47 protein-coding genes and 2 pseudogenes (2 of these 49 running past the window's edge) are annotated in these 57671 nt (G+C 73.6%); 22 read left to right on the top strand and 27 right to left on the bottom strand.

Going from position 1 to position 57671, the window contains the following annotated elements:
• A protein-coding gene (locus tag OG514_RS37215; RefSeq protein WP_266902539.1) for a hypothetical protein crosses the window boundary here: on the bottom strand, positions 1–270 show its beginning. Its footprint begins 615 nt before the window's first position; only the first 270 of its 885 coding nucleotides appear in the window; the start codon lies at positions 268–270; the stop codon falls past the left edge of the window.
• Positions 271–450: 180 nt separating this feature from the next.
• Positions 451–1857 carry an FAD-dependent oxidoreductase gene (locus tag OG514_RS37220; protein WP_266902541.1) on the bottom strand — a complete coding sequence of 469 codons (1407 nt, stop codon included), beginning with the start codon at positions 1855–1857 and terminating at the stop codon, positions 451–453.
• A gap of 269 nt (positions 1858–2126) precedes the next feature.
• Here OG514_RS37220 and OG514_RS37225 point away from each other — a divergent pair, with 269 nt between their 5' ends.
• From OG514_RS37225 to OG514_RS37235, 3 genes are all read left to right on the top strand, one after another.
• On the top strand, positions 2127–2606 hold the full coding sequence (locus OG514_RS37225; RefSeq protein ID WP_266902543.1) for an Lrp/AsnC family transcriptional regulator: 480 nt from the start codon (positions 2127–2129) through the stop codon (positions 2604–2606).
• A 31-nt stretch (positions 2607–2637) separates the two neighbouring features.
• The gene (locus OG514_RS37230; RefSeq protein ID WP_266902545.1) at positions 2638–3033 is read left to right on the top strand and encodes a molybdopterin-binding protein; all 396 of its coding nucleotides are present in this window, start codon (positions 2638–2640) and stop codon (positions 3031–3033) included.
• A gap of 121 nt (positions 3034–3154) precedes the next feature.
• A complete protein-coding gene (locus tag OG514_RS37235) occupies positions 3155–3781 on the top strand; it encodes a DinB family protein (RefSeq protein ID WP_266902547.1) in 627 nt (208 codons plus the stop codon).
• A gap of 38 nt (positions 3782–3819) precedes the next feature.
• On the opposite strand, the gene OG514_RS37240 is transcribed toward OG514_RS37235, so the two are convergent.
• Positions 3820–5880: a SpoIIE family protein phosphatase gene (locus OG514_RS37240; RefSeq protein WP_266902549.1), complete on the bottom strand. Its 2061-nt coding sequence runs from the start codon at positions 5878–5880 to the stop codon at positions 3820–3822.
• Between the two features lie 459 nt (positions 5881–6339).
• On the opposite strand from OG514_RS37240, the gene OG514_RS37245 reads away from it, so the two are divergent.
• Together OG514_RS37245 and OG514_RS37250 are read left to right on the top strand one after the other, a co-directional pair.
• The gene (locus tag OG514_RS37245) at positions 6340–8160 is read left to right on the top strand and encodes a hypothetical protein (protein ID WP_266902551.1); all 1821 of its coding nucleotides are present in this window, start codon (positions 6340–6342) and stop codon (positions 8158–8160) included.
• Complete coding sequence (locus OG514_RS37250; RefSeq protein ID WP_266902553.1) at positions 8157–9962, top strand: serine/threonine-protein kinase; 1806 nt, start codon at positions 8157–8159, stop codon at positions 9960–9962. The genes OG514_RS37245 and OG514_RS37250 overlap by 4 nt, the downstream gene beginning before the upstream one ends.
• Here OG514_RS37250 and OG514_RS37255 read toward each other — a convergent pair.
• The 3 genes from OG514_RS37255 to OG514_RS37265 form a co-directional block, all read right to left on the bottom strand.
• The gene (locus OG514_RS37255; protein ID WP_266902555.1) at positions 9944–13042 is read right to left on the bottom strand and encodes a LuxR family transcriptional regulator; all 3099 of its coding nucleotides are present in this window, start codon (positions 13040–13042) and stop codon (positions 9944–9946) included. The two genes, OG514_RS37250 and OG514_RS37255, sit on opposite strands and share 19 nt — an antisense overlap.
• 78 nt (positions 13043–13120) lie before the next feature.
• A complete protein-coding gene (locus OG514_RS37260; RefSeq protein WP_266902557.1) occupies positions 13121–13963 on the bottom strand; it encodes a phosphoenolpyruvate hydrolase family protein in 843 nt (280 codons plus the stop codon).
• 5 nt (positions 13964–13968) lie between these two features.
• Positions 13969–15201 carry a Tm-1-like ATP-binding domain-containing protein gene (locus tag OG514_RS37265; protein WP_266902559.1) on the bottom strand — a complete coding sequence of 411 codons (1233 nt, stop codon included), beginning with the start codon at positions 15199–15201 and terminating at the stop codon, positions 13969–13971.
• 136 nt (positions 15202–15337) lie between these two features.
• On the opposite strand from OG514_RS37265, the gene OG514_RS37270 reads away from it, so the two are divergent.
• Entirely contained in the window at positions 15338–16828 is a 1491-nt protein-coding gene (locus tag OG514_RS37270; protein WP_266902561.1) for a PLP-dependent aminotransferase family protein, read from the top strand.
• Between the two features lie 103 nt (positions 16829–16931).
• Here OG514_RS37270 and OG514_RS37275 read toward each other — a convergent pair.
• Positions 16932–17048: pseudogene (locus OG514_RS37275) on the bottom strand (DUF2000 family protein); the annotation flags it as partial.
• 367 nt (positions 17049–17415) lie between these two features.
• Here OG514_RS37275 and OG514_RS37280 point away from each other — a divergent pair.
• From OG514_RS37280 to OG514_RS37305, 6 genes are all read left to right on the top strand, one after another.
• Positions 17416–19080, top strand: coding sequence for an FAD-dependent monooxygenase (locus OG514_RS37280; RefSeq protein ID WP_266902563.1), 1665 nt, complete (start codon positions 17416–17418; stop codon positions 19078–19080).
• A 63-nt stretch (positions 19081–19143) separates the two neighbouring features.
• Positions 19144–20664 (top strand): NAD(P)/FAD-dependent oxidoreductase, encoded by a 1521-nt coding sequence (locus OG514_RS37285; RefSeq protein WP_266902565.1) that lies wholly within the window; start codon positions 19144–19146, stop codon positions 20662–20664.
• Complete coding sequence (locus OG514_RS37290) at positions 20661–23924, top strand: ferritin-like domain-containing protein (protein WP_266902567.1); 3264 nt, start codon at positions 20661–20663, stop codon at positions 23922–23924. The genes OG514_RS37285 and OG514_RS37290 overlap by 4 nt, the downstream gene beginning before the upstream one ends.
• Before the next feature lie 3 nt (positions 23925–23927).
• A complete protein-coding gene (locus OG514_RS37295) occupies positions 23928–25595 on the top strand; it encodes an FAD-dependent monooxygenase (protein ID WP_266902569.1) in 1668 nt (555 codons plus the stop codon).
• Complete coding sequence (locus tag OG514_RS37300) at positions 25592–26848, top strand: cytochrome P450 (protein ID WP_266902571.1); 1257 nt, start codon at positions 25592–25594, stop codon at positions 26846–26848. Before OG514_RS37295 ends, OG514_RS37300 begins: the two co-directional genes overlap by 4 nt.
• Positions 26849–26950: 102 nt before the next feature.
• Positions 26951–27493 (top strand): carboxymuconolactone decarboxylase family protein, encoded by a 543-nt coding sequence (locus OG514_RS37305; protein WP_266902573.1) that lies wholly within the window; start codon positions 26951–26953, stop codon positions 27491–27493.
• A 46-nt stretch (positions 27494–27539) separates the two neighbouring features.
• On the opposite strand, the gene OG514_RS37310 is transcribed toward OG514_RS37305, so the two are convergent.
• The 3 genes from OG514_RS37310 to OG514_RS37320 all read right to left on the bottom strand — a co-directional run bounded on the left by OG514_RS37310 (position 27540) and on the right by OG514_RS37320 (position 28826).
• Positions 27540–27887 carry a helix-turn-helix transcriptional regulator gene (locus OG514_RS37310; protein WP_266902574.1) on the bottom strand — a complete coding sequence of 116 codons (348 nt, stop codon included), beginning with the start codon at positions 27885–27887 and terminating at the stop codon, positions 27540–27542.
• A 98-nt stretch (positions 27888–27985) separates the two neighbouring features.
• Positions 27986–28372: an anti-sigma factor antagonist gene (locus OG514_RS37315; RefSeq protein ID WP_266902576.1), complete on the bottom strand. Its 387-nt coding sequence runs from the start codon at positions 28370–28372 to the stop codon at positions 27986–27988.
• A 28-nt stretch (positions 28373–28400) separates the two neighbouring features.
• Positions 28401–28826, bottom strand: coding sequence for a helix-turn-helix transcriptional regulator (locus OG514_RS37320; RefSeq protein WP_266902578.1), 426 nt, complete (start codon positions 28824–28826; stop codon positions 28401–28403).
• A gap of 203 nt (positions 28827–29029) precedes the next feature.
• Here OG514_RS37320 and OG514_RS37325 point away from each other — a divergent pair, with 203 nt between their 5' ends.
• Complete coding sequence (locus OG514_RS37325; RefSeq protein ID WP_266903081.1) at positions 29030–29722, top strand: NADPH-dependent F420 reductase; 693 nt, start codon at positions 29030–29032, stop codon at positions 29720–29722.
• Positions 29723–29804: 82 nt separating this feature from the next.
• The gene (locus OG514_RS37330) at positions 29805–30401 is read left to right on the top strand and encodes a TetR/AcrR family transcriptional regulator (RefSeq protein WP_266902580.1); all 597 of its coding nucleotides are present in this window, start codon (positions 29805–29807) and stop codon (positions 30399–30401) included.
• 33 nt (positions 30402–30434) lie between these two features.
• Here the strand turns inward: OG514_RS37330 and OG514_RS37335 are convergent, their stop codons facing one another.
• Both OG514_RS37335 and OG514_RS37340 read right to left on the bottom strand, forming a co-directional pair.
• Complete coding sequence (locus OG514_RS37335; protein ID WP_266902582.1) at positions 30435–31106, bottom strand: isochorismatase family protein; 672 nt, start codon at positions 31104–31106, stop codon at positions 30435–30437.
• Between the two features lie 392 nt (positions 31107–31498).
• Positions 31499–32455, bottom strand: coding sequence for an SDR family NAD(P)-dependent oxidoreductase (locus tag OG514_RS37340; protein WP_266902584.1), 957 nt, complete (start codon positions 32453–32455; stop codon positions 31499–31501).
• 52 nt (positions 32456–32507) lie between these two features.
• Here OG514_RS37340 and OG514_RS37345 point away from each other — a divergent pair, with 52 nt between their 5' ends.
• A complete protein-coding gene (locus OG514_RS37345; protein ID WP_266902586.1) occupies positions 32508–32936 on the top strand; it encodes a MerR family transcriptional regulator in 429 nt (142 codons plus the stop codon).
• Positions 32937–33003: 67 nt separating this feature from the next.
• On the opposite strand, the gene OG514_RS37350 is transcribed toward OG514_RS37345, so the two are convergent.
• From OG514_RS37350 to OG514_RS37370, 5 genes are all read right to left on the bottom strand, one after another.
• Positions 33004–34005 (bottom strand): hypothetical protein, encoded by a 1002-nt coding sequence (locus tag OG514_RS37350; protein ID WP_266902588.1) that lies wholly within the window; start codon positions 34003–34005, stop codon positions 33004–33006.
• Positions 34002–35189, bottom strand: coding sequence for a DUF2306 domain-containing protein (locus OG514_RS37355; protein ID WP_266902590.1), 1188 nt, complete (start codon positions 35187–35189; stop codon positions 34002–34004). Before OG514_RS37355 ends, OG514_RS37350 begins: the two co-directional genes overlap by 4 nt.
• A 159-nt stretch (positions 35190–35348) precedes the next feature.
• Positions 35349–35864 (bottom strand): PadR family transcriptional regulator, encoded by a 516-nt coding sequence (locus tag OG514_RS37360; protein WP_266902592.1) that lies wholly within the window; start codon positions 35862–35864, stop codon positions 35349–35351.
• A gap of 91 nt (positions 35865–35955) precedes the next feature.
• Positions 35956–38343: an ABC transporter permease gene (locus OG514_RS37365; protein ID WP_266902594.1), complete on the bottom strand. Its 2388-nt coding sequence runs from the start codon at positions 38341–38343 to the stop codon at positions 35956–35958.
• Positions 38340–39035, bottom strand: coding sequence for an ABC transporter ATP-binding protein (locus OG514_RS37370; RefSeq protein ID WP_266902596.1), 696 nt, complete (start codon positions 39033–39035; stop codon positions 38340–38342). The genes OG514_RS37365 and OG514_RS37370 overlap by 4 nt, the downstream gene beginning before the upstream one ends.
• Positions 39036–39355: 320 nt before the next feature.
• Between OG514_RS37370 and OG514_RS37375 the strand changes: the two genes are divergently transcribed.
• Together OG514_RS37375 and OG514_RS37380 are read left to right on the top strand one after the other, a co-directional pair.
• Positions 39356–40744 (top strand): histidine kinase, encoded by a 1389-nt coding sequence (locus OG514_RS37375; protein WP_266902598.1) that lies wholly within the window; start codon positions 39356–39358, stop codon positions 40742–40744.
• Between the two features lie 50 nt (positions 40745–40794).
• A complete protein-coding gene (locus OG514_RS37380) occupies positions 40795–41514 on the top strand; it encodes a response regulator transcription factor (RefSeq protein WP_266903083.1) in 720 nt (239 codons plus the stop codon).
• On the opposite strand, the gene OG514_RS37385 is transcribed toward OG514_RS37380, so the two are convergent.
• The 5 genes from OG514_RS37385 to OG514_RS37405 all read right to left on the bottom strand — a co-directional run bounded on the left by OG514_RS37385 (position 41445) and on the right by OG514_RS37405 (position 46547).
• Entirely contained in the window at positions 41445–41861 is a 417-nt protein-coding gene (locus tag OG514_RS37385) for an STAS domain-containing protein (RefSeq protein WP_266902600.1), read from the bottom strand. The two genes, OG514_RS37380 and OG514_RS37385, sit on opposite strands and share 70 nt — an antisense overlap.
• Before the next feature lie 171 nt (positions 41862–42032).
• Positions 42033–43175 carry an FAD-binding oxidoreductase gene (locus OG514_RS37390; RefSeq protein ID WP_266902602.1) on the bottom strand — a complete coding sequence of 381 codons (1143 nt, stop codon included), beginning with the start codon at positions 43173–43175 and terminating at the stop codon, positions 42033–42035.
• A gap of 18 nt (positions 43176–43193) precedes the next feature.
• Entirely contained in the window at positions 43194–44684 is a 1491-nt protein-coding gene (locus OG514_RS37395; protein ID WP_266902604.1) for an NAD(P)/FAD-dependent oxidoreductase, read from the bottom strand.
• Positions 44681–45154, bottom strand: coding sequence for a nuclear transport factor 2 family protein (locus OG514_RS37400; protein ID WP_266902606.1), 474 nt, complete (start codon positions 45152–45154; stop codon positions 44681–44683). The genes OG514_RS37395 and OG514_RS37400 overlap by 4 nt, the downstream gene beginning before the upstream one ends.
• 94 nt (positions 45155–45248) lie before the next feature.
• Complete coding sequence (locus OG514_RS37405; protein ID WP_266902608.1) at positions 45249–46547, bottom strand: DUF418 domain-containing protein; 1299 nt, start codon at positions 46545–46547, stop codon at positions 45249–45251.
• A gap of 95 nt (positions 46548–46642) precedes the next feature.
• Here OG514_RS37405 and OG514_RS37410 point away from each other — a divergent pair, with 95 nt between their 5' ends.
• The 3 genes and pseudogenes from OG514_RS37410 to OG514_RS39430 form a co-directional block, all read left to right on the top strand.
• A complete protein-coding gene (locus OG514_RS37410) occupies positions 46643–47266 on the top strand; it encodes a GNAT family N-acetyltransferase (protein ID WP_266902610.1) in 624 nt (207 codons plus the stop codon).
• Entirely contained in the window at positions 47263–48264 is a 1002-nt protein-coding gene (locus OG514_RS37415; protein ID WP_266902612.1) for a PaaX family transcriptional regulator C-terminal domain-containing protein, read from the top strand. The genes OG514_RS37410 and OG514_RS37415 overlap by 4 nt, the downstream gene beginning before the upstream one ends.
• Positions 48265–48381: 117 nt before the next feature.
• A pseudogene (locus tag OG514_RS39430) lies at positions 48382–49158 on the top strand (serine/threonine-protein kinase); the annotation flags it as partial.
• A gap of 911 nt (positions 49159–50069) precedes the next feature.
• Here OG514_RS39430 and OG514_RS37425 read toward each other — a convergent pair.
• The 3 genes from OG514_RS37425 to OG514_RS37435 all read right to left on the bottom strand — a co-directional run bounded on the left by OG514_RS37425 (position 50070) and on the right by OG514_RS37435 (position 53425).
• Positions 50070–51479 (bottom strand): aminopeptidase P family protein, encoded by a 1410-nt coding sequence (locus tag OG514_RS37425; protein ID WP_266902616.1) that lies wholly within the window; start codon positions 51477–51479, stop codon positions 50070–50072.
• A 124-nt stretch (positions 51480–51603) separates the two neighbouring features.
• On the bottom strand, positions 51604–52182 hold the full coding sequence (locus OG514_RS37430; RefSeq protein WP_266902618.1) for a hypothetical protein: 579 nt from the start codon (positions 52180–52182) through the stop codon (positions 51604–51606).
• A 79-nt stretch (positions 52183–52261) separates the two neighbouring features.
• Positions 52262–53425 carry an ATP-binding protein gene (locus tag OG514_RS37435; RefSeq protein ID WP_266902620.1) on the bottom strand — a complete coding sequence of 388 codons (1164 nt, stop codon included), beginning with the start codon at positions 53423–53425 and terminating at the stop codon, positions 52262–52264.
• A 239-nt stretch (positions 53426–53664) separates the two neighbouring features.
• Here OG514_RS37435 and OG514_RS37440 point away from each other — a divergent pair, with 239 nt between their 5' ends.
• Positions 53665–54648, top strand: a complete 984-nt coding sequence (locus tag OG514_RS37440) for a helix-turn-helix transcriptional regulator (RefSeq protein ID WP_266902622.1) — start codon at positions 53665–53667, stop codon at positions 54646–54648.
• Here the strand turns inward: OG514_RS37440 and OG514_RS37445 are convergent.
• Positions 54596–56707 (bottom strand): prolyl oligopeptidase family protein, encoded by a 2112-nt coding sequence (locus OG514_RS37445; RefSeq protein ID WP_266902624.1) that lies wholly within the window; start codon positions 56705–56707, stop codon positions 54596–54598. The genes OG514_RS37440 and OG514_RS37445 overlap by 53 nt on opposite strands.
• Positions 56708–56711: 4 nt before the next feature.
• The gene (locus OG514_RS37450; RefSeq protein WP_266902626.1) at positions 56712–57260 is read right to left on the bottom strand and encodes an FABP family protein; all 549 of its coding nucleotides are present in this window, start codon (positions 57258–57260) and stop codon (positions 56712–56714) included.
• 199 nt (positions 57261–57459) lie between these two features.
• Between OG514_RS37450 and pyrF the strand changes: the two genes are divergently transcribed.
• Positions 57460–57671, top strand: the 5' end (the start) of a protein-coding gene (gene pyrF / locus OG514_RS37455) for an orotidine-5'-phosphate decarboxylase (RefSeq protein ID WP_266902628.1). The gene runs 484 nt beyond the window's last position; the window shows 212 of its 696 coding nt (coding positions 1–212); it begins with the start codon at positions 57460–57462; the stop codon falls past the right edge of the window.

Below are 57671 nucleotides of genomic sequence, written 5' to 3' on the forward strand. Positions count from 1 at the left end.
CGCCGTCCGCAGCTTCTCGGCGTCCAGCGTCCGGTGGGCCTCCCGCAGCGCCTCCCCAAGGAGCAGGAACTGGTGTGCCTCCTGCTCTCGCCGACGGGCCAGCAGGTTCGCCGCCCACGCGGCCAGCGAAGGGCGCCGCAGCGCGGCGATCGCCTTCGCCGCCTTCGCGTCCTTCGCCTCTCGCGCGCGGGCGACGTACGCGTCCCGCCGGGGGACGAACTCGGCCGGCCTCAGCCCGTACAGCTCCTCGGCGACTTCCTCGACATCCACGCCGCCCACTCTCCGCCGCCCGCGCCCCGCCGGCACGCTCCCGCTCGCCGCCTCCGCCGGATGCCCGGCCCGATCACCCGCTCGGGTCGGGGCGGCTGCCCGGCGGGCGGGACGGCTGTCGCGGCCGTGCCGGATCGTCAGGTCGGTGGCGGGGCCCTCCTCGACGGCCACGGTCGGTCTTCACCCCTCCAGAGGCCGGGTGGCCGGGCCCTGGAGGATGCTGCCGTCGGCTGCGAAGCGGGAGCCGTGGCAGGGGCATTCCCATGTCTGCTCGGCCTCGTTGAAGCCCAGCTCGCAGCCCATGTGAGTGCAGCGCCGGACGGTCCGCAGGCCCGCCGCGTAGTGGCGCGCCACCGTGGCCTGCTGCCGTACGACCCCAGGCACCTCGCGCACCGGCAGCAGGCGGCGCGGGTCGACGAGTTCCGTCCAGGCCGGGCGTGGCGTGCCGGTCACGTGCGCGGCCAGCAGCCGGCCGGCGGCGACGCCGTTGCTGAGGCCCCAGCCGCCGAAGCCGGTGGCGAGGTGGACGTGTTGGGTGTCGGGGTGTTCGTGGCCGATGCAAGGCAGCCCGTCGGGCGTGTGGACGTCCTGGGCCGCCCATCGGTGGACCTCCGGTGCCTCGGCGAAACCCGGCAGGTGCCCGCGCGCCCAGGCTTCCAGGCGGTCGTACCGCTCGCTCACGCCCCCGCTCCCCGGCTCGAACACCTCGCCCGCGACGATCAGGAGCCGTCGCCCCTCGCCCAGCGGGACGGTGCGCACCGACCGGGTGCCTTCGTCGAACGTCAGGTACATGCCGTACGGGGCGTGGCGTTCCGCCACGGACGCGGCGACGACGAGTTCGCGCCGCACCGAGAGCCGCACCAGCAGACTGCTGTGACAGCGGAGCGGAAAATGGGTGGCGAGGACGACGTCCCGGGCATGGACCGTTCCGCCGCCCTCCACGGTGAGACGGCATTCGGCGCCCTCGTGGAGCTGGGTGACGCGGGTGCCCTCGTGGACACGGCCGCCGTGCGCGACGAGGTCGTCCGCCAGCGCGAGCAGGAAGCGGCGTGGATGGAACTGCAGTTGGTCCTCCACCCGGACGGCGGCCGCGACCGGGTACGGGAGGCCGGTCTCCGTCACGGTGGTCGCCCGCAGGCCCGCCTCCTCGGCGGCATCCGCCTCCGCGCGGATCTCCGCCACGTTCCCCTCGTCGACGGTGTACGTGAACGCCGGCCGGTGTTCGATCTCGGCGTCGACGCCCAGTTCCGCGGAGACCCGCGTCACCTGGCGGAGGGCTTCCTCCTGGGCGTCGGCGTACAGGGCCGCGGCCGCCGCGCCCTGGCGGCGGCGCAGGCGGGCGTAGTGGAGGCCGTGCAGGGACGTCAGCTTGCCGGTGGTGTGCCCGGTCGCCCCGGCCGCGATCCGGTCGGCCTCCAGCAGGACCACCTCGGCACCCGCGCGCACCAGCTCGCGGGCCGTGCACAGTCCGGCGATTCCGGCCCCCACCACGACGACATCGGCGGCAAGATCACCGTCGAGGGCCGGGTGCGCGGCGGCGGGCGGCGCCGACGCCGTCCAGTAGGAGTTCCCGGATCCGCGTCGCATGATCGCTCCTCCGCTGATCGCTCCCCTTCTCTATGTTCCTCTTCTGATTGCTCCTCCGCTGGTCGCTCCTCATCTGGTCGCCCGTCTGCTGGTCGCTCCTCTTCGCAGTCCCGCGCTGGGCGGCTACCCGGTGCGGCCCGACACACGAGTGGCTGCTCGGCCGGCCCGGCGGCGGGCCCGGCGGCGGCGGAGAGTGCGGGCTACCGGGGTCGAGTGACGGACACTGACGCCAGGAGAAGTACCGAAGGACCGAAGGAGGCCCGCGGACCATGGCCGTGGACGAGCTCGACACCCGGATCCTGCGGCTGCTCATCGAGCAGCCGCGGACGAGCGTGCGGGAGTACGCGCGGATCCTGGGGGTGGCACGGGGCACCGTGCAGGCCAGGATCGACCGCCTGGAGCGCGACGGGGTGATCACCGCGACCGGCCCCGTCCTCTCCCCCGCCGCCCTCGGGCACCCGGTGCTCGCCTTCGTCCACGTCGAGGTGACCCAGGGACATCTGGACGAGGTCGGCGACGCGCTCGCCGCGGTGCCGGAGATCGTGGAGGCCTTCTCGATCACCGGCGGCGGCGATCTGCTCACCCGGGTGGTCGCCCGCGACGCCGGGCACCTGGAGGACGTCATCCAGCGGCTCATCCAGCTGCCGGGGGTGGTCCGTACGCGCACCGAGATCGCCCTGCGGGAGCGGGTGGCGCACCGGCTGTTGCCGCTGGTCGAGGCGGTCGGACGACGGTCGGGTTCCGCCTGAGGACTTGCCCGCACGGCCTAATGTGTCGCACATGCAGTCCTACACCATCGGGCAGGCCGCGCGCCTGCTGGGCGTGAGTCCCGACACCGCACGCCGCTGGGCCGACGGCGGCCGGTTCGCCACCCATCGCGACGAGAACGGCCGGCGCCTCATCGACGGCCGCGACCTGGCCGCGTTCTCCGTCGAGGTCGGCCAGAGCGCCCAGGCGGACGACGACATGCCGTACACCTCGGCGCGCAACGCGTTCCCGGGCATCGTCACGGCGGTCAAGCTCGGCGACATCGCCGCGCAGGTGGAGATCCAGGCGGGCCCACACCGGCTCGTGTCGCTCCTCACCCGCGAGGCGGTCGAGGAGCTGGGTCTCGAGGTCGGCATGCAGGCCACCGCGCGCGTGAAGTCGACGAGCGTGCACATCGACCGGACCTGACCACACCCGCACCCTGACACCCGCTACCCGCTACCCGCTACCCGCTACCCGACAGCGGTCGGCTGACACCGGTCACCCGTTGCGACCTGCGCCTGCTGTCCCCCTGCGATCCGGAGCCCCGATGGCGATACCCGCACGACTCGTCCCCCTCCTCGACCAGTTCGACTTCGCCCGGCAGCGGCTGACCGACCGGATGGCGGGGCCGGTGGTGGACAGCGGGAACGGCACGGACGTCGCGGTCGGCCCGATGACCGACGCCGAGTACCTCTGGGAACCGGGTCCGGACTGCTGGTCCGTCCGGCGCCGCACGGACGGGCCCGGGCCCCGCGCCACCGTTCTGACCGGCGTCGGCGACTGGGGCCGGGACGCCACCCCGGCCCCGCACCCGACCCCGCCGCCGTTCACGACGATCGCCTGGCGGCTGAGCCACCTCAGCGAACTGCTCGCGCTCCGCGCCGACCACACGAACGGCGGCCACACCCTCACCCGTGACGACTACGCGGTCAGCGGGGACGTCGCGACCGCTGTCGCCGCGTTCGGCACCGCGGCGGGCGCCTGGCGGGACGCGCTGCTCTCCGCCGACGACGCGGCGCTCGACACGGTCGGCCACAGCACCTACCCGCACGGCAGTGATCCGGAGGATCCCTTCCTGGAGACCGTCTGGTGGGTGAACCAGGAACTCCTGCACCACGGGGCGGAGATCGCCCTCCTCCGCGACCTGTACCGGCTCCAGCACCCGGAAGTCTGAGAAGGGGTGCATCCGACTCCCCTTTCGCGTACGGAAGTTCAGCTGGTCGTACGAGCCAGCAGTATCGCCACGTCGTCCTGCGCGGGAGCCGCCAGGAGCTGCTCCAGGATCTCGTCGCACAGTTCGTCCAGGGGACGGTCGAGGTGCCGGAGCGCCTGGGCGAGCTGCCGCATCCCCTCGTCGAGGTCGCGGTCGCGGGCCTCGATGAGGCCGTCCGTGTAGAGCACGAGCAGGCCGCCCTCGGGAAGGGCGACCTCCTCCGTGCCGAAGTCGTGGGCGCCGGTGCCCAGGGGGGTTCCCGGCGGCCCGTCGAGGAAGGTGATCGTCCCGTCCGGGGTGGCCACGGCCGGCGGCGGATGGCCCGCGCGGGCGATGACCCAGACTCCGGTGGCCGGGTCATGGACGGCGTACACGCAGGTCGCCATCGTGTCCTCACCGAGGTCCGCGACGACGGCGTCCAGGGAGCTGAGCATCTCGGCCGGCGGGATGTCGTGGCGGGCCAGGGTCCGTACCGCCGTGCGCAGTTGGCCCATGACGGCCGCCGCGTGGATGCCGTGCCCCATGACGTCGCCGATGACCAGACCCGTCCTGCCACCGGGCAGGGCGATGACGTCGAACCAGTCGCCGCCGACGTCATGGGCGCTCGCGGGCAGGTAGCGGCCGGTGAGTTCGAGCCCGGTGACGGCGGGCAGCGCGCTGTTGGTGAGACTGCGCTGAAGGGTGAGGGCAGCCTCCCGCTGGGTGGTGTAGAGGCGTGCGTTGTCGATGTTGAGGGCGGCCCGGGCCACCACCTCGTCGATGAGGACGCAGTCCTGCGCGTCGAAGGGCTCACGGGTCCGCAGCCGGGTCACCGTGACCGAGCCGAGCACCTGGCCCCGGGCCACCATGGGGACGAGCCGCGCCGAGCCGATGCGGGTGGCGAAGTACGTGCGGAGTGCCTCGGTGCGTGGGTCGGTGAAGAGTTCCGGGATGTCGGACGTGACGAGGTTCGTGGGCCGGCCGCGGGCGACGACCTGCTCGTACACCGAGTCCAGCGGGATCTGGAAGGTCTGTCCGGGCGCGAGCAGCGATGTGGGGGCGGTCGGGTCCGGGAAGCGGGCCGCGAGTCGCCGCAGCACGCCGCGCGTGGAGGCGACCGGGTCGTCCGGTGCGAGGACGGACTCCAGCATCTGTACGTCCGCCGAGTCGGCGAGCTGCGGCACGAGGAAACGTACCGCCTCCTCTGCCGTCTGCTTCAGGTCCAGGGTCGTGCCGATCCGTGCGCCGGCCTCGGCGAGCAGGGCGAAACGGTGGCGGGCCCGTTCGACCTCGGTGTGCGCCTCCTGGCTCTCGGTGATGTCCACGAGGGACGCGATGAGTCCCAGGGACCGCCGGTCGGTGCGGTCGATGAGCGGGGCGTAGGAGCAGGACCAGATGTGGTCGCGATCGGGGTCGGCGGGGGTACGGCCGACCCGGCGGGCGTCGACCACGGCGTGTCCGCTCTCCATGACCTGGAGCATCAGGGCTTCGAGCGAGGCGGCGTTGACACCTGGCACGACCTCGGTGAGGCGGTGGCCCAAGTGCTCGGCCGCCGACACACCGTTCATCCGGGCCAGGGCGTCGTTGATCCGGAGAAACCGCAGGTCGGGTCCGAGCAGGGCGAGACCGATCGGCGACTGGGTGAAGAGACTCTCCATCGCCGCCAGGTTCTCCCGCATGCGCAGGACCTCGGAGGTCTCCACCGCGATGAGCATCGCCCCCGGCCGCCCGTCGGGGTCGGCGGCGGGCACGATCCACATCTCCATGGTGACCGTGTGTCCGTCGCGGTGGCGGACGGGGAGGGTGCCGACCATCGTCTCGCCCGCCTGGACACGGAGGGTGAGCCGGTCGGCGAGCTCGCGGTTGTCGTCAGGGACGAGGAGCGGGGTGGCGAGCCGTCCGAGCACGTGCTCGGGACGGTGGCCGAGCAGGTCCTGGGCGGCGAGCGACCACTCGACGATGCGGCCCTCGGCGTCCTCCCGCCAGAGGGCGATGGGCAGCAGCTCGCGGAGCACACCGGCGTCCCCGACGGCCGCCCGGGGCGGCTGCGGAACCCTGCTCGACGACTGGTGAGTCTCCAACGCATCGACCTACGCATCGGCCCGGCCCCGGGGGGCGCATTCCCTATCGAATCACCCTAGCCGAGTACCTGGTGGTGGGCGCTGCGCAGTGCGGCCGATCGATGGGGTGGGGAGGGAGGGGCGGGGAGGGAGGGGCGGGGAGGGAGGGGCGGGGAGGGAGGGGCGGGGAGAGAAGGGCGGGGAGAGAAGGGCGGGGCGGAGCCCGGGTACAGGAGGTGCGCAGGGGGCGGGGTGCAGGGGTGCGCAGGGCCGAGGATTCCGTAGTTCTACGGATGTGCGGGCGGCGCGGGGCTGCGAAAGTCGGTCCGACCTGTGTGTTTGCGGGTCCTCCCCGCGTCGTCGTCTCCGGTTCCGCTCACGTTCCTCCGCCCTCGCCTCCTCCCTGGTTCCCCGCTCCTCCTCCGCCTCGCCCCTCCCCTCACTCCTCTCCCCTCTCCCCTCTCCCCGGAGCACCCCCACATGAGCAGCCGCTCGCCCGACGAGTTCCGCCTCGGTGTGCGTCCGTACGACCGGGGGCCCGGCACCGGAGACGAACCGGAGGATCCACACGAGCTGCTCCACCGGGCCCGGCAGCTCACCGCCCATGGGCACCCCTGGGCGGGAAGCGCCTGGGAGCGGGCCGCGACCGCCCTTCAGCGCGCGGGCGGAGCCCTCACCCCGGGGGACCACGCCGACGCCTTGGACGCCACCGCGCTCGACTGTCGGGGCGCGGCCCGGCCCGCTGCGGGGCCGCTGTTCTTCCGGGCGGCCGACCTGCACGAACAGGCTGGGCAGCGCGGCAAGGCGCTCGTCTCACGGGCAAGGGCACTCGTCGCGGGATCTGGTTCGGGCCACGGCCCCGGCGCGACGGCCTTCGCGCGGCTCACGGAGCTGTGCGAGCGGGCCACCGCCCTCCACGCGGTCGGGCAGACCGGCACCGCCGAGACCGCGACCGTGCTGCTGCTGCGCGGGCGGGCCCGCGCCGATCTGCTCGACACCGCGCCCGACCCGACGGCCGAGGCCGGGGCCCTGCGCGAGGAACTCACCCGGCTGATCGCCTTCGCCGTGCCGCACCGGGCGGATCCCGCCGTCCTCGGCGTGCTCGCCGACACGCGCGCGTTGCTCGGCCGGATCATGGCGCCCGACGACCCGGCCGCCGCGCTGGCCCACCTGCGGGCCGCGGTCGACGACCACGGGGCCGGGGGCGGACCGTGGCCCGTCACCGAGCACCAGCTCATGCTCGCCACCGTACTGCGGACCACCGGCGCGCCCGAGGAGGCGGCCGCGCTGCTCCGGGCCGCGCTCGCCTCCGAGGCGCCCGACGCGCCGCTGCGGGGCGCCGACCGGGCCCGTCTCTGTCTGGCCCTGGCTCGTACGGTCGCCGGGGCCCACGAGCGGGGGCGTACGGCCCCGGGGGCGGACGAGGAGGACGAGCCGCTGTCGCTCCTCGCGGAGGCCGTCCGCCATGCCGACGGGCCGGCCCAGGACGTCCGCGTGGGTGCCCTCGCGCGGCTCCTGCTCGGTGCCGCGTACGCGGAGCGGGGACGTTGCCGTGAGGCTTCGGACCTCTTCGAGCAGGCCCTCGCCGGGTTCACGGAGGACGGCGACGCGGCGGCGCGGGTGCGAGCCAGGGTCGGACTCGCGGACTGCGTGGTGCGCCGGGGCGAACCCGGCCGGGCCGCACGGGAGTACGCGCTCGCGGAGGCGGAGGCCCGGTGCTGGGACGACCGGCGGCACGGCGCGGACCTGAGCCACCGGACGGCGCGCGCGCTCGGCATGGCGGGCTCGCCCGAGAAGGCGGCTCGCGCGTACGAGCGGGCGGCCGACCTGTGGCGGGCCGCCGGTGACCACGCCTCCGCGGCCCGTTCCCTGCGCGCCCGGGCCCGGCAGGTACGGGCCGTCTGGGGCGACGCCGCCGCCGAGGTGGTCCTGGCGGAGGCGCTCCGGGAGGCCGGACGCGGGCCGGGGGACGCGGATGGGGCGGTGGACAACCACCGCCGGCTCTCCGACGCGCCGGAGAGGACCCACCGCCCGCCGAGGGAGGTCCGCGCCGCGGGCGGTACGGTCGACGCCGAGGCGGCGGCCGAAGACGGGGCGGAAGTCGACGTCGAGGCCGACCCCGAAATCGAATCCGGTACCGACGACGACTCTTGCAGGGGCGGGCCCTGGCCGGGGTCGCGCGAGCTGCCGGAGCCGTTCGGGCCGCCGGGGCACTACCAGGTGAACGTGTACGGCGAAGTGGGCGGGGCCGGGCCTCGGGCCGCCACCGCCCCGGGGACCCGAGTACAGGGGTGCGTGTGAACAGAGTGATCGACGGCCGCTTCGAGCTGGTGGAGCGGCTGGGCGGCGGCGGCATGGGAACGGTCTGGCGCGCCCGCGACCTGGCCCTCCACCGTGACGTGGCGCTCAAGGAAGTGCGTCCGCCGGACCCCGCGCTGGCCGAGCACGACGTCGAGAGTGCCCGGACCCTGCGTGCCCGTGTCCTGCGCGAGGCACGCGCCCTCGCCCGGATCGACCACCCCAACGTGGTGACCATCCATCACATCGTCGACGCCGGCGAGGGCACGTACCCGTGGCTCGTGATGGAGCTGGTCACCGGCGGGTCCCTCCAGGACCGGCTCGATCGGGGCTCGATGACCCCCGTCGAGGCCGCCGCGATCGGCCGCGAGCTGCTCTCGGCCCTGCGTGCCGCCCACGAGCGGGACATCGAGCACCGCGACGTGAAGCCGGCGAACGTCCTGCTGCGCCCCGACGGGCGGCCCGTGCTCACCGACTTCGGCATCGCGGCCATCCAGGAGTCCACCGTCCTGACGGCCTCGGGCTCGATCATCGGCTCACCGGACTACATGGCGCCCGAGCGGATCCGCGGCGGAGGCGGTAGCGGGCCGGCCGCCGACCTGTGGTCGCTCGGCATGGTGCTGTACGTGGCGGTCGAGGGCCGCCACCCGCTGCGCCGGGAGAACACCCTCGCGACGCTGGCGGCCGTCCTCTCCGACGACGTACCGCCTCCGCAGCGTGCCGGTGAGCTGGCCGGCGTACTGACCCGACTGCTGGTCCGCGACCCGTCCGTCCGCCCGGACGCGGAGGAGCTCGACCACGCGCTCGCCGCGGTCGTGTCACCGGACCCGACCGCGCGTCCGGCCTTCCCTCAGGACACGGGAGCGGTACGGGATCCGGTGCCGCCGAAGTCCGACGGGGCGGGCCCGGGGGGCGTCGGCGAGCGGACCGCGGGCGAAGCGGCCGGGGAGGGCGAGGAGACCTCGTTCCGGCTTGCGCCTCCCGCGACTGCGGCGGCTCCAGGTGCTCCGGCTTCGGGATCCGGCTCGGGGTCCGGTTTTTCGGGGTCTCGTTCGGCGTCCACCGCCGCGGCCTCCGGTTCGGCGGCGTCCACCGCCGCGGCCTCCGGCCCCGTGGCGTCCACCGAGAGGCGTCGGCGGAGTCGTACCGCACGGTTCCTGGGTTCCGCCGTCGTCGTGGTGCTCGCCGTCGGCATTCCCGTCGCCGCCATGACGTGGGACTGGCGACCGGCCGACCCGAAGAGCGGGCCGAGCAGCACCTCGCCCTCCCAGCAGGGTCCCGCCGCCAAGGGGCCCGCGACGTCGACGAGCCGGACGCCGACGCCGACGCCGTCCCAGGAGGCGGATCCGGAGAAGCGCGATCTGCTGACGCCCGCCGGGGTCCGGGCCGCCATCGCCGCGATCAAGGAGGCCGCTGGCGGAACCATGGTCACCAGCCTCGTCGTGTACCCGGACTACGCGGTCGCCCAATCACTGGTCAAGGGCAGTACGAAGCGGTACGACCGGTACGTCTACCGAGGCGAGGACGTGGCCGTCCGTGAGGGCTCCGGCACCTCCTTCCCCGGCGCGGTCCCGACCGACATGAACGACATCGACTGGGACGCCCTGCCGGCGCTGTTGAAGCGCGCGGACAAGGAGCTGGGCGTCGACGAGCCGACGAGTCGCTACCTCATCCTCAACCCGGGCTCGACGATCTTCGGCAGCAAGGCGGGGATGAGCGTCTATCTGTCCGACACGTACGGCAGCGCCCATCTCAACGCGGACGCGAAGGGGCGGGTGACGGAGACCTATCCCCGCGAGAACTGACCTTCGCCGACCCCGTCCCTGACCACCAGGGAGGCGAGTGCGGCCCGGGTCTCCACCCCCGTCTTGCGGTAGACCCGGGCGACATGGCTCTCGACCGTGCGGGGGCTCAGACAGAGCCGGTCGGCCACGGCCTGGTTGGTGAGCCCTTCGGCGACCAGGACCGAGATCTCCCGTTCCCTCGGGGTGAGGACGGCGAGGCGTCCCCCGGCGAGCCGTCGCCCGGCGGCTCCGTCCGGAGGGGCCGGCCTGGTGCGGTCGGCCAGGTCGACCAGCAGGCGGGCCCCGCCCTCGGCGGCCAGTCGGCGGCCCCGGCGCCACTGGGCGGCGGCCTCGGTCGCGTCGCCCGCCGCATGTGTCTGGGGCGCGGCGAGGAGCAGGCTGTGGGCCTCGCGCAGGACGGCCCCCGAGCGTGCGCTCTCGCGGGCCGCGTCGGTGAACGCCCGTGCGGCGGCGGCCGGTTCACCGCGCCGGGCCAGCACCTGCCCCCAGGCGCGCAGTGCGGCGGCGCGCTGGACGGGCAGGTCGAGCGGTTCCGCCTCCGCGAGCGCCCGGCGGGCGACCCGCTCCGCCTCCGCGAGGTCGCCGGTGGTGAGGGCCGCGCCCGCGAGGAGTTCGAGGTATCCGGGGCGCAGCGAGGGCTGGAGCCGAGAGAGGTCCCGGTCGCCGCCGCCCCTCACGAGCACCTCGCGCACGCGGTGCGGGTCCCTGCCGAGCGGTAGGGCGTAACCGAGCAGGCAGCGGGCCTGGGTGGCCCACCAGCCCTCGGCGGTCCCCACGGTCGCCGCGGCCTCTTCGGCGGCGGCCGGCCCTTCGGGGTCGCCCGTGGGGAGGGCGTGGAGGAGGACGACGGCCCTGATCGCGCCGCTGAAACCTACGAGTTCGGCGCCGCCCAGGGTGCGGGCGACGGCGAGGGACTCGTCGGCCAGGTCGCGCGCGGTACCGACCCTGCCGGTGATGAAGTGGACGTACGCCGAGCAGAGGAGGAGCTGCGAGAGCGCGAAGGGCCGTCCGGCGCGACGGGCCATGGCGATGCCCCGGGTGGCGTGGCGCTCGGCCCTGCCGTACTCCTCCAGGAAGACCTCGGTCCAGCCGAGTCGTACCAACGATTCGGGGTGGGTGGCCAGTTCGCCGTCGGTGAAGGTGTCGGTGAGGGCCGCGGCCTCCGCCGCGTGGACGCGGGCGGCGGCGGTCTCGCCCTCGTAGACCTCGCCGAGCGCGGCCAGGGTCAGGACCTCCGCCGTGCCCGCTTCGTCGCGCCGCCGCCGGGTCTCGTCGAGGGTGTCGGCGACGACGGGTCGTACCTCGGGGTATCGGGCGGCGAAGAGGGCTCGGCAGCCCCACTCGACGACGAGCGAGGTCCGCAGGTCGGGGCGGGGCCCGGGGGCGCGCTCCAGTTCCCGGCGGAGCAGGGCGTCCGCCTCGGGGTAGCGGCCGAGGTGGCGCTCCATGAAGGCGCAGAGCAGCACGGCAGAGGTCCGCAGCTCGGCCGTGTCCGTCCCGTCCGCGCTGCCGTCGGTGTCGCCCCTGCCCCGGCCGTCGAGGCGGCAGGCGTCGATGAGGTGGTGGAGGAGGTCCCGGCTCTCCGCCACCCGGCCGGCCGACCCGAGGGCCTGGGCCCGTCTGAGGGTCAGGTCGCGCCAGGTGGCGCGGTGCTCGGGGGTGTCGGGGAGCAGGGCGAGGACGGCCGACAGCCAGTGGGCGGCGCGCCCGGGGTCGGCCGCGCCGATCCGCTCGGCGGCCTCGGTGAGGTCGGCGGCGACGGCCGGGTCCCAGGCCGTCACGGAGCGGACGAGGTGCGGAGCGCGCTCGGTCACGGGCGCCCCGGCCGCGGCGAGGGCGTGGGCCGCCCGCCGGTGCAGCTGACGGCGCCGCCACGGGTCGAGGGTGGCCCGGACGAGTTCCGGCAGCGCGGGGTGGCGGAGCGTGAGGACGCGCCCTTCGCCGTCGGGTCGGACGAGGTCACGGCGGGTCAGCTCGCTCAGGACCCTGCCCACGACGAGCGGGTCCGGCGGGCCGGACGGGTCCACCGGGTACGCCGAATCCGCCGGGCTGGCCGGTCTCGCCGGGTTCCTTCCGTCCGCTGGGTCCACCAGGTGCGCCGGGTCCACGGAGCGCGTCGCGTCCGCTGCGCCCGCTGAGCCGGCCGCGACGGCCACGTCCGTCGGCTCCGCCGGATGCCGGGCGGTCAGGGCGACGGCAGCGAGCAACTCGGCCGTGGCACGGCCGTCGAGTACGGCGAGTGCCTCGACGGCCGCCCGTTCCGGCCCGCCGAGCGGGGCGAGTTCGTCGAGGACCACCGCCACGGGTCCGGTGCCGGGCGCCTCCCCCCGGCGCGTACGGGCGTGGGCGAGGGCGCGGTGGTAGAGCGGGTTGCCACGGCTGACGGCGTGGATCCGCCGGGCGAGGTCCGGCGGCAGCCCTGGCATGAGCAGCCCCGTGCAGTCGTCCGGGGAGAGCGGCCCGAGGGCGAGCCGGGCGACGTCCCCCGAGTCGGCGGCACGGGCGAGGACCGAGGCGAGCACGGGCGCGGTCTGCCGTTCGCGACGGGCGAGGACGAGCAGGACGGGCGCCCGGGGCGGATGCCGGAAGAGATGGTCGACGAGCGCGACGGACGCGGGATCGGCGGCGTGGAAGTCGTCGAGCACGAGCACGAGTCCGGCCGCCGGAACCCGACCGAGCGCCACCGCGACGCGCCCCACGTCCGCTCCGCCCACCACGTCGGACGGCGGCTCGGACGACTCGACGAGGGCCGCGAGTGCCGCCAGCTCCGGGCACATGGCGCGGTCGTGGTGGTCCAGGTCCGCGAAGGCGTCCACGAAGGCCTGGAAGGGCGGGCCCGGGTCGCGCTCGGCGGGTCCCGCCCTGCCGCGGAGGACCGTGGCCCCCTGCCGCCGGGCCCGTGCCGCGAACTCGGCGAGGAGCCGGGACTTGCCGATGCCCGGCTCACCCACGACGTCCACGGCCACCGGGCCCGTCGCCCCGGTGCGGTGGCGCAGCAGCGCGTCGAGCCGGGCGAGTTCCCGGTCGCGGCCGACGAAGGGCGCGCGGTCGACGCGTACCGGGTCCGCGAAGGTGTCCACCGGCGGTCCCCTCCCCTCGTGCGGTCGTGCCGTCGTGTTTCTCGCTCTCAGTTGTACGGCACGGCACCGACAACGGCGTCAGCCGGTGGTGAGGGCCTTGAAGGCGCGGGTCTGTTCCGTGATGGCCCGTTCCGTCGGCAGGCGCTCGATGGACGAGGCTCCGAAGAAGCCGACGACGCCGGTGGTGTGCTCCAGGACGTAGCGGGCGTCTTCGGGCTCGGCGATGGGGCCGCCGTGGCAGAGCACCAGGACGTCGGGGTTCACGCGCTTGGCCGCGTCGTGCATCTCCTGGACCGCCGCCGCGGCCTGGTCGAGCGTCATGGCCGTTCCCGCGCCGATGGCCCCCTGGGTGGTGAGCCCGACGTGGGGCACCAGGACGTCGGCGCCGGCCCGTGCCATGTCGGCGGCCTGGTCGGGATCGAAGACGTACGGGGCGGTGAGCAGGTCCCGTTCGTGGGCGGCGCGGACCATGTCGACCTCCAGGCCGTACCCCATGCCGGTCTCTTCCAGGTTGATGCGGAAGGTTCCGTCGTAGAGGCCGACCGTGGGGAAGTTCTGCACGCCTGCGAAGCCCATGGCCTTGAGTTCGTCCAGGAAGAGGTCCATGCGGCGGAACGGGTCCGTGCCGCACACGCCCGCGAGGACGGGGGTGTCGCGGACCACGGGCAGCACCTCGCGCGCCATGTCCGTGACGATCGCGTTGGCGTCGCCGTACGGCAGGAGTCCGGCGAGCGAGCCGCGCCCGGCCATCCGGTAGCGGCCCGAGTTGTAGATGATCAGCAGGTCGACCCCGCCGGCCTCGGCGCACTTGGCGGAGAGTCCGGTGCCCGCGCCGGCGCCGACGATCGGGCGGCCGGCGGCGACCTGGGCGCGCAGCCGGCCGAGCGCGTCCTGACGGCTGATGGTGGTCCCGGTGTTCACGGTGGTCACTCCTCGCTGATCAGCTGGTGGAGACGGTCCGCCATGGCGACGGCGAACGACGGGTCGTTGATGTGGGCGTCGAGTTCGTGGACCCGGACCTCGCCTCCGCGGACGGCGGCGCGCAGCGCGTCGAGGCCCGCCCGGTTCGCCTGCGGGTCCTCGAAGGGCCCGTCCGTGACGTCCACGGCGGAGACGCCGCGCAGCGGCCAGAAGACCTCGGCCGGTCCGCGCGCGGTGCGGAGCTTGCGGCCCATGACGGCGCCGAGTTCGGTCATCTCGCGCGCGGTGGTCCGCATCAGGGTGACCGTCGCGTTGTGGACGAGCAGCTGTCGTTCGGTGAACCGCTCGGGGACGGTCGCGGCCGGTCCGAAGTTGACCATGTCGAGCGCGCCGGGGGCGACGACCTGCGGGATGCCCATGGCACCGGCGGCGGTGAGCCGGGCCGGGCCCGCGCTGAGCACTCCGCCGACGAGTTCGTCGGCGAGTTCGGTGGTGGTGAGGTCGAGGACGCCGTCGAGCATGCCGTCCCTGGCCAGCTTCTCGACGGCCCGGCCGCCCGCGCCGGTGGCGTGGAAGACGAGGACCTCGTAGCCGAGTTCGGCGAGCCGCGCGCGGGCCGCGTCGACGGCCGTGGTCGTCACGCCGAACATGGTGGCCGCGACGACCGGCCGTCCCCGGCCCGCGGGCTCGTCGTGGTTGCGCTCGTGGCGGCGGGCCATTCCGGCGGCGGCGGCCGCCGCGTTGCCGAGGACCTGGCAGGAGACGGAGTTGAGCCCTGAGATGTCGACGACGCTGTACATCAGGGTGAGGTCGCTGCTGTCGACGTACGGGGAGACGTCGCCGCCGGCCATGGTGCTGACGAGCACCTTCGGTACGCCGATGGGAAGGGCCCGCATGGCCTGGGCGGCGATGGCGGAGCCGCCGCTGCCGGCCGCGGCGAGCACTGCGTGCAGCTTTCCCTTGCGGTAGAGGTCGACGACGACACGGGTGAGGCCCTGGGCCATGGTGGCGACGGCCGCCCCGCGGTCGCCGGCGGCCCGCAGCCTGGCCAGGTCGTGGCCCGCCGCGCGCGCGACGACGTCGGCGGTGATGTCGGCCGTGGGGGCGTGAGCGGGTGGGGGCGTGGTCCCGGTGTCGACGAGCAGGACGTCGCTGCCGTACTCCCGGAGCCGTTCGCGCAGCCAGGCGTACTCCTCCCCCTTGGTGTCCAGAGTGCCGACCAGCACAACGGTCGCCATGCCCTCACCTTTCTCCCGTTCCCGCCTCTCGGTCCCGTCGCCCGGTCCCGCCACTGTCGATCCTCCGTCGTGTGACCTGCGGCGACAACGACCAGTCGAGCCGGATTGGCCTGCGTCGTGGCGCAAGATGGATGCCATGGCCCGGATTGCTTCGACCCGTTTGTCCCGACTCCTCACCGGCTGGTCCTCGGAGGGGCCGGGACCGCTGCCACGGCGGCTCGCGGACGCGCTGCGGGAGCTGGCCGGGCGCGGCGACGTGGCGGGCGGCACCGTACTGCCCTCGCAGCGCGAACTGGCCCTGGTCCTGGGCGTGAGCCGGTCCACGGTGACGGCCGCTTACGGCCTCCTGGAGAGCGAGGGATGGCTGGAGAGCGTACGGGGCAGCGGCTCCCGGCTGCGGGGCTCGGGCACGGTCGACGGGTACGTCACGGAGGGGCGGCTGGTCAGCTTCGACGCCCGGTCGCGTGCCGCCGCCACCGCCGGCACGGCGGACCTGTCGAGCGGGGCGCTGCCGGGGCTCGGCGCGGTCGGGGATGCGGTGGGGGCGCTGACCCGCGGTGACCTCGGCACGCTCCTGGAGGACGACGGCTACCACCCGTACGGGATCCCGGCGTTGCGGGAGGGGATCGCCACGTACTACCGGGCGGCGGGGGTGCCGACGGAGGCGGGGCAGATCCTGGTGACCTCGGGTTCGCAGCAGGCGGTGTGGCTCGTGGCGCAGGCCCTGGTCGAACCGGGCGACACGGTGGTCGTGGAGAACCCCACCTACCGTGGCGCCCTGGAGGCGCTCCGCGCGCGTGGCGCCCGACTGGTCCCGATGGGCGGGGACGGTCCCGGCGGCGGTACGGATGGGGCCGACGTGGCGGCGCTGCGGCGGCTGTGCGCCCATGGGCGGCCGCGGCTCGTGTACCTCCAGCCGACGGCCCACAACCCGACGGGGCGCAGCCTGGACGGTGCGGCGCGCCGGGAGTGGCAGCGGGTGCTCGCGGCACAGGACCTGTTCACGGTCGAGGACACGGCGTGCGCGGAACTCGCCCTGGGTGACGGGGATGCCGGTCGGGGAACGGCGGTGTCGGCCGGGACCGTGCCGGACGAGGCCGCCCCGGTGCCGTTGGTGGCCGGGCTGCCCATGGGGTCGTCGGTGACCGTCGGCACGCTCTCGAAGCTGTTCTGGGGCGGCCTGCGGGTGGGTTGGGTCCGTGCCTCGCCGCAGGTGGTGGCCCGGCTGGCGAAGATCAAGACCTCGGTGGACCTGTCCTGCTCGGTCGTGGACCAGCTCGTCGCCGTCCGTCTGCTGGACACGTTGCCGGAGGCACGCGCGCGACGCCGGGCCCAGCTGCGGGGGCAGCGGGACGCGGCCGAGTCGCTCCTGCTGGCCGAGGCCCCGCACTGGGAGTGGACCCGCCCGGCGGGAGGCCCCGCCCTCTGGGTGCGGGTCCCCGGCACCGACACGGAGACGCTGGCCCAGCTGGCGCGGCGTCACGGAGTGTCCGTGGTGCCGGGGTCGGCCTTCTCGCCCGTGGACGGCTTCCGGGACCGGCTCCGGCTGCCGTACGCGCACGGGACGGACGCGCTGGCGGCCGCGCTCCCGACCCTCCTGGAGTGCGCGGAGCGCGCGGCCGGCTGACGCCGCCCACCACAGCCTTCCGCGCGTTGCTCCCCGTCTTCTGCGGGCTGCCCACCGCTCTCCGCGAGCCGCTCCCCGTCCACCGCGGGCTGCCCACCGTTCTCCTCGGAAGCGAGCGGGAGAGCACGCGCGCGTGGGCGGCGGTCAGCGTCTCGGCGGAGCCCTCGAAGACCAGGACGGGCCGGCGGAACATCGGCAAGTACGGGGTGTCGTCGGCGTCGGCCCCGCACCAGTCGTCCGACGGCCCCAGGAATCGGCGCCGGTGTCGTGAACTGGCCACGCTCGGTGGCGTGAGCGAGCCGCGACGACGCTCCGGGGGTGGTCGACGAGGAGCGGAATGGACGCCACCTGGGGACAACTCGGCGCCCCAGCGTAATGATCCGGCCAGAGGTGGTGACTCTCCGTGCAGCATACGGCTGAATTCCATTGCCGTCACGCAAACAGACCAGATGACGCACAGGTGGTCATCTCCGCAGGTCGCCATGATCCCCGCGCCCCGCCGCACGCCCTGTTGAAGGTGATCTTCCGCCCGCACGCTGAACATCGGGAACTCGATCGGAGGGCGGGTGACACGGGTGGAGACAGGCATGGGCACGGACGGGGACGGGGACAGGGCCGACGACGAAGCGTCGGACGGGGCCGGTCGGAACCACGGCGCCGGGGCCGCAGACGTGGATGTGTGCGTGGTGGGGGCGGGCCCGGTCGGGCTCACCCTGGCGATCGGCCTGCGCCGGCTCGCGCTGCGGGTCCGGATCGTCGACAAGGCGCCCGCGACGAAGCACGAGGCCCGGGCCCTGGTGCTCTGGGCGCGGGCCCGGGAGGCGCTCGACGCCCTGGGGGTCGGCGACACCCTCCGGCGCAACGGTGTGGAGCTGGACGTGGTGACGATCCACGCCCGCGACAGGGCCCTCGGCGAACTCACCACCGGCTGGGCACGGTCGGCCCATGCCCGCCCGCTCAACATCGAGCAGCACGACATCGAACGGCTCCTCTGCGAGGAACTGGCGGGGCTCGACACCCGCGTCGAGTGGAACACCGAGGTGACGGACGTCAAGATCCACGACGACCGGGCGGAGTTCACCCTGCGGCACGAGGACGGCACCGTCGAGTCCGCCGCCGCCCCGTGGATCGTCGGCTGCGAGGGCACAGCCAGCGTGGTCAGGGACCGCCTCGGCATCCCCTTCGAGGGCCGGCGCCGCACCGGGCTCCAGGTCGTCCAGGGCAACGCCCATCCCACCTGGGCGCTCGGCGACGAGCCGGGCCGGGGCCACATCTTCCTGGCCCCGCACCGGTCCCTGCTCGTCTTCCCGCTGCCCGGCGGGGGCTACCGCTTCTTCTGTTTCCGGGACGACCCCGATCCCTCGCTGACCGCCGCTCCCACCCTCGGCGAACTGCGGGACCTGGTCGCGGACACCGCCCGGATGCCGGACCTGCGCCTCGGACCCACCGCGATCCCCTGGCTGAACCGGGCCCGCTTCAGCGACCGCGTCGCCGCCACGCTCCGCTGCGGGCGCGGGCTGCTCGCCGGAGACGCGGCGCACGCCTGGGCCCCGGTCGGTGGCCACGGCATGAACGTCGGCATCCTCGGCGCGCACAACCTCGCCTGGAAGCTCGCCGCCGTGCACCACGGCCAGGCGGGCGAGGACCTCCTCGACACCTACAGCGACGAGCAACGGCTGCTCGCCGTGCGGTACATCCGCGAGATGCGGTTCAACTTCATGGAGCTGCCGCTGCCGCCGCTGGGCTACCGGGCGTTCACGGCCACGGTGCCCGCCGTCCTCGCCCGCCGCGGCTTCCAGCGCCGGCTCGACCTGCGGCTGAGCGACCTGGGCCGGACCCACGCGGGCGGTGCGCTGTCCGCGCACCGCCCCGGCCGCCACCGCCGTTCGGGTCCACGCGCGGGCGACCGCATGCCGGACGTCACGGTCACCACCGGTCCGTCGGACCCCATGAGCCCTGCCCCCACCCGGCTGCACACGCTCCTCGGGTACGAGCGGTGGACCCTGGTCCTGCACGCCGCCGGCGCCCACGCGGGCGTGCTGGACACCCTCCGGGACGTGTGCGCCCGCTTCCCGGCCCCGGTCCGGATCCTGCCCGTGACCCCGTGGGACGGCGCCGAGGCCAAGCGCCTGGGGCACCCCGGCGACCTGCGTCTTGTGCGGCCCGACGGATACGTGGGCCTGGTCGCCCCGCTCGCCCGTCCCGCCCTGCTCCGCGACTACCTGACCGCACTCGCCCCCAGCGGCCCGTAAGCCTCCGCGTTCCGGCCCACCCACCCAGACCCGCGCACCGAACCGATCGGGAGTCGGACCGTCATGCAGACCACCACCGTCATGCAGTCCCGTCATCTGCCGCGCGCCCGGCGGCGGACCCGCGCCAACAGCACGGTCAGCATCGTGGGCGCCGGAATGGCCGGCCTGGTCGCCGCCTACGAACTGGAGCGGCTCGGGTTCCGGGTCGAGGTCATCGAGGGCAGCCGCAGGCTCGGCGGCCGTGTCCTCACGCACCGCTTCGGCCCGGCCGAGGGCGCGCCGTTCGTGGAGCTGGGCGCCATGCGCATCCCCATCGCGCACCGCCGCACCATGCACTACGTGGAGCGTCTGGGCCTCGCCGACCAGGTCCGGCCGTTCACCACCCTGCTGTCCGAGGAGAACGTCTTCCTGGCGACCAGCACCGGTCATGTACGGCTCCGGGACGCGCCCAGGACCCTGATCGCCGACGTCCGTGCCGCGCTGCCGGGTGCCCCGTACCGCGAGGAGACCGTCGTGTTCGGCGCGTGGCTGTCGGCCGTCGTCGACGCCGTCGCACCGCCCGGGCTGCGCGCCGGGCTCCGCGCCGACCTCGCGCGCAACCTCCTCGACCTGGTCGAGGACGTCGACCTGTCGCCGCATCTCCTCGGCCATGCCAAGGACCGGATCGACGTGCACGGCCTGTTCGCCGCGCATCCGGGGATCCGGGCGGGTTGCGGCGACCGGCTGAACGGCTTCCTCGACGACATCCTCACCGAGACCAGTCCGGAACTGGTGCGGCTCGCCTGCGGCATGGACCAGCTCGCGCAGCGGCTCGCCGCCCGGATCCGGGGGCCCATCTGGCTGGGCCAGCGGGTGTCCGGCTTCGAAGTGGCCCCCGACCACGTCCTCGTACGGCTCGGCGGCGGCCCGTCGGCAGCCGTCCGGCGCTGCGACTACGTGCTGTGCACGGTGCCGTTCTCCGTCCTGCGGAGTCTGACGCTCACCGGCTTCGACGAGGACAAGCTCGCGGTCGTACGGGAGGTGGACTACTGCCCGGCGACGAAGGTCGCCGTCCACTGCCGCGAGCCGTTCTGGGAAGGCGAGGGCATCCGGGGCGGGGCCTCGTTCTCCGGGGGCCGTATCCGGCAGACGTACTACCCGCCGTCCGAGACCGAAGGGGCCACGGACACCGCCCGGGGTGCGGCGCTGCTCGCCAGCTACACGATCGGGGAGGACGCCGAGCATCTCGGCACCATGCCGCCCGCCCTGCGGCACCGGACGGTGGTCGAGGAACTGGGGCGGATGCACCCGCAGTTGCTGCGCCGGGGGATGGTGCGGGGCGTCGCCAGTCTCGCCTGGGGCGAGCATCCGTGGACGGCGGGCGGGTGCACGATCCGCTGGGGTCAGGACGCGGCCGCGCGCGAGGAGCAGCGGCGGAGGGCGGTACGACCGCAGCACCGGATGTTCTTCGCCGGGGAGCACTGCGCGACCGAGCCCGCGTGGATCGAGGGCGCGGTGGAGTCGGCCCTGGAGGCCGTGACCCTGATCGCCCGGCACGCGCCCGGCCGGGGCGTCGTGGAGACGGCCGGACTGGAGGCGGCATGAGCGTGTTCGACCTGCCCCGGCTGTACTTCGGTGGAACGGCGCTGACCCGGCTGCCCACGGGTCCGCGCGGCGGCCTGGTGGACCTGGCGCGCAACACCGCCCTTCGGGGTACGGACGCCGTGGGCACCGGGGAGGACGGGGACGCGCGTCCCGACCAGCCCCTCGTCGCCGGTCCGTTCGGCGTCGACGAGCCCGCGGAGGCGTATCACGAGCACCTTGCGGGGCGCGGGGCGCGCGGAAGCCACTTCTCCGGGAACGGCCACTTCCTCCTGGCGGCCCGGGTGACCGGGGTGCAGCGGGACGACGGCGGCACCGTGGACACGGCGGATCCGGTGGTCGGGCGGGCCGTCGACCTGTGGGGCCACTACAACCCGTACCTGGGGACGACCGTGAACCGCGCCCGGGTCTTCGACGTCGACCCCTCGTCCGCGTGGACGACGACGCTGATGGGAGGCCAGTTCGCCTTCGGCCGGGACGGACGCTCGCACGACGCGGGCTATCTGTGCGTCGGGGAGGTGACCGGGTTCATGCCGCCACGGTGGCACGGCTTCACTCCGGTGCGACGCACCCTCCACCAGTTCGCGATCGCGGCCGGCGAGGGCCTGGACTGGCCGGCCGGATCGGCGGGCTCCCCCGCCGTACGGGCCCTTCGGGCCGCCTCCGAGGCCCGGGACGGCGGCGGAATCCTCGTCCAGTTCACCCTTGAACAGCCTTCCACCGACGAAGACTTGGACGCGGAGGACGCTCCGGGGCGGTGGCTGCTGCGGGGCACCGTGGCGCCCTGGCACCCGGACGAGCCGCGCACCCACCCGGCGGGCCGACTGCTCGTCCCGCACGGGAACCACGTGGATGGGGCGCCTGGGCCGTGCACCGTACGGCTCTCCCCCACTGCTGTGTCCTTCAACTGGCCCTTCACAGCCCCTCCTTACGGCTCCGCCGACCGAGCCGCGAGCGACCGGGGCACCCTGGAGCTGCGGACCGCCCGCTCGGACGTGCCGCTCGCCTTCCTGCCCGAGGGTGCGTCCGAGGGCGGTGCCGTCGTGACCGTGCCGGTGGAGTCGGCGGAGGCGGTGAGCCGGGCGGAGACGGAAGGCCTCGTCCTGGTGCGGTCCGGTGGCAGAGGCGGATCCTCACGCACGGTACTGCTGCGGGAGCGCGAGGCGGTCGTCCTGACCGACGAGGCCTGCCTGATCCTGGAGCACCCGGACCCCGAGCGGGGTGACGAGCACGCCGTCGAGGTCCCGGTGCGGACGTTCCTGCGGGGCCGCCCGGCGCCCCTCGACACGGTCGTCGTCCGCCAGTACCCCAACCCGCGCGCCCTGCCGCTGGAAGCGGCGGCCTCGGCACCGTACGCCCGCTGCGGAGACATGGACATCGTCCGGCTCCGGGCGGGCCGGAGCACCGGGGAGAAGCCCACGGCGGACACGTCCGGGACGGCCGGAGGCGCACGCTGCCACCTCGCCACGGACGCACGCGGGCGCGGTTGGTTCACGGTCGCCGGTGCGCGGGCCGGTACGGCACGGCTGCTCCTGGCGGCGGATTCCGAGGAGGAGCCGCCGGCCGATCCGGCGGCCCCCGGTTCGGCCGAGGCATGCTACGACCACGACGACGCTCTGGGCTTCTGGCCGTGGGCGGGCTCGGCGGCGGTCCGGGTGCTGCCGGACGACTGGCCGCTGGACGCGGTGCTCCAGCAGGACGTGACCTTCGAGCTGCTGCACCGCGAGGTGTTCGCGTATTACGAGCAGTTGTTCCCGTTCATGCGCGACGAGGTGTTCAGCCTCGCGGACCGCTGCAAGGTCGATACGTACGCGAGGCTCATCTGGCAGATGTGCGATCCGGCCAACAAGGACAGGACGTACTACATGCCGCCGACCCGCGATCTGTCGCTGCCGAAGGCGCGGCTGCTGCTCAAGTACCTGCGTGCGCAGAGCGCGGCGGCGGCCGTGCCACCGGCGGCCGTCCCGTCGCCGGTCCGCGCGTATCCGCAGATCACCACGCGCGCGCAGTTGCGGTCGGCGCTCTGGCAGGCGGTGTCGGTGGAGCTCGCCAGCTCGCTCCAGTACCTCTACGCGGGCTACTCGGTCCCCACGCACGGCACAGGGTTCGAGTACGTGCGCAGTGGGGTGTGGACGCCGCGCCAGCTCCGGCTGGCCTGCGGGGACGGTGGGGAGACCCTGGCCAAGGGTGTGCGGGACAGTCTCTTCGAGGTGGCCCGCGAGGAGATGATGCACTTCCTCGTCGTCAACAACATCCTGATGGCGATGGGTGAGCCCTTCCACGTCCCGGAGATCGACTTCGGCACGCCGGGCCGGCTGCCACTGCCCCTCGACTTCGCCCTGGAGCCGCTGCACCTGGGCAGTCTCCAGCGGTTCATCGCCATCGAGCGGCCCGAGCGGCTCGCGGGCGGCACGGGAGCGATGGACGGGCCCAACCCGTTCGGTTCGCCGAGCGAGCTGTACGCGGGCATCCGGGAGGGCCTGACGCGGGTCCCCGACCTGTTCATGGTGGACCGGGGGCGCGGCGGGGGCGAGCACCACCTCTTCATCGGCGAGGCGGTCAACGCCGTTCATCCGGACTACCAGTTGGAGGTGGACGACCTGTCGAGCGCGCTGTTCGCCGTGGACTTCGTGACCGAGCAGGGCGAGGGCGGGGTCCTCGACACCGAGAAGGACGGCTCGGAGTCCCATCACGACACCTTCGTACGCCTCGCGGAGCTCCTGATGACGGAGCGGGCCGACGGCCCGCACGGGGAGGGGACACCGTGGCACCCCGCGTACCCCTCGCTGCGGAATCCGACGCTCGACCCCGGGCATCCGGGGCGGGCGGCGGTGAGCGATCCGCACGCGCGTCAGGTGATGCGCCTGTTCAACCGCTGCTACTTCATGATGCTCCAGCTGATCGTCCAGCACTTCGGGGAGAGTCCGGACGCGAGCCTGCGCCGCTCGAAACTGATGAACGCCGCGATCGACGTGATGACGGGGATGATGCGCCCGCTCGCTGAGCAGCTGATGCCGTTGGAGTCGGGGTGGCGGGGGCGGACGGCCGGTCCGTCCTTCGAACTGGAGGAGCCACCGGCGTACATCGCGCGCCCCGATGTGGCCCGGCGCGGGTTCGCGATGCGGTTCCGGCACCTCGCGGCGATGGCCCGGGAGTGCGAGGGCGTGCCGGACCGGGTGCCGGAGCTGATGGCCTGGTACGCGGAACGCTTCGAGCACGAGGGCTTCGGGCACGCGGGCTTCCGGCACGAGGGGAGCAACTGAGTCGTGGAGACTGATGTGCTGATCGTGGGCGGCGGGCCCGTCGGGCTCGCGCTCGCGCTCGACCTCGCCCACCGGGGCGTGGACTTCGTCCTGGTGGAGGCCGGGGACGGGCAGGTCACCCACCCCAAGGTGTCGACCGTCGGCCCACGCGCGATGGAGGCGTTCCGGCGGTGGGGGGTCGCGGACGCGATCCGGGGTGCGGGCTGGCCGGCGGATCACACCCTGGACATCGCCTGGGTGACCGCCGTCGGCGGCCACGAGCTGCACCGGCTGAGCCTCGGCACGGCCGGTCGACGGCCCCCGCCCCCGTACACGCCGGAACCCGAGGCGATCTGCCCGCAGCACTGGCTCGCGCCGCTGCTCACCGCCCGTCTCGGGGTCCATCCGACGGGGCCGGTGCGGCTCGGGACCCGGCTGCTGGGGTTCACCCGGCTCCCGGACCGGGTGAGCGCCGCGCTCGTGGACGGGGCGGGGGTACGGACGACGGTGCACGCCCGGTTCCTGGTGGGCTGCGACGGGGCTTCGTCCCCGGTGCGCAAGGGGTGCGGGATCGACGCGCCCGAACGGCACCGGACCCGCGTCCTGCGCAACATCCTCTTCCGGGCGCCCGGGCTCGACGCCACCCTCGGCCCGCGCAGGGCCCTGGTGTACTTCGTGACCGAACCGGGCGGTCTGCGCTACCCGTTGAGGTCGATCGACGGGCGGGGCCTGTACCGGCTGACCTGCCCGGCGGGCCCCGCCGACGCGGCGAAGGCCGTGCGGCGGGCCGTCGCCCCGGCCGTGCCGATCGAGGTGGTGTCGGACTCCACCTGGCACCTGACCCACCGGGTCGCCTCGCGGTACCGCGCCGGGCGGGTGCTGATCGCCGGGGACGCGGCGCACACGCTGTCGCCCTCGGGTGGGTTCGGGCTCGCGACGGGAGTGGGCGACGCGGCGGACCTGGGGTGGAAGCTGGGGGCGGAGCTGGCGGGCTGGGCCGGACCCGGGCTGCTCGACACGTACGAGAGCGAGCGGCGCCCGGTGGCCCTGCGGAGCCTGGAGGAGAGTCACCGCAATCTGCGACGGACCCTCGACCGGCGCCTCTCCGCCGCGCTCTGCGACGCGACCGCCGACGGGGAGCGGGCACGGGCCACGCTGGGCCGGGAGATCGCGGAATCCGATCCGATACGCGAATTCGACGCGCCCGACACCCACTTCGCGTACCGCTACGAGTCGCCGGTCGTCGTGGACGAGAAGGTCGTCGTCGAAGAGAAGGCTGTCGGGGAAGACGGGACGGGGCCGCGCTGCTCCGATGGATCGGCCGCCGACCCGTGGTGGAACCGCACGGCCGTGCCGGGCGCACGCGCTCCGCACGTGTGGCTGGGGCCCGGCCGGTCGACGTTGGACCTGTTCGGCCCGGAGTTCGTGCTCCTCCACTTCGGTGCCGGCGCCGGTTCCGGCGATCCGGAGGGTCTCGTGCGCGCCTTCGGCGACCGCCGGGTTCCCCTGCGGGTGGTGCGCTGCGACGACGAGGAGACGGCGAGGCGGTACGAGCGGCCGTTCGTGCTCGTACGCCCGGACGGTCATGTGGCCTGGCGGGGTTCCGCGGCACCGGCGGATCCCGGGCGCCTGGCCGACCTGGTACGGGGGGCAGGAGCGCCCGGGGGCGGAGTGGGAGGAGCGGACGGATGAACGGGCACGCGGCGCCGACGGGCATCCCGGAACCCTTCGATCCGGCGCGGCTCGATCTGGCCGACCCGTATCCCGTCTACCGGCGCTACCGCGAGACCGACCCGGTGCACGCGGTACGACCGCCACGCGCGGCCGGCCGGACAGGGCCGACGACCTGGTACCTCTTCGGCCACACCGAGGTGGCGCGGGTCCTCACCGACCGGGGCTTCCGGCGGGCGTCGCCGTCGACCGGGAGCGGCGTGCCGATTCCCGAGGGGTACGTGATGCTCCGCCGGATCGTGGAGAACTGGCTCGTCTTCCTGGACCCGCCCCGGCACACCCGGCTCCGTGCCCAGGTGGCGCCGCCGCTGGGCGCCCCCGCCGTACGTGCGCTGCGCCCACGCATACGGGAGATCGCGGAGGAGCTCGTACGGCCGCTGGCGCGGCGGCCCGTGGTGGAGCTGGTCGAGGGCTTCGCCGCGCCGTTCCCGCTGCTGGTCGTGGCGGGCCTGCTCGGGGTGGAGGCGGGACGGTGGCCGTGGTTCCGGGCGGAGGCGCTCGCGCTCCAACAGGCGGGCGGGACCAGGGGTGACCGTTCGCCGGCCGCGCTCGAACGGGCGGACCGGGCGGCGGCGGGGCTGGACGCCTACTTCCGCGAGGAGCTGGCAGTCCGGCGTACGGAGGACCGGGGCGACCTGCTCTCCGCGCTGGCCGCGGTGGAGGGCACGGACGCCTCCCTGGGGACGACGAGCCTTACGTCGACCTGCGTTCATCTGCTGACGGCGGGGCACGAGACGACGACCGGGCTGATAGGCAAGGCGGTGCTGGCGTTGCTCGCCCGTCCGGAGGTCGGGGAGGAACTGCGCGCGGAACCAGGACTGTTGCCGAACGCGGTGGACGAGTTCCTGCGTCACGACCCACCGGTCCAGATGATCACGCGGTGGGCGCATCGGGACACGGAACTCGCCGGCCGGTCCGTCCGCCGGGGCGATCGCGTCCAGTTGGTCCTGGGCTCGGCCCACCGGGACCCGGCGCGTTTCCCGGACCCCGACAGGCTCGACATCCACCGGGACAGTGGCCGGCACTGCGCGTTCGGCCTGGGCATCCACTACTGCGTGGGCGCGGCGCTCGCGCGGGCCGAGGCGGAGATCGGGCTCGGGCTCCTGGTGGACCGGCTTCCCGCGCTCCGCCCCGGCACCCGACCGCGGGTCGAGGTGGAGTACGCGCCGGACTGGGTGTTCCACGGTCCGGCCCGCCTGACGCTGTCGTGCTGACACGACGACGTGCCCCGGCATCATCGGGAACGTCTCGGACCCACTCCTCGTTGCGAACCACATACCCCCCATGGGTATATTGACCGTAACGAGGAGGGCCACGTGACCACGAAAAGACTGACCGCGCTCACTCCCGAGCAGGCACCGGGCCGGGCGGGCGAGCTGTTGGCCGACATCGCCCAACGGCACGGCTCCGTGGGTGAGATGGTGTCGACGATGGCGCACTCACCCGCGCTGCTCGACGGCTATCTGAACCTGTCCCGGGCGATGAAGCGGGTCAAGATACCGCGCGCCCTCAGCGAGAAGCTGTCCCTGGCCGTCCAGGAGTGGATCGGCTGCGGCACCTGCCGCGAAGCGCACCGCGAGGCCGGCCGCGCGGCGGGCCTGAGCGAGACGGACATCGGACTGGCCCGCCAGGGCACGTCCACCGACCCCCGCGAGGCAGCCCTGATCGGCCTGGCGTTGCGGGTCCTGGCCGAACCGGGCTCCCTGTCGGACGACGACATCGCCGAGGTACGCGGGCACGGCTGGAGCGACCGGGTGATCGCGGAGGTGGTCGGCGTGGTCACCCTCAACCTGCTGACGGGCGCGTTCAACCTCCTGGCGGGCATCCAGCCGGACAACGAGCCCCGACCGACCGCCTGACCGACCGGGAGGGACACCGCCGGGCCCCGATTCCGCCACAGACCCCCTAGGGGGTCTTCTCGCGGGGTGCCGTGGCGCGGAGGTCGGCCAGTAGTTCCGCCTGGTTCGCCAGGACGCCGGAGATGATCGTCCGGGCGGTGCGCAGCAGTTCGGCCACCTGAGGACTCGTCAGCGCGTAGTACACGGCCGTCCCTTCACGTCGGGCCACGACCATGTTCGCCCGGCGCAGGACGGCCAACTGCTGGGAGAGGTACGCCGGTTCGACGCCCGTGTCGCGAAGCATCTCGGCGACCCCGTGTTCGCGTTCGCTCAGCAGCTCAAGGACGCGGATGCGGACGGGGTGTCCGAGCGTCTTGAAGAACTCGGCCTTCAGTTGGTAGAGCGGCGCACTCATCGCACCCACCCCGCGCGTCGCGTCGACCCGGCACTCTGCAGCATGCCCCCATCCTCGCTCCTCCCGTGGCCGAAGACACACCAACAGCGGGCCGGGGATCAGGCGGTGGGCCAGGCGTCGCTGCGCCAGGCCCGCTGCTCCGCGCCCGCGTCACGGTGCGCGGCGAGTGCTGCGGCCAGGTCGCGGTGGACCAGGACCGGGGGCCCTTCGCCCGCCGGGACGAGGGAGCCGTCGGCGGGGATCGCGGCCAGTTCGAGGGCCCGGCCCGCGGCCCGGAGCCGGAGCGCCGCCTCCGCCACGGCGAGCTGCCCGCCCACCGACCAGCCCCGCAGCCGTGTCAGGTCGAGGACGACCGGCCCGGTGCCCCGCGCGACCGCCCATCCCACGGCCCCGGTGAACCGTCCCACGGCGTCGGCTCCGAGGAACCCGGCCAGGGACAGTACGCCCAGGTCCTGCTGGACGGTGTAACGCCATTCGATGGTCATGTGCGTCGTCATCCTTCTCGTACGGCGATCACTGCGGAAGCACGGGTGGGAAGCAGGACTGCGGGGTCGGGACGCCAGTGGCGCCGGAGACGCCGCAGGTGCCGGGGGTGTCGGAGGCGCCGGCGGTGTCGCCCTCGCGGAGTTCCGCGAGGAGCCGTCCCTGTCCGGTGAGCATCTCGGTGAGGATCCGCCGCGCGGCCTGCATGAGCTGGGCCACGTCTCCGCCCGCGAGCGTGTAGACGACGGTCGATCGCTCGCGCGTCGAGGTCACGATCCCGGAGCGGCGCAGCACGGCGAGCTGCTGCGAGAGCGCCGCCGGCTCGACCTCGATCCGCGCGAGCAGCTCCCGTACCGGCATCGGCCCGCTCTGGAGCAGCTCCAGGACCCGGATGCGTACGGGATGGCCCAGCATGCGGAAGAACTCGGCCTTGGCCTGGTACAGCGGGACCGGCACGGTCTCTGTCCTCCGGGGGCGCGGGTGCGCGGGGCTGGGCGGGATGCGGCGCCCGGCGGCTACCCACGGGCTCGGCCCGACCAGGATGTATCGAATTGCAGAATATTGCAATTTGCCGATCTCGCATCCTGGGACTTCGCGCGTGGCGGGTTCCGACCCCTCCGTTCGGACGCCTGACGGAAGCTGGAGAACGACAGCTCTTGATCGCGTACAGCTCTCGACAAGGAAGCATCATGAAGATCGGCATCATCGGCGCCGGCAACATCGGCGGCAATCTGACCCGTCGCCTCACCGCCCTCGGCCACGAGGTGTCCGTGGCCAACTCCCGCGGCCCGCACACCCTCACCGCGCTCGCCGAGGAGACCGGCGCCACCGCGGTCGCCGCCTCGGAGGCCGCGCGGGGCGCGGAGGTCGTCGTCGTGACGGTCCCGCTGAAGAACGTCCCCGACCTTCCGGCCGGGCTCTTCGACGGTGCCGCCGACGGTTTCGTCGTGATCGACACCGGCAACTACTACCCGCGTGAGCGCGACGGCCGTATCGACGCGATAGAGGACGAGGGCCTGACGGAGAGCCGCTGGACCGAGCGCCAGATCGGTCACCCGGTGGTCAAGGCCTTCAACGGCACCTACGCCCAGGACATCCTGGAGCGGCCCCGCCCGGCGGGCGACCCGGAGCGGCTCGCCCTGCCCTTGGCGGGTGACGACGCGGCGGCGAAGGAGAAGGTACGGCTCCTCGTCGACGAGCTGGGTTTCGACTCCGTGGACGCGGGCGGCATCGACGACTCCTGGCGCCAGCAGCCGGACACTCCGGTCTACGGCCTCCGGGAGGGTGTGGACGCCGTGACGAAGGCGCTCGCCGAGGCCTCACCCGAGCGCCCCGAGGGTTTCCGCGGCTGACCTCCCGCCCTACCGGACCCGGGCACTCCGCAGCCAGGCTACTAGAACCAAACTCTAGTTAAGGCTGCACTAGGGTGTGCCCATGTCTCCTAAGCAGCAGCGTGGCGAGGCCACGGTCGAGCGCCTGCTGACCACGGCGCTGCGGGTGTACGCGGACTCCGGCCGGCACGGTTTCACCGTGAACGCCGTGACGGCGGCCGGCGGCGTCAGCCTCGGCAGCCTCTACCACCACTTCGGCAGTTTCGACGGCCTCGCCGCCGCCCTGTACATCCGGTGCACGGAGCAGTTGCACGGCGAGGTCGTCACCGCCCTGGGCCGCACCAGGACCGCCCGCACCGGGGTGCGGGCGATGGTCACCGCGTACCTCCGGTTCACCGAGGAGCACCCGGACGCCGCGCTGTTCATCCACGCCTCCGCCCACTCGGGGCACCTCGTCGCCCACGCCGATCGGGTCCGGGCGGCCGAGGAGCCGCTGCTCGCCGCGATCGGCGAGTGGATGCGGCCGCTCGTCGAGGCGGGCGAGATCGCGCCGATTCCCGAACCGCTGGTCGAGGCGCTGGTCATCGGGCCGGCCGCCGAGACGGCGTGCCGCTGGCTGTCCGGCGCGCACGACGTCGACCTCGCTCAGGCGGCCCGGATCCTGCCGGACCGGGTCTGGCGTTCGCTCCGCCCGGACTGACCGCGCATGAACTCCAGCCGGTGACAGAGGACTTCAGCCGGCACTGGACAGTGCAGGCACAGTGAAGGTGACCTCGGAGGCCCACACGGTGACCTCCGCGTCGCTGCCGAGGGCGTAGGCCGCCACCCGGGAGACCGTCGCAGCCGGTACGACCTCGCTGATCCCGGGCGCCGCCGGCACGTCCTGGGTCGCGTGGGCGTCGTGCGGTACGACGACGCGGTAGCCGCGCGCCAGGGCCGTGCGGGCCGTCGCCTGCACACACATCTCCGACATCACGCCACAGACGGCGACCGCCCTCACTCCCGCGTCCGTGAGCACTCCGCCCAGCGGGGTCTCCGCGAAGCCGTCGTCGTACGGTTTGCGGATGACCACCTCCCTGGGGCCGGGCTCGACCGGGTGGTGGAGCTCCCAGCCCGGCGTGTGGGGTTCGTCCTCCGCGCCGGGCGGTCCGTCGTTCTGGAGGTGCACGACGAGGGCCCCGTCCCGCCGGGCCCGCGCGATGAGGTCCGTCGTACGGTCGACGAGCCGGGCGGCGGCGGGCACGGCCCCGGCACCGGTGACGAACGCCGACTGCACGTCCACGACGATCAGGGCGTCCACGGGCGGGGTGATGGGGCCGTTCGGAGTGGTGAGGGCATGCGGAGTGGTGTGGGCGTTCGCGGCGGTTCGCGCGTCAGGGGCGGTCTCGGGGTGCTGGGTGGTCATCCCGCCATCCTCATGTCCATGCGCCCCCGCGGCCAGGAGATTTCACCCTTCGGTCGCGGGCGGACCTCACATGTCCCGCGAGCCCGCTCCGCCGTCGACCCGTCGACCCGTCGACCCGTCGCGCTCCGAGCTCGCGGGCGGTCTCGACGAACGCCCTTACGTGCGGGGCGGGTTCGGCGTCACGCGGGACGAGCGCCCACTCGGAACGCATCACAGACGAACGAATCGCAGACGGACGCGACGCCGGCGGACGAGTCGCGCCGGCGGATCCGGGCCGACCGGGACGCGTACCGCAAGGCGTACGAGACCTGGATCGGCGAGATCGCGTCAACAGGCCGTCTCGTCGGCGGCGGGGCCTGAGCCGGGCCCCCGGCCCGGCGTTCCCGAAGACTTCATCGGAGCGCGTTCAGGCCTGTGAGTCCGCTGGAGAGTTCCCAGAGTCGGGATGCCGCTCCGGGGTCGGTGGCCCAGGGTTTCACTCCGCCGATGAGCATGTCGTCCGTGGCGGCCGGTTCCGCGATGTCGCAGTCCTGGCAATAGACCCCTCCGTGGCCGTCGAGGAGCGGGGAGGTCGCCGCCCAGACCGCTGTCGCCGCGCCTTGCCCCGGTGTCTTGAAGCCGTCGGCCGGCTCGCCGTCCGGCGTCACCCAACCCAGCGCGAGCCACTCCTCCCGAGGGATGTGGCGCTGCAGGGGTGTGAGGATGCTGCCGGGATGCACCGCGAAGGCCCGCAGGCCCAGGTCGGCGCCGAGACGGTCGAGGTGCAGGGCGAACAGGGCGTTGGCCGTCTTGGACTGGGCGTAGGCGAGCCAGCGGTCGTAGCCGGTGCGGAAGTGGATGTCGTCCCAGCGGATGTCGGACAGGAAGTGCCCGGCCGAGGCGAGCGACACCACCCGGGCCCCTCCGGCTTCCAGGGCCGGGAGGAGTCGCTGGACGAGCGCGAAGTGGCCGAGGTGGTTGACCGCGAAGTGCGCCTCCCAGCCCGGTCCGACCCGTGTTTCCGGGCAGGCCATCACGCCGGCGCCGTTGATGAGGATGCCGAGGGGACGGCCGGATTCCAGGAAGCGTGCGCAGAAGGACCGGACGCTTTCCAGGTCCGCCAGGTCGAGTCCGTGCACCTCTGTCCCGGGGATGTCGCGCAGAGCGCGTTCGGCGGCGGAGGGGCGGCGTGCGGGGACGACGACCTGTGCTCCCGCTCGGGCCAGAGCGCGGGTGGTCTCAAGGCCGAGGCCCGAATGGCCGCCCGTGACCAGGGCGGTCGTGCCGGTCAGGTCGATTCCGGAGAGAACGTCTTCGGCGGTGCTGTGGGCACCGAAACCGGTGCCGATGCGCAGCTGCTTTGTGATCATGCCGATGACGCTAGAAGCTGGAGTGCAGGCTAGGTCAAGGTACGTTGCCGTGATGAGCGAGGACACGGGTGGCCTGCCCATCGGCAAGGTCGCCGAGATGACCGGCATGAGCGTGCACGCGCTGCGGTTCTTCGAGCGCGAGGGCCTGTTCCTTCGCGAGATCCCGCGCTCCGGAGGCGGGCAGCGGATCTATGGACAGGCGGACGTGGACTGGCTGGTGTTGTGCGGCCGACTCCGGGACTCGGACATGCCCATCGCCACGATCAGGAAGTTCGCCGAACTCGTGCGGTCGGGGCCGGGCAACGAGCCGGACCGCCTTGCGCTGCTGCGCGAGCACGAGGACACCGTGCGCGCCAGGATCGCCGGCCTGACCGAGAACCTCGACGTCATCCACGGCAAGGTCGTCACCTACGAGCGGCATCTTCGCGACGGAACGGCCGCCGGGGTCTGGTCACCGACACCACCGACACCACCTCGGTGACCATTCCCGCCGCGCCGGGCCTGAAGGACCTCAGGGCTTCAGGGCCCCGGTCCCAGCGCCCATGACTTCAAGAAGCCCCCTCCTTCGGTGACTTGTCCACGTCGCTCGGCTCGTCCTCGACGGTGACGTCGTTTCGGCGGATGGCCCGCGAGAGCAGCCACTGGCCCGAGACCCCCGTCGTGAAGAGACCGGCGACGAGGGCGAGGAGCGAGATGCCCGGGCCCGAGGTCCAGTCGACCGACCCGGCATGGACGGCGAGAACGACCGTCGCGGCGAGCGCCACCGCCGGAACGGCCCGGAGCGCCGGACGGATACGGGTGAGGTCGTCCTCGGCCAGCGCTCCGAGGATGCCGACGCCCAGCGCCAGGGCCCACACACCGAGGCCCTGCGCGTCCGCGCGGTTCACCGTCCACGGCACGAGGGCGCCCCAGAAGTCGGGGAGGGCCAGCAGACCGAACCCGATGCCGAACCATCCCGAGCCGACGACCGCGAGCGGCGGCTTCGACCAGCCGGGCATCGGGGCGACCGGCTGCCGACGCGACGCCGGGCCGCCGCCCACCGGACCTGCCGAAGCAGCGCCCACCCGCTCTGCCGGTCTGCGGTACTGCGCGGCGAGGCAGCCGACGGCGGCGAGGGCGAGGAGTCCGAGCGTGGCGACCCAACCGAGGCTGAAGAGGGCGAGGAACAGCGGGCCGCCCTTGACGGCCTGGAGGGTGCCGCCGTTCAGCAGGCTCACCGTGAACAGGCCGACGAGCACGATCACCAGCGGCAGCACCAGGCTCCGTACGTCCTCCCAGACGCGCGCCCGCCCGATCGTGAACAGGGCCGGGGCCACCCCGGCCATGGCGGCGCCGATGAGCCCGGGGCTCAGCGCCTCGGGGGACACCCAGGCACCGGCCGCGTGTCCCAGCAGGCTCGTCACGGTAAGGAGACCGCCGGTGGTGAGACTGATGCCTCCCACGACGCCGCTCAAGAGGACGACGGCGGACGAGAGTTCACGGCCGTCGAGCCGACCGGAGCGCGCCGCCCCGACGGCCGCCTCAGCCTCTTGCTGCCGCATGTCGCTCATCGCAGCTCCCCTTCCCCCGCGGCCCCGCCGACGCCGACCGGAGCCGCGGCAGCGGCCGCCGGGCCGGTCGGAAGTTCGGCGAACTCCCGCTGTCTCTTCAGGACTTCGCGGCCGTGCAGGATCCGCAGACTCACCACCGTGACCGCCGCGTACGCCAGCATTCCCGCACCGATGCCGACGCCCGCGATCAGCGACGTGAGCCGGTCGAGGCCCATCGTCCGTTCCAGTACGGGCACGGTCACCGCCGAGAACGCGGGCGCCAGACACTGGGCCGCCAGGTGCAGGCGCCACTCCTCGCGCGCCCAGGTCGCTCCCCGCCGACGGGCGCGTGCCGCGCGGGCCGCGATGACGGCGTGGGTCAGCACGTACGGGACGAGGTACGCGACGAGCAGCCGTCGCCCCTGCGCGCCCTCGCCGAGAAAGGCGTTGGTGATCCACGCCAGGCCCGCGGCGCCCGCGAGGTGGGCACCGACGAGGACCGGGCCCGGCGCCCAGGTGCCGGTCAGGCCCGGGACGGTGGTCCGCCGGTCGAGGGCCCGGGAGGCCAGGAGCGCGCCGAAGGCGACGAGGGCGCCGAGGTGCATGATCGCGACGCGGTTGATGTCCTGGAGGGAGAGCCCGGGGTACAGCGAGGGCAGCGCGCCCCATTCGAGCCGGAGCAGCGGAGCGGTCATCAGGAAGCCGTAGCAGAGCAGCATCCAGCGCTGGTGCAGGTCGGGGAAGCCGCGTACGGCGGCGAGGACGCCGAAGGTCACGCTGCCGACGGTGCCCACCAGGATGGTGGCGAGGACGATCCAGAACGCGGCGCCGCTGAAGGCCTGCGCCGGCGGGGTGCGCAGCAGGTAGAGCGCGGCGCCGGCCATCGACACGTACACCGTGACGGCGAAGACGGTTCCGGCGATCCGGTGCAGCCGGATGCGGCGGCGTACCGCCGAGAGCAGCTGCACCGGGCCGAGCAGCATCAGGAGGCCGCCCAGGACCGAGTGCACGATCAGCGGGACCAGGCTGCGGGCGTACGGCGCCATCCGGTCGCGCACGGCCTCGGCCACGAATTCGGGGGAGACGGACCGGCCGAGGAGCCATTCGCCGATGGCGGGCGCGCCGGGTGTGGCGTACGGCCAGAGTTCGGTCATGGCGATCGGCGCGTACACGAGGCAGACCACCGTCACGGCGACGGCGGACACCCGCCCCCACCTTGTGCTCGCGTTGCTCGTCGGACGTCCCACGGTGCATCCCCCTCCACCGTTCACGCGCTTACAGCCACGATGGCCGCGATAGTCCTTTCTGGACTATGGAGGAAGGTAGGGCGGGGCACCGCCAGGGTCAACCGGTCGGTAACAAATTCAGGACTCGCGGCTCTCGACCCAGTGCCAGAAATCGACCATCATCCGCTCATACCGGATGCCGAACTCCAGCGCCTCGCGCTGTCCGCGCGTCAGCAACTCGCCGACTTCGCCGGCCAGTTCCTCGTACTCGTCCAGGGTCCGCCGGTGCTCGTCGATCTGGACCGGGGCGTGGACGCGCGGGCTGGCGCCGAACCACAGCTTGAGGATGCCGCGTTCGCGCGCCTCGACGGGCACGAAGGCGGGGTCGGCGAGCCAGCCGCGCAGGGCGGCCGAGCCCTCGTCCGTGAGTTTCATCAGGCGCCGGTTCCGGCCACCGGGCTGCCTGATCTCCGAGAGCAGCCCCGCCTCCAGGAGCCGGTCGCACTGGGCGTAGACCTGCGCGTGCGGCATCGACCAGAACGGCGCCACGGTCCGCGCGGCCTCGACCTTCACGTCGTACGGGCTGGCCTCGCCGAGTTTGTCGATGATGCCGAGCACGAGAAAGGAGGGCGTGGTCAACCGGACTTCAGACATACGGCCGACGGTATCGCGACACCTCGCCCGGGCCCTCGCCCCGGCCTGGACGGCTCCCCGCCCCCGCCTCCACCGCACCTCCGGTCCGCCCCTACTCCGCCCTCAGTGCCCGTGCCGTGGCCGTGCGGGCCGCCCAGCCCGCCGGGAGCAGGGCGCCGGCCGTCGCGATCACCACGCCGGCGGTCGCGAGGAGCACCAGCACGGGCGCGCCGTACACGTCGATGTCGGCGGACGGGATCGTGGTGCCGACCGCGCGGCCCATCGCCGGCATCACCTGGCGGTGCAGCGCCACGCCCAGCGGCACGCCGACCGCGCCCGCCACCAGACCGATCGCACCCACGGAGGTGAGGACCTGCGCGACCGTCTGCCGGGGCGTCATCCCCAGGGCCTTGTACACGCCCAGGTCCCGGACCCGGTCGCGGGTGTCGAGGACCACCGTGTTGAGCACCCCGAGACCGGCGACCACGACCAGCATCAGCGTGAGCATGGCGATCAGGGCCTGCATCGCCCGGATGACGCTCGACTTGCCCGCCTCGGTGACCGCGGCCTCCGCCCCGAGCGGGGCGACGGCGGCGTGCAGCCGCTCGGCATATCCGGCCGCGTCCGTGCCGGAGGCGACGCTGACGGCGAAGTCCGCGGGCTGGTAACGGGGTTGCAGCGCGGCGACCGAGGCGGCGGCCGTGCGCAGGGTCATACCCTCGCCGCCCAGGTCGAAGACCTCGCCGACGATCCGTAGCTTGGCGGTACGCCCCTGCTCGGACAAGGTGACCGTCTCCCCCGTGCGCATCCCCGTCGCCCGCAGGAACCGGGTCGGGACGACCGCCTCTCCCGGGGCCTCGAACCAGCGGCCGGAGACCATCGTGTGGGGGCTGCCGGCGGTGTTCCCCTCGTACGCGACGAGCGGCGCGCCGCCCTTGAGTCCCGCCACCTCCAGCTGCGTCTGCGCGGTCCGGTACACGGAGCCGGTTCCCGGGAGCGCGGCGATCGCCGCCGCCACGGCGGCCGGGTCGGCCGGCTTCCCGGGCAGGGGCACTCCGGGTTCGCCATCCCCTCCTCCCGACCGACCGGGGCCGGTGTCGTCCGGCCTCGCCAGGGTGCGGACGGTGACGTCGCCGCCCCGGTCCGGATCCCCGTCGGTCTTCACCGCGACGAGCGTGCTGCCGAGGCCGACCGCGAAGGTCACCGCGAGGGCCCCGAAGGTCACGGCGGCGGCCGTGCTCGCCGCGCGTGCGGGGCGGGCGAAGGGCGCGGCGAGGCCGAGGGTGACCGGGCGGGGCAGCGGCAGCCGCCCGAACAGGCCGCGGATCCGGCGCCCCCTGCCGCCGCCCGTGGCCGCGCCGAGCCGCAGGACCGCGGCGGTCCGCAGCCGGGCGGCGCGCAGCGCGGGGCCGAAGGCGGTACCGGCGACCACCACGAGTGCGACCGCCGGTACGAGGAGGTCGACCCGGAGCGGGATCAGGATCGCCGTCGTTCCGTACGTCTCCGCCACCTCCGCCATGAGGGGAACGGCGAGCACGTTGCCGAGGGCGACCCCGAGCGCGGCCCCGAGGGTGCCCGGGATCAGGGCCTGCGCCACGTATGCCCGTCCGACCTGGAGCGGGGTGAAGCCGAGCGCTTTGAGGATGCCGATCCGGCGGGTCGCGGCGCCCACGGCGCCACTCACCACGATGCCGATCACCAGGACCGACATCGCGAGTCCGAGGAGGGCGAAGGCGGTCACGAAGGGCACGAAGGCCGCCGTGTTCTCCTGGGCGGCCTCGCGGACGTCGAGATACGAGCGGGCCCCGACGACCGCTCCGGCGGGGGCGGCGGCGACGATCGCGTCCCGGCCCGACGCGACCTCCGCGCGCGTGCCGGCGTCGGCGAGCCGGTACAGCATCTGCGACGCGGGAGGCCGCTTCCCCACGAGCGTCGTGAGCTGGGCCGGTACGACCCAGGCGTCGGCGCTCTCGCCGGCCGACCCGGCGATGCCGACCACGGTGAGCACCGCGCTTCCGGCGCTCAGCCGCGTCCCCACACCGGCGCCCGGCGGGCGGGACCCTCGCTCCAGGACGATCTCGCCGGCGGCCCCGGCCCACCGGCCCTCCATCAGGGTCACCGCGTCCACGGGCCCGGCCGCGGAGGCCCGGCCGACCACCGTCAAGGGCGGCGGCTCGAACCCGGGCGGGGTTGCTCCGTCCGCGCGGAGGCGTACGGAGGCCACGGCGAACGGGCCCGCGGACGCGGCCACTCCGGGTGCGTGTGCCGTGGCGGCCAGCCGCTCCTCGGCGGCGGCCGAACCGTCGAAGCGCACGGTCAGATGGGCTCCGCGCTGCTGGTCGAAGGCCCGGTCGAAGGGGGCGCCCGAGGCGACGAGGAGGCCGACCGCGAGGACGGCGGAGGCGACGGACAGCAGCGTCGTCAGCATCATCACCGCGGTCTGGGTACGCCGCCGCCCGACGCCCGCGCGCACGACCCGGCCGAGAGCGCCGCCGGTCATCGGGCCACCGCCATGACGTCGCGGGCGATGCGGCCGTCGACGAGTTCGATCGTGCGGGTCGCACAGGCCTCGGCGAGCGCCAGGTCGTGGGTGACGAGCACGATGGTCTGCCCGTCGGCGTTCAGCTCACGGAGGAGATCGCGGACGTCCGCGCCGGACGCGGTGTCCAGCGCTCCCGTCGGCTCGTCGGCGAGGAGCAGCGGCGGCCGGTTCATCAGGGCCCGTGCGACGGCGACGCGTTGCCGTTCGCCGCCGGAGAGGCGGCCGGGGTGCACGCGCGCGTGCCGGGCGACGCCGAGCCGGTCGAGGAGTTCGGCGGCCCGCGCCGCCGCCTCGGCCCGGGGCACCCCGGCGAGCTGGGCCGGGAGCAGCACGTTGTCGGTGACGGTGAGGTCGTCGAGGAGGTTGAAGAACTGGAAGACCATGCCGATCCGGCTGCGCCGGTACGTGGCGGAGGCGGTCTCGGTCAGCCGGTCGACGCGCAGGCCGTCCACCGTCACGCGGCCGGTGCTCGGCCGGTCGAGGCCGGCGAGGAGGTTGAGCAGGGTCGACTTGCCGCTGCCGGAGGGCCCGAGGACGGCGAGCGCCTCTCCCCGTCCGACGCGCAGGGTCAACTCCGAGAGTGCGGCCCGGCCGTCGTCGTACGTCCTCCCGACGTCGCTCAGGTCGATCAGGGGCTCGGATCCGGTCATGGGCCCTCCAGGGCTCTGGGTTGGGGAAGAGGCGGCGGCGACCGACCCGGTCGTGGCCGGTCGGCCTTCCGGTCGGCCCTTGCGATCGACCTTCCGGTCGCCTTCCGGTCGGCCCTTCGATCGGCGTTCCGGTCGGTCGTGTCCGCGCCGAACCGACGCTAGGAGCAGCTCCGCGAGGAGCGCGTCGGCCTCGGTGGCGAAGATCCGTACCGTGTGCGGTGGAGGCGCGCCGATGTCATCCGCGCGATGTACTCCCCCGGGGCGGCGGGCTGGTCCCACGGGCTGATCCGCTCGCTCCCCCTCCTTGGCACACTGCTGCGGTGAGCTGGTACGAAGAACTCGTCGACCGGGTGCGCGGACCCCGGGCCCTCGGTGCGCCGCCCCGTCTGTCCCGCTGGGCGTGGGCGGCCGACGGGCTCCTCGCCCTGGCGCTCGCGATCACGACGATCGTGGGTGATCTGAACCGCTCGTACGTGGACGTCCATCCGGATCCGGAGGACGCTCCGTTCCCTCTGCCGGTGCCGCCATCGATCCCGCAGTCGCCCTTCCCCCCGGAGCTCCCGCAGGCGCCCCATCCCGTGCCCGCCCTGGAGCATCTGCTTCCCCGGGTCGAGGGCTGGGAGTTGTCGGCGGCCGCGCTGACCGCGCTGCCGCTGGTGCTGCGCCGCCGTTTTCCCCTGGCCGTCTACTGGGTGGTGATGGGCGCGACGGTGCTGCTGCATCAGGGCGATGTCGCCGCCGACGCGACCACGTTCACCTTCGCGTCGGGTCTCGTCGCGGCGTACAGCGCGGCGATGTACAGCCCGCACCGCACGGCCGTGGTGGTCTCCCTCGTCGCCGGCGTGGTGCTGTACGCGGTCTTCCCCCTGGTCCCGGACGTGGACGAGGGCCTCGTACCCCTGCTCGTACTGCTGCCTGTCGCCCTCGCCTCGCACGGCGCCCACCTGTGGCGGCAGCGGGAGCGGGCGGTCCGCGGGGAGCGGGAGGCCGAGCTGCGCCGGGCGGTGGAGGCGGAGCGGTCCCGGATCGCGCGGGAGTTGCACGACGTGGTCACCCACAACGTGAGCATGATGACGATCCAGGCCGGTGCCGCGCGCACGGTCCTGGCCACCTCCCCCGACCAGGCCCGCGAGGCGATGCTGGCCGTCGAGGCGGCGGGGCGGACGGCGATGTCGGAGCTGCGGCACGTGATGGGGCTGCTCACGATGGCCGCGGCGGGCCCCGACCCGGCCGTCGACGTGGAGCTCGCTCCTCAGCCGGGCCTGGACCGGCTGGCGGAGCTGACGGACCGGGTGCGGGCCTCCGGCGTGCCGGTGGAGGTGGCGGTGCGGGGCGACCCGGTCGCGCTGCCGGCCGGTGTGGACCTCGCCGCGTACCGGGTGGTGCAGGAGGCGCTGACGAACGTGGTGAAGCACGCGCCGGACGCCCGGGTCTCGGTCAGCGTGGAGTACGAGCCGGAGCGACTGAGCGTGGAGGTCTCCGACACGGGTGCCCCCGGCTCCGGTTCGGGCTCTTCCCGGGACCGGGGTACGAGCCCGGGTGCTTCCCGCGACCGCGGCGCCGAGCGGCGGGCCACGGAACCCGGCGGCGGTCACGGCCTGCTCGGCCTGCGGGAACGGCTCGCGGTCTACGGCGGTACGCTGCGGGCGGGCAGGGGCCCGGACGGCGGGTACCGGGTCCGGGCGGTGATTCCGTGGGAGGCTCCGTGACCGACCCGACCGGCGTGACCGAGTCGGCCGACGTGACCCACCCGGCCGGGGTGCCCGACGCTCCGCGTGTGGTGATCGTCGACGACCAGGCCTTGGTGCGCACCGGTTTCCGCATGATCCTGGCCGCCGACGGCATCGACGTGGTCGCGGAGGCGGCAGACGGCGACGCGGCGGTGGCCGTGGTGCGGCGGACCCGGCCGGACGTGGTCCTGATGGACATCAGGATGCCCGGCACCGACGGCCTGGAGGCCACGCGCCGCATCCTCGCGGACAGGGCGGACAGGGCGGACGAGGTGGCACCGCCCAGGATCGTCGTCCTCACCACCTACGACCTCGACCAGTACGTGTACGCGGCGCTCGGCGCGGGTGCCAGCGGCTTCCTGCTCAAGGACGCGACCCCCGAGCACCTGACGGCGGCGGTCAGGCTGGTCCGCTCCGGTGACGCGCTCCTCGCCCCGGCGATCACCCGCCGCCTGGTGGAGCGCTTCGCCACGTCCGGCGGGCGGTCCGCCGCCCCGCACCGCGAACTGGCCACGCTGACCCCGCGTGAGCTGGAGGTCCTCGAAGCGCTGGCACGCGGCCTCAGCAACGCCGAGCTGGCCGAGCGCTTCCGCCTGAGCGAGGCGACGGTGAAGACGCACGTCGCCCGCATCCTGTCGAAGCTACGGCTGCGCGACCGGGCGCAGGCCGTGATCGCCGCCTACGAGACCGGCCTGGTCACGCCCGGCTCGGACAGTCGGGGGTCCACCGGATCCAGCGGTCCGGGCTGAGACTCGGGCCCGTCCGGCAGCGCGGCCTCCGGGCACAGGACGTCGCCCAGTGCCGTCAGGCGGATGAGGCGGAGGATCCACGGCTGGTCGCAGACGAGCCTCCAGCGCGCACCCCGCTGTCGGGTGCGGCCCGCGCAGTGGGCGAGCAGGCCGAGCCCGGTGGCGTCGCAGAAGGTGAGGCGCCGGATGTCGACGGTCAGGGCGTCGGACTCCCGTACCAGGGCGTCGAGCTCGGGCCGCAGGTGCCGTACGAGGACGAGGTCGAGCTCGCCCCGGAGGGCGGCGACGGTGACGTCGCCGGTCGATCGGACGACCATGTACGGGTCATGACGGGGGATCAGCTGCATCGGGTGCTCCACAGGGTGGCTCCGTGTGTCGCTTCGAGCGTGGCTGTCCCTCTGCCGGGAGGGACGTTTCACCTCGGCCGCTGTCACCTGAATCGGTGAATGTTCGGGCCGTTTCCCCTCGTACGGACGATCTATGTGCGTACGTACGCCCACGATCGGCCCTCCGTCTCCTCACACGTCCAGGTCCACGTCCGTCAGGGGATACGCGACGCACGCGTGTGCGTACCCCGAGTCCGGGTCGGAGAGCCGGAGCCGGGCCTCCTCCGCGTGGTGGACCTCGCCCTTGAGGACGCGGACGCGGCACAGGCCGCACTCGCCGGAGCGGCAGGCGGATTCGGGGCGGATGCCGGAGTCCTCCAGTGCGTCCAGGAGGGGACGGCCGCGCCGGGTGCGGAACGCGCTGCCCCGGGTGGCGACCGTGACCTCTTCGGCCGGGTCGGCGCCGTCCGGCCAGTGCGGCTGCGCGGTGGGGTCGGCGGGGGCGCCGTTGGCCTCGAAGCGGATCCGGCGGCGCGGGTGTCCGAGCCGTTCGGTGAGCTGCCCGAGGGCGTACGGGTAGAGGGCCTGGGGCCCGCACACGTACACCATCCGCCCGTCGAGGGGCCCGGCGAGCTCCGTGACGAGCTCGGCGGTCAGCAGCCCGGTGGGTCCCGACCAGCGCGGGTCGGGGTGCTGGAGGACGTGGTGGACCCGGATGCCGGGGTGGGCGGCGGCGAGGGCGTCGAGTTCCGGGCGGAACAGGATGTCGTCGAGGGACCGGGAACCGTAGAGGAGGTGGAAGCGCCGATCGAGCCCCCGGTCGGCGATCTCCCGGATCATGCTCATGGCGGGTGCGACGCCGGAGCCGCCGGCGAGGAAGACGACGTCCTCGCCGTGGAAGAGCGGGTTGTGGTGGAAGGTGCCCTGGGGGCCGGTGGTCGTGACGGCGTGTCCGGCGGCGAGGGTGTCGAGCAGGTGGTTGCTGATCCGCCCGCCGGGCACGCGGCGCACGGTCAGGTCGTAGTGGCCGAGGTCGGCCGGGCTGGAGGAGATCGCGTACGGGCGGTTGGTCCCGTCCGCGAACACCCCCACGTACTGCCCGGCGAGGAAGGGCGGCAGGTCGGCACCGTCCGGACGGCCGAGCCGGAAGGTGCGGGTGCTCGGCGTCTCGTCGACGACCCGCTCGACCCGGAGGCCGAGCCGTCGCGGGTGGTGGGTGTCGATGGCGCGGCGGGTCAGGGCGGTGTGGTCGGCGGCGTCGGCCGGACGGGTCGCGATCTCGTCCCGGATGCGTTCCGCCCCGGCGAAGCGCGGGGCGAGGTGATGAGGCGTCACAGTTTTCTCCCGGTCTCTTCAGGCGGCCTTGGAGCGCAGCAGGCGCCGGGCCACGCGCGCGCCGGCTTCGAGGGTGGGCTGGAAGCCGCCCATGCCGGACCAGGATCCGGCGAGGTGGAGTCCCGGAACGTGCGGGTGGAGCTCGCTGTCGCGGAACTGCCAGCTCTCGGTGGCGTCCTGGTCGTAGCCGTAGATCGCCCCGCCGGGGTGGCCCAGGTAGCGGCTCATGGTGAGCGGGGTGGCGACGTCGACCTCCTCGATGACGCCCCGGATGCCGGGGGTGACGGTCTCGACCAGGTCGAGGAGCGTCTCGGCGTAGGCGAACTTCTCCCGTGCGTACGCGGCGGGTTCGACGCCGTCCCAGGCGGAGCCGTACTGGAGGGTCATGAGGCTGACATGGGTGGCCCCGGGCGGCGCGAAGCCGATCGGCTCGACGTCGTACGAGGTGACGCAGATCCCCCGGGCGGGCTCCCGCGTACGCCAGGAGGCGGAGGTGCGGTCCGCGTCGAGGTCGGCGTTGACGAAGGTGGTGCTGGTCGTGAACCCGAGTTCCGCCGGGGTGGCGTCGAGACCCATGTGCAGGACGAAGCCGGAGACCCCGATCCTGCGGGAGGCGAGGTCGGCTCGGACGGCGCCTGGGATGTCGAGGCCGTCGAGCATGCCGTAGGTGAGGGGCAGGGAGGCGTTGGAGACGACGTCGACCGCGCCCACCTCCTGGCCGTCGTCGAGACGGACTCCGACGACCTTCCCGCCCCGCGTGAGGATCGCCTCGACGGCGGTGTGGAACCGCACTTCGCCGCCGGCCTCCAGGAACGCGTCGAGGATCGCGCTCGACATCGCCTGCGAACCGCCGCGCACGTGCCAGGGCTTGAACTCCAGGTACGCGAAGAGGATCAGCGCGAGGTCCTGGAAGGGCAGCCGGGACGGCGGCTGACCGAGGTAGCCCCAGTAGGAGGCGAGGACCGCCTTGAGCCGCTCGTCCTCGAAGTGCTCGTCCAGGACGTCCTGCGCGGACCGCAGTCCGTGCCGGAAGAACAGCTCGTCCACCTGGTCGGCGGGGGTGCCGCGCATCGCGGCGATCTGCCAGAACGTGAGGTCCCGGACGAGGGCGAAGAACCGTTCCAGCCGGACGCGATTGCCGGGGAAGTGCGCTTCCAGGGTCGCGGTCGCGCCCTCCCAGTCGGCGGGGAGGGTCACGTCGAAGGAGCCGGGCACGACCGTGCGGTAGAGGTCGGGTTCCCGGACCCAGGTCAGCCGGTCACCGATGCCCAGCTTGTCGAAGAGGGGGCGCAGCGTGAACCCCTGCCCCTCGGCGCCGATGCCGGAGAGCTGGTGCAGCGCCACCTCGAACTCGAACCGGCCCCTGCGGAACGAGGTCGCGCAGCCGCCGGGCACGCTGTGGCGCTCGACGAGGAGGGTGCGGGCGCCGGCCCGCTGAAGGGTGGCGGCGGCGGTGAGCCCGGCGTTGCCGGCGCCGATGACGACTGCGTCGAAGTCCGCGCCGCTCACCGCTCGCCCTCGGCCCGCTCGTCCTCGGCCCGCGCACCCTCGGAGGATACGTCTCCGGCGGTGGCGTCTCCGGCGGTGGCCGCCGCCACGGCCTCCTCCTTGATGCGGTCGAACTGGGCGCCCATGGCCGCGGAGAGCGCCTGAGCGGCGGAGAGGGGCCGGACCATGACCATGAAGTCGTCGATCTTCCCCTCCTCGTCGCAGTGGAGGAAGTCGCAGCCGTTGATCTCCATGTCGCCGACCTTCGCGGTGAACACGAGGGCGTGGTCCCGGCCGTCCTCGCTCCCGATCTCGCGCACGTACCGGAAGTCGGTGAAGACGCGGATGACCCCGCGCAGGATCGCGGCGGTGATGGCCTTGCCGGGGTAGGGCCGGAAGGCCACCGGGCTGGTGAAGACGACGTCCTCGGCGAGCAGGGCCTCGATGGCGGCGTGGTCCCGGTTCTCGACGGCCTTACGGAACGGATGCATGACGCGACTCCCTATGCAACTTATTGATTAGGTGCAAGGGCAGCTAACCGCATCCCTCGGGCCGCGTCCAGAGGCCGACCGGTCCCGTCCCGCGTCAGCCCTCCGGCGTCGCCGCGCGCCGGAGGGGCGGCCGCGTCAGCGTGGTCCACACCCGCAGCAGCCACTCGACCGGGCCGTACCGGTGACGACGCAGCCACCACCGAGCGGCGACGATCTGCGCGGCGAAGAGCGCGAGGGCGATCGCGAACACCATCGGCGGCGACACCCTGCCGACGAGGCCCGCCCCGTACCCCGTGAACAGCAGGGCACAGACGAGGGACTGGGTGAGATAGCCGGTCAGGGTCATGCTGCCCACCGGTCCGAGCACGGCCACCGCGCGCCCGCCCGACCGTCGCCCCTGGGTGAGGCGGAGCACGGTCGCGGCGTACGCGGCGGCGAGCAGCGGCGCCGTGACGACGTCGACCCCGAGGGCGAGGATCTGATACGCGCCTCCCGGGTGCACCAGGCTCGCGTGGGCGTACACGACACCGCCGAGGAGCCCGAGCGTGAAGCCCGCCCCCTGGAGCCGGACCAGTGTCGTGCGGTGGCGGGCGAGGCCCCCGAGCACACATCCCCGCCCGGCGGCGAGACCGAGGAGGAAGGCCGCGAAGGCGGCCGGGGCCTGGAAGAAGGCGAGCAGGAAGACGACGTCGGGCAGCTGCCCCAGGTGCTCCCCGATCACGGCACCGGGGCCGCCGCGCAGGGCTCCGGCGGCACGCTCGGCCTCGGCGGCCGCGCCGGGGCCCACCCCCGCGCCGCCCGCCAGGTGCACACCGACCGCGAGCAGGACGTACAGGGCGGCCGTCACGGCGAAGAGGACGACGGCGGTACGGACGGCGGCGCGCGGCCCGATGCGGCGCGCGGCCAGCAGGATCAGGCCGAGCAGGGCGTACGTGGTGAGGATGTCACCGGGGAACAGCAGGACCGCGTGCACGGCGCCGAGGACGAACAGACCCGCCAGGCGCCGCAGGAAACGCGGGGCGAACCGGGCACCGCTCCGCTCGGCGGAGGCGAGCTGGAGGGTGAAGCCGTATCCGAAGAGGAACGAGAACAGCAGGAAGAACTTGGCCTCGAAGAACACGGTGACGAACCACCGGACCGCGCTGTCGAGGGGCGAGCCGAAGCCGGGATCCTCCAGCCCCGAGCCGTGGTAAGTCGATGCCATGTAGCCGATGTTGACGACGAGGATGCCCAGCAGGGCGAAGCCTCGCAGGGCATCGACGTGCGCGAGCCGCGCGCCGAGGCCGGCCCCGGCGCCAGGGCCGGAGCCATCGGCGCCGGCACCGGCACCGGCACCGGCGTCGACACCGGTCCCCGGCCTCTCACCGCCCTGCGCTGCCGCTCGTAAGTTCATGACCTTCCCCCAAAGCTATCGAATGTGAAACGCTCGTATCGAGAATGAACGTATTATTATCGATAGTGCAAGCCCGTCCGTCGAGGAGGAGCGCCATGAACACACCGCCGGTGGTACGCCGAGGCGTACCGGAGGGAGACGAGGCCAGGGTCGCCGCCCTGTACTGGGAGGCGTTCGCGCGCAAGCTCGGCGCCGCCCTGAACCCGCCCGACAAGGCCCGCGCGTTCCTCGCGGCCCACCTCCACCACGACCGGGGGATCACCGCGCTCGTCGACGGCGAGGTGGCGGGGGTGGCCGGCTATCAGCTCGACCGGCGAGGGCTCACCGGCGGCGGGGCTTCGGACCTCCTCGCCGCGTACGGGGTGCTGCGGGGACTGCCCCGGCTGGCCCTCCTCGCCCTCCTGGAGCGCAGGCCCGCAGCCCGCGAACTCGTGATGGACGGCATCGCGGTCGCCCCCGAGCACCGGGGCAAGGGCATCGGCGGCCTCCTGCTGCGCGAGATCACGACCGTGGCGGCCGAGGCCCGCTGCCACCGTGTCCGGCTCGACGTCATCGACGTCAACCCGCGCGCCCGCGCCCTGTACGAGCGGCACGGCTTCGTCGCCGTCCGCACCGAGAAGACGCCCTTTCTGCGTGGCCTGATGGGCTTCGGCGCCGTCACGACGATGCACCGGCCCGTCACGGCGGCCGACTCCCACCACGACCAGGAGACCCGATGAAGCCAGGAACCACCGCGACGGAGGGCGAGCCCACCGGCCCCGCCGAAACTCCCGAAACCTCCGGAGCCGCCGCAGTCCTTGCAGATACCGAAGTCCCCACAGGCACCGAAGTCCCCGCGGACGCCGCCCCCTGGAACCCCATCCCCACCCGCACGCTCGTGCACGCCCTCGTCCGTACGGACGGGACCGTCGACGCCGGGGAGCTCTACTCCGTCGCCGGACTGCTCTCCATGACCGACCAACAGGTCCGGCTCTGCGTCAAGCGCCTGGTCGCGGAGGGCCGGTTCACCCATGAGGGACGGGGGCGCAAGGCCGTCCTCCGCGCGGTCGCCGACCCCACCGGCTCGATCGCCCCCGACGCGGCCCATGTCGGCTTCGCCTACCGCCAGGACCACGGCCTCGCGCCCTGGGACGGCCGATGGCACCTCTTCGCCTTCGCCGTCCCCGAGTCCGCACGGGCCGCGCGTGACACGCTCCGCGACAGCCTCCTCGGCCTCGGCGCCGCCCCTCTGCAGGGGGGCCTCTACGCCGCCGCCAACCCGATCGAACCGCTGGTCGAGGCGCAGGCCCGCCATCTCGGCGTCCCGGGCCAGGTCACGTATCTCACCAGCACGGACCTACGGGTCGGGGACGTCGCCGAGCCGCAGGCACTGGCCGCCGCACTCTGGCCCTTGGACGAGATCGCGGCCCGGCACCACCGGCTGGCCGCCTTCGCCCGCTCCTGCCTCGACCGGCTCGAACGCCCGGAGAACCTGACGGACTCCGAGGCTCTGACGCTCGCCGTCCAGCTCGCCTCCGCCTTCACGTACGCCATGCGGCCCGACCCGCTGCTGCCCCCCGAGCTGCTCCCCGCCCCCTGGCCGGGCGCCGGGGCGCGCGCACTCTTCGCCGCGGCCTGGACCACGCTGACGAACCGCCCGGCGCCGGACTCCGGACCGCCCCTCCCCCGCCTCTTCGCCCTGTACGAGGACGTGGCGGACCTGCCCGGTCCCGAGTGAGACTCCCCGGCCGGGCCGACGCCCGGAGGGCGGGTGACGGCGGCCGGAGGGGTCGGCCATACTGACCGGCGGCATTCCAACGGGGGCGTGCCGCACAGGGGGTGGCGAGTGGACGGCGTGGACCTGCCGGAGCGCATCGGCGACTATGCCGTGGAGCGTGAGCTGGGTGCGGGCGGCATGGGGACGGTGTACTTGGCGCGGTCCCGGGGCGGACGTGCGGTGGCCGTCAAGGTGGCCCGCCGCGAGCTGGCAGCCGATCCGCACTTCCGTGCACGGTTCCGCGCGGAGGTCGACGCCGCCCGCAGGGTCGGCGGGTTCCACACCGCCCAGGTCGTCGACGCCGACCCGGACGCGGCGGCGCCCTGGCTCGCGACCGCCTACATCCCGGGGCCGACCCTGTCGGGGCTGCTCGCCGAGCGGGGTCCGATGGATGAGGACCGACTCCGGCTGCTCGGTGCGGCGTTGGCGGAGGCGCTGCAGGCCATTCACGACTGCGGACTGATCCACCGTGACCTCAAGCCGGGCAACATCATCATGGCCGACGACGGCCCGCGCGTGCTCGACTTCGGTATCGCCCGGGCCTTGGAGTCGACCCGGCTGACCTCCACCGGAGCCGCTTTCGGCACCCCTGGTTTCCTGGCCCCCGAGCAGGCTCAGGGTCTCGAAGTCGACGGCGCCGCCGATGTGTTCGCACTGGGGGCCGTACTGGTCGCGGCGGCCGGTGGGCACGCGTTTGGGGAGGGCACCCCGATGGTGCTGATGTACCGGGCCGTGCACGAGCCGGCGGACCTGTCCGCCCTGCCCGAGGGCGTGCGCCCGGTGATCGCCGCCTGTCTGGCCAAGGATCCGGCACAAAGGCCCACGCCGAAAAGGCTGCTGGACCTGTTGGCCCCGGACACCGCCGCGGAACCGGACGCGGCCGGCCACCCGCCGACGCTGCCCTCCGCGGCCGTGCCACCCGCGCCGAGGCCGACGGCCGGGTCGGCTGCCGTCCCGACCGGCGGGGGCATCGCCCGTGCCGCGACCGTTGCCGCGGCCCCGCGCGCGGACCCCCCGCCCGCCTTCCCGCAGCAGGCGACGCCGAGCCGGGAGACGAAGACCGCCCCGCCGGGAAAGAAGAGCACCGGACTGGTCGCCGCCGGTGTGGCCGGAGCCCTGATCGTGCTCGGTGGTGCGGGATACGGCGTCTACGCGTCCGGGAGCTGGGGCTCGGGCTCGGACGCATCCTTCCCCCAGGCCACCCACGAGCTCGTCATTCCGGAGTCGATGGTGGGAGGCGTGTACGGGCGCGACATCGAGCACCGCCTCCCTCCTGACCCGCAACCGGACCGCGAAGGCCAGAAGGCCTCGACGCACTACTCCGCCGACTACACGGTCACCAGTACCGGCATCGAGGAGGGGGCCCTGTTCCGCACGGTGCAGGTGTACGGCTCGTCCGGTCGGTACAAGAACCCGGAGTCGTATCGAGACGGCCTGATGCGGGCCATGACGGTGACGGGCAGCGAGACCGTCAGCGACCCGCCCAGGACGATCCGCGTTCCCGGCTCGGACGTCGACTTCCGCTGCGAGACCGTGGACGGCGAGACCGTGTGCGGCTGGGGCGACGACAACACCACCGTCGCGATCGCCTTCGCCCCGGCCGGCTCACTCGAACTGGCGGCGAGGGAGACCCACAAGATACGCAACGAAATCCGCCGGCCGATCGCGACGCCGACCGCCTCGCCGTAGGACCTGTCCGACCCTCATCCGCCGGACACGGCCTGGGTCGTGTCCGGAAAGCAGCGGCGGGACTCTCCGGACACCACCTAGCCCGCGAAGCGGGCCATCCAGGACTCGACCTCGGCCGAGGAACGCGGCAGGCCCGCCGACAGGTTCTCGTGGCCGTCGTCGGTGACGAGCAGGTCGTCCTCGATCCGGACGCCGATGCCACGCCACTCCTCGGGCACGGTCAGGTCGTCGGGCTGGAAGTAGAGGCCGGGCTCGACGGTGAGCACCATGCCCGGTTCGAGGACGCCGTCGACGTACTCCTCCGTGCGTGCCTGCGCGCAGTCGTGGACGTCGAGACCGAGCATGTGGCCGGTGCCGGCCATGGTGAAGCGGCGCTGGAGGCCGAGCTCGTAGGCGCGGTCGACCGGGCCCTCGATGAAGCCCCACTCGACCAGCCGCGCCGTCAGATGCCGCTGGGACGCCTCGTGGAAGTCTCGGTACGGAGCGCCGGGCTTCACGGCGGCCATGCCCGCCTCCTGGGCCTCGTACACCGCGTCGTACACCTGGCGCTGGACCGGGCTGAAGGTGCCGTTGATGGGGAGGGTGCGGGTGACGTCGGCGGTGTAGAGGGAGTGGGTCTCCACACCGGCGTCGAGCAGGAGCAGTTCGCCGGGGCGCACCGGGCCGTCGTTGTTCGTCCAGTGCATGATCGTGGCGTGCTCGCCGGCGGCGCAGATCGAGCCGTAGCCGACGTGGTTGCCCTCCAGGCGGGCCCGGCGGAAGAAAGTGCCCTCGATCCACCGCTCCGAGGAGGCGACGGCCCGGGACAGCTCGCCGACGCAGTCGGTGAAGCCGCGGACGGTCGAGTCGACCGCCTTGCGCATCTCGCCGATCTCCCACTCGTCCTTGACGAGCCGGAGGTCGCTGAGCGTCCCGTCCAGCTCGATGTCACGCTCCTCGTCGGTGGTGACGGCGGCTTCGAGGGCCGGGTCGATCCCGCGGACGATGCGGGTGGGCACGCCGGAGGCGGCCAGGTCCTCGACGATGGTGCGGACGTCGCGGCAGGCGAGGCCGAGGACGACCTCGGACTCCGCGAGGGTGCGGCGGCGGCCCATCCACAGCTCGGCCGTGTAGCCGATCCAGAACTCGTCGGTGTCCCGGCCGTCGCGCGGCAGCTGGTAGCAGTAGGCGTCGTGGCCGCCGTCCGCGCGGGGTTCGAGCACGAGGGCACCGTCGCGCGCCTGGTCGCCGGTCATGTGCACGTAGCCGGAGTACGCGCGGAAGGGGTACGTGTCGTCGTTGGAGCGGGTCTTGAGGTTGCCGGAGGGGATCACGAGGCGCTCGCCGGGGAACCGCGCGGAGAGCGCGGCGCGGCGGCGGGCCGCGTGCGGGGCCTGCTCGTCGGGTTCGAGCCCGTGCCGCTCCGTGTCCGCCCATCCCGACCTCATCAGGGTGGAGAGTTCCTCGGATACGCCTTCGTAGAGGCCGTTCTTGCGACCCTTCGCCACGTCCTGCACCTTCTTCCGCGTGAGTTCCCGGTCCGCCGTGGACCGGCGTTTCCCGGAACGTACTCCGCGCGGCGTACGCCGGTTGCCGAAGACCGCCAGTGGCACGGATCGGCCACGCAGGTGCCTAGCGGGGCGCCCAGGCCGCGGTCGGCCAGTCGTGCTCGGAGAAGCCGTCCGGCAGCTTGCCGCAGGGGGCGTAGGTGCTCAGGGAGAAGGTCCCCGTGGGCTCGTACCAGTCGACGTCCACCTTGTCGCCGGTCCCGGGGTGCTCGAAGCGGAAGCCCAGGTCGGAGACGCTCTCGCTGACGAGCTTCCAGCCGTCCCGCTCCAGACGGAGGCGGGTGCGGGCCTGCGCCGCGCGGGCCGTGGCCTCCGGCACGTCCGTGACCTGCCACGAGAGCCCGAAGCTGCGGACGTCGGGCCGGCCCCTGTCGATGTGCGCGAATCCCCTGAGGCCGCGGTACGAGCAGCTACCCGTCTCCACCCGGGACCCCACGCCGTCGGCTCCGCCGGGCAGCGCCGCCTCGTCGTACACCCGTTGCGCCTGCGCCTTGAGGCGCCCGGCGACCGCGTCGGGGTCGGTCGCCGGGTAGGGCGGGCCGTTCCAGAGGTAGTAGCCGGTGATGATCAGACCCACGGCGATCAGGCCGTGGAGGCACCGCCGCACCACTCGGCCCGGACGGCTTCGGGCTACAGCGTTCATGATCGGGAGCGTAGGACGGCGGCCCGGCTGCGCGCCTGGGCGCTGCTACTCACCCGTGGGTGAGTAGCAGCGCAGCGGCTCAGTCCCGGCCCGCTCCGCGGACGATCCGGTCGACGACGGCGGCGGCCTGCTCCGGGTGCCGCTCCAGCCACGCGCCGACGTGGTCGCGGACGGCTTCCTCGACGCAGGAGCGCACTGCGGCGCCGGCCAGGCGGCCGTGCGTGGCGCCCCCGTACTCCGGCTGATCCAGCTTCACCGACAACACCGCGGTGAGGCCCTCCCCCACCCGGGCGGCACCGAGAACGGGGTTCGCCGCTCTCAGGAGACGCCGCTCCTCCGCGTACGCGGTGACCGCGTCCGCCAGAGCCGCGCGGAAGCCCGCCACGTGCTCGCCGCCCTCGGGCGTGCGAACGCTGTTGGCGAAGCTGTGGACGACCTCCTCGTGGGAGTCGCACCACCGGAAGGCCACCTCCACCGACCCCGCCATGCGCGGGTCCTCCGTCTCGAAGCCGATGATGTCCACGTGGACGGGCGTACCACCCGCACGCGTTTCGAGGACGGCGAGGAAGTCCGGTACCCCACCCTCGAACCGCTCGGTTCCGGCCTCGCCCGGGGAGCGTTCGTCGGTCAGCGAGATGCGCAGGCCCCGGTTCAGGAAGGCCAGCTCCCTGAAACGCTCCGCCAGCACGTCGTACGAGAACTCCGTCGTCTCGAACATGTCCGCGTCCGGCCAGAAGACGAGGGTGGTCCCGCTCCCCGTCGCGGGCCCGGCGGGCGCGGGCGGGGTGAGCGCGACACCGCGCGCGTACTCCTGGGTGGAGCGCGCCCCCTCGCGCCGTACCTCGACCGTCAGACGGCTGGACAGGGCGTTGGCGACGCACAACCCGAGGCCGAACCGATCGAGTCCCGCGGCGCGGCGGCCGACGGGCTCCGTACCTGCGTACAAGCGCGTCAGCCGGGCTTCGAGGCCGGGAGTGCCGGCGTCCCCGGCATCCTCGAAGGGGATTCCGGGGACGTCGTCGGCGATGCGTACGCCGCCGTCGGACGTGAGCGTGACGTCGACGGGGCCGCCGCCCCGCATCAGGACTTCGTTCACCGCTCGGCCCATGACCCCGAACACAAGCTCGTGAAGACCTCTCGGGCCGGTGGATCCGACGTACATCCCGGGCCTCTTCCGGATGGCCTCCAGCCCCTCGATCACGTGGATGCGGCCGGCGTCGTACCTGTTCGCGGCGTCGCTCATGAAGTCCCCTCCGACGGTGTCTTCCAGACCTCCGCCAGCCTAGGAGAATTCCAGCAAAACACCAGGTCAGAGCGGTTCTGGCGAACGCCTGGGAGGGGCGGTGGGCGCCCGTCGGGAGGCGGTCGGACCCGGGGTCGGCGACCCCTGACGGCGGCCGTACGCGGTGGCCTTCAGGCCCGTCACGGCACATGAACGGCGGGGACCGACGGCCCCGAATCGAAGACGTCGATAATCGGTGCATGGCGAACGAGAAACTCAGCGAGGCACTCCGGCTTCTGGGCATCGGAGAGGAGGGCGCCCGGGTCTACCGGACGCTCCTGGAGTGCGGGCCCGCGCCGCTGAGTGCGATCGGCGCCGAGGCCGGGCTCGGGCAGGAGGCGCTGGCGGAGGCGTACCACGAACTGGTCGACTGCGGACTGGCGAGCACCGCCGAGGAGGGTTCCGACGTGGTGGCGCCGGTGCCCCCGGCCGCGGGTCTGGAGATCCTCGGGCGGCGCCGGGCGGCCGAGCTGGACGCGTCCCGGATCACCGTCGGGGGCGCCTTCGACTCGTTCCGGCGGCATCGGCTCGCCGGTTATCACGACCCGCTGGTGGAGGTCGTGACCGGTGACGCCATCGGGCTCCGGATGCGTCAGGCGTGGACGAGCGCCCGGCACCAGATCCGGCAGTTCGACTCGCCGCCGTACTTCCCGCTCGTCGGCGCCACGGACGACGCGCTGGCCACGCTCGCGCGTGGGGTGACGCAGCGGGTCGTGTACTCGCGGGAGTCCCTTGAGCATCCGGGGCAGTTGGAGAACTCGATCGAGCCGTGCATCGAGGCGGGCGAGCAGGCGCGGGTCCTGCCGTCGGTGCCGGTCAAGCTCGTGATCATCGACGACGCGTACGCGCTGGTCGCCCTGTCGATCAAGGAGACGGACGTCTACAACACCATGCTGGTCGTGCAGCCGTGCGGCCTGCTCTCCGCGCTCGTGGCGCTGTTCGAGCAGGCCTGGCAGAACGCGCTGCCGTTCCACGGCCGTTCGGCCCGGCCGGCGGGGCTGCTGCCCGCCGACCGGCGTCTTCTCCGGCTGCTCGCGGCCGGAGCGAGCGACGAGGTGATCGCCCGGGAGATCGGCGTGAGCCGTCGTACGCTCTTCCGCCGGGTGCAGGTCCTGATGGCCCGGCTCGGGGCTACGAGCCGGTTCCAGATGGCGCTGCAGGCGCAGCGGTCGGGGTGGCTGTGAGCGGTCCGGGAATGGTCGGTGCCTCCGCTCCGGCTCCCGTGAGCTGCTGCCACAGATAGGTGTGCACGAGCGCGCTGTTGTGGGCGGCCTGTTCGTTGTCGCCCGCGCCCGCGTGCCCGCCGCCGGTGTTCTCGTGGAAGAGGACCCGGTGGCCGAGTTCCCGCAGTCGTGCCGCCGTCTTGCGGGCGTGCCCGGGGTGGACCCGGTCGTCGCGGGTCGAGGTCATCAGGAGGACCGGCGGGTACTCCCGGTCCGCCGCGAGCCGGTGGTACGGGGAGAGTTCGAGCAGGTGGGGGCGGTCGGCCTCGTCGTCGGGGTCGCCGTACTCGGCGATCCAGGACGCGCCCGCGAGGAGCTTGTGGAAGCGGGTCATGTCGAGGAGCGGCACCTGGGCGACGATCGCGCCGAAGAGCTCGGGGTGGCGGGTGAGCATGGCGCCCATGAGGAGCCCGCCGTTGCTGCCGCCCTTGGCGCCCAGCATGGCCGGGGTGGTGATGCCCCGGGCGACGAGGTCCTCGGCGACGGCCGCGAAGTCCTCGAAGGCACGTGGGCGTTCGGCGCCGAGCGCGGCCTGGTGCCAGTCGGGGCCGTACTCGCCGCCGCCGCGGATGTTCGCGATGACGTAGGTGCCGCCGCGTTCCAGCCAGGCCCGGCCGGTCACTCCGCCGTAGAACGGGGTGAGGGAGACCTCGAAGCCGCCGTAGCCGTAGAGCAGGGTGGGGCCGGGGCCGGGCGCGATGGTGCGGTCGGGACCGATGACGAAGTACGGGACGCTGGTGCCGTCCCGGGAGGTCGCGAAGTGCTGGTCGACGGTGAGGCCGGTGGGGTCGAAGTGGTGCGGGGCCTGCTTGAGGGGCTCCGAGCCGGCGCCGATCCGCCCGTGGTGGAGGGTGGACGGCTGCAGGAACCCGGAGACGTCGAGGAAGTACTCGTCGGACACGTCGGGGTCGGTGTCGACGACGCTGACGGCGGACAGGGCCGGGACGCCGACGAGTGGCCGGCGCGTCCAACCGCCGCCGTCGGGGGCGGGGGTGAGGACCTCGATGTGGGTGCTGACGTCCCGCATCGTCTCCAGGATCAGGTGGTTGCGGGTCCAGGTGTGCCCGGCGAGCGCGGTCCGCGGATCGGGGGTGAAGAGCACCTCGGGGGTACGGTCGCCCGCCAGGAAGGCGTCGAAGTCGAAGGCGAGCAGCGATCCCGTCGGCTGCCCGAGCCACTCGGACTTGAGGGTGACGATCAGGTACCGCCGATGGGCGTAGGCGCTCGCGTCGTCGGGCACGTCGATGCGTACGCGGGTGCCGTCGGGGCGCAGGAGGTACGTCTCGCTCCTGAAGAAGTCCAGGGAGCGGCCGACGAACTCGCGCTCGAAGCCGGGCGTGGTGTCCCGGTATCCCCAGACGGCCACGTCGCCCCGCTCGGCCTGGTAGACGAGCTCGGAGTCCTCGACGGGTGTCCCGCGGCGCCATCTGCGGACGGTGCGCGGATAGCCGGAGTCGGTCAGTGAGCCCGGGCCCAGGTCCGTACCGACGAGGACGGTGTCGTCGTCGACCCAGCCGATCCGCGTCTTCGCCTCGGGCAGCCGGAAGCCGTCGTCGACGAACTCCCTTGTGCGGAGGTCGAATTCGCGCACGACGACGGCGTCCCCGCCGTCACGGGAGAGCCGCACCAGGGCCCGGTCGTAGTCCGGGCGCCGTACGCGTGCCCCGTCCCAGACCCATTTCTCGTCCTCGGCGGCGGCCAACGCGTCGACGTCGAGCAGCACGTCCCACTCGGGGGCGTCCTCGCGGTACCGCTCCAGGGTCGTGCGCCGCCACACGCCGCGCACGTGCTCGGCGTCCCGCCAGAAGTTGTACAGGTACTCCCCGCGGCGCACGGTGTAGGGAATCCGGTCGGAGGCGTCGAGCACCTCCCGCAGCCGCGCCTTCAGGGCCCCGAAGTCGTCGTCCCCGGCCAGCGCTCCCGCGGTCTCCGCGTTCCGCTCGGCCACCCAGGCCAGCGCGGCCTCTCCGGAGATGTCTTCGAGCCACAGGTAGGGGTCGTCGTCGTTCAGGTTCCCCATGGGTCTACTTCCCGTCCTCGCGTCGCAGCTGTGCCGACAGATGGTGTTGCAGCGGCCGGCCAACCGCCGCCAGGTCGTGGACGAAGTCCAGGGTGTCCGCGTCCGTGAGGGTGTAGCGGCGGCGGGTGGCCTCGACGTCCTTGGCCGTGGGAGCGAGGGCGACCGTGTGGGTGGTGAGGTCGATCGTGCCGTCCTCCGCCCGGCCGACCATGATCTCCGCGATGCCGGTGGGCTGGGTGATCAGTGCCTCCACCTGTCCCTCGGGCTTGAGGCGCCACCAGCCGCTCTCGCGCGCCGCCGGTCGCAGCGGGGTGCCGTCGGCGTCGATCAGCCAGGCGCGCGCCTCGTAGTGGAGGAAGGGGCGGCCGTCGTGGCTGAAGGTGACCTCCTGCGCGTACGCGAACTCCTCGGCGAGCGTCGGGTACCCGCCCCGGCCCGTGCCGACCCAGGTGCCGAGCAGCCCGGCCACCGGCGCGAGGAACTCGTGCGGGGCCGGTGCCGCGTCCGGCCGGAGGGCGTCGGGGTACGGGTACTGGCGGTCACGGTCGGTCATGGTGCGCGCTCCTGGGTCGAGGCTTGTGCCGGAGGGCAGCTTAGGTCGTCGGCCCTCCGGCCGGGCCTCGTGGCACTCCTGACGGGCTCCAGGGGTGTCCTGCCGATCACCGTCTAGTGCCGTGACCGGAAACGATCACCGGGTTGGCGTTGGTCGACCCCGGTAACTGGCCGTGTGAAGGGGGCGGCACAATGTCCCGATGGATCCGAGAAGCCAGATCATCGTCGCCTTGGATTGCGACAACCGTGCAACCGCTGATGCTGTTGTTGAGCAGCTGGGCGGCGAGTGCCGCTTCTACAAGGTCGGCCTGGAACTGCTCACCGCAGCGGGGCCGGAAGTCATCAAGGACCTTGTTGGACGAGGCAAGGAGCTCTTCTTGGACCTCAAGCTCTTCGAGATCCCGAACTCGGT

The organism is Streptomyces sp. NBC_00572, from assembly GCF_026341815.1.
In the GTDB taxonomy this organism is placed as follows: domain Bacteria; phylum Actinomycetota; class Actinomycetes; order Streptomycetales; family Streptomycetaceae; genus Streptomyces.

Bases quoted from the DNA above. Each gene is read 5' to 3' on its own strand.
- OG514_RS37220 (WP_266902541.1), bottom strand. From the start codon at position 1,857: ATGCGACGCGGATCCGGGAACTCCTACTGGACGGCGTCGGCGCCGCCC.
- OG514_RS37300 (WP_266902571.1), top strand. From the start codon at position 25,592: ATGAACGGGCACGCGGCGCCGACGGGCATCCCGGAACCCTTCGATCCG.
- OG514_RS37330 (WP_266902580.1), top strand. From the start codon at position 29,805: ATGTCTCCTAAGCAGCAGCGTGGCGAGGCCACGGTCGAGCGCCTGCTG.
- OG514_RS37310 (WP_266902574.1), bottom strand. From the start codon at position 27,887: ATGAGTGCGCCGCTCTACCAACTGAAGGCCGAGTTCTTCAAGACGCTC.
- OG514_RS37225 (WP_266902543.1), top strand. From the start codon at position 2,127: ATGGCCGTGGACGAGCTCGACACCCGGATCCTGCGGCTGCTCATCGAG.
- OG514_RS37340 (WP_266902584.1), bottom strand. From the start codon at position 32,455: ATGATCACAAAGCAGCTGCGCATCGGCACCGGTTTCGGTGCCCACAGC.
- OG514_RS37280 (WP_266902563.1), top strand. From the start codon at position 17,416: ATGGGCACGGACGGGGACGGGGACAGGGCCGACGACGAAGCGTCGGAC.
- OG514_RS37370 (WP_266902596.1), bottom strand. From the start codon at position 39,035: ATGACCGGATCCGAGCCCCTGATCGACCTGAGCGACGTCGGGAGGACG.
- OG514_RS37440 (WP_266902622.1), top strand. From the start codon at position 53,665: ATGGCGAACGAGAAACTCAGCGAGGCACTCCGGCTTCTGGGCATCGGA.
- OG514_RS37285 (WP_266902565.1), top strand. From the start codon at position 19,144: ATGCAGACCACCACCGTCATGCAGTCCCGTCATCTGCCGCGCGCCCGG.
- OG514_RS37270 (WP_266902561.1), top strand. From the start codon at position 15,338: ATGGCCCGGATTGCTTCGACCCGTTTGTCCCGACTCCTCACCGGCTGG.
- OG514_RS37345 (WP_266902586.1), top strand. From the start codon at position 32,508: ATGAGCGAGGACACGGGTGGCCTGCCCATCGGCAAGGTCGCCGAGATG.
- OG514_RS37335 (WP_266902582.1), bottom strand. From the start codon at position 31,106: ATGACCACCCAGCACCCCGAGACCGCCCCTGACGCGCGAACCGCCGCG.
- OG514_RS37405 (WP_266902608.1), bottom strand. From the start codon at position 46,547: ATGAACTTACGAGCGGCAGCGCAGGGCGGTGAGAGGCCGGGGACCGGT.
- OG514_RS37290 (WP_266902567.1), top strand. From the start codon at position 20,661: ATGAGCGTGTTCGACCTGCCCCGGCTGTACTTCGGTGGAACGGCGCTG.
- OG514_RS37350 (WP_266902588.1), bottom strand. From the start codon at position 34,005: ATGAGCGACATGCGGCAGCAAGAGGCTGAGGCGGCCGTCGGGGCGGCG.
- OG514_RS37400 (WP_266902606.1), bottom strand. From the start codon at position 45,154: ATGCATCCGTTCCGTAAGGCCGTCGAGAACCGGGACCACGCCGCCATC.
- OG514_RS37445 (WP_266902624.1), bottom strand. From the start codon at position 56,707: ATGGGGAACCTGAACGACGACGACCCCTACCTGTGGCTCGAAGACATC.
- OG514_RS37245 (WP_266902551.1), top strand. From the start codon at position 6,340: ATGAGCAGCCGCTCGCCCGACGAGTTCCGCCTCGGTGTGCGTCCGTAC.
- OG514_RS37265 (WP_266902559.1), bottom strand. From the start codon at position 15,201: ATGGCGACCGTTGTGCTGGTCGGCACTCTGGACACCAAGGGGGAGGAG.
- OG514_RS37360 (WP_266902592.1), bottom strand. From the start codon at position 35,864: ATGTCTGAAGTCCGGTTGACCACGCCCTCCTTTCTCGTGCTCGGCATC.
- OG514_RS37415 (WP_266902612.1), top strand. From the start codon at position 47,263: ATGAAGCCAGGAACCACCGCGACGGAGGGCGAGCCCACCGGCCCCGCC.
- OG514_RS37385 (WP_266902600.1), bottom strand. From the start codon at position 41,861: ATGCAGCTGATCCCCCGTCATGACCCGTACATGGTCGTCCGATCGACC.
- OG514_RS37315 (WP_266902576.1), bottom strand. From the start codon at position 28,372: ATGACCATCGAATGGCGTTACACCGTCCAGCAGGACCTGGGCGTACTG.
- OG514_RS37435 (WP_266902620.1), bottom strand. From the start codon at position 53,425: ATGAGCGACGCCGCGAACAGGTACGACGCCGGCCGCATCCACGTGATC.
- OG514_RS37365 (WP_266902594.1), bottom strand. From the start codon at position 38,343: ATGACCGGCGGCGCTCTCGGCCGGGTCGTGCGCGCGGGCGTCGGGCGG.
- OG514_RS37235 (WP_266902547.1), top strand. From the start codon at position 3,155: ATGGCGATACCCGCACGACTCGTCCCCCTCCTCGACCAGTTCGACTTC.
- OG514_RS37410 (WP_266902610.1), top strand. From the start codon at position 46,643: ATGAACACACCGCCGGTGGTACGCCGAGGCGTACCGGAGGGAGACGAG.
- OG514_RS37450 (WP_266902626.1), bottom strand. From the start codon at position 57,260: ATGACCGACCGTGACCGCCAGTACCCGTACCCCGACGCCCTCCGGCCG.
- OG514_RS37230 (WP_266902545.1), top strand. From the start codon at position 2,638: ATGCAGTCCTACACCATCGGGCAGGCCGCGCGCCTGCTGGGCGTGAGT.
- OG514_RS37430 (WP_266902618.1), bottom strand. From the start codon at position 52,182: ATGAACGCTGTAGCCCGAAGCCGTCCGGGCCGAGTGGTGCGGCGGTGC.